The 57,671-nt window shown below is 69.7% G+C and carries 48 protein-coding genes (1 of these 48 running past the window's edge); 21 read left to right on the top strand and 27 right to left on the bottom strand.

The window, feature by feature from the left end:
- Positions 1–311 carry the end of a nitrate reductase molybdenum cofactor assembly chaperone gene (gene narJ / locus AB7F12_RS13030; RefSeq protein WP_428499802.1) on the top strand. Its footprint begins 331 nt before the window's first position, so only the last 311 of its 642 coding nucleotides appear in the window; its start codon lies beyond the left edge, outside the window; it ends in the stop codon at positions 309–311.
- A complete protein-coding gene (gene narI / locus AB7F12_RS13025; protein WP_428499801.1) occupies positions 311–1,045 on the top strand; it encodes a respiratory nitrate reductase subunit gamma in 735 nt (244 codons plus the stop codon). Before narJ ends, narI begins: the two co-directional genes overlap by 1 nt.
- Before the next feature lie 148 nt (positions 1,046–1,193).
- Here narI and AB7F12_RS13020 read toward each other — a convergent pair whose 3' ends face one another.
- On the bottom strand, positions 1,194–1,622 hold the full coding sequence (locus AB7F12_RS13020) for a hypothetical protein (protein WP_428499800.1): 429 nt from the start codon (positions 1,620–1,622) through the stop codon (positions 1,194–1,196).
- A 542-nt stretch (positions 1,623–2,164) separates the two neighbouring features.
- On the opposite strand from AB7F12_RS13020, the gene AB7F12_RS13015 reads away from it, so the two are divergent.
- Positions 2,165–3,007 (top strand): ATP-binding cassette domain-containing protein, encoded by an 843-nt coding sequence (locus tag AB7F12_RS13015; RefSeq protein WP_428499799.1) that lies wholly within the window; start codon positions 2,165–2,167, stop codon positions 3,005–3,007.
- 129 nt (positions 3,008–3,136) lie between these two features.
- Here AB7F12_RS13015 and AB7F12_RS13010 read toward each other — a convergent pair whose 3' ends face one another.
- Positions 3,137–3,598 (bottom strand): pyridoxamine 5'-phosphate oxidase family protein, encoded by a 462-nt coding sequence (locus AB7F12_RS13010; RefSeq protein ID WP_428499798.1) that lies wholly within the window; start codon positions 3,596–3,598, stop codon positions 3,137–3,139.
- Between the two features lie 491 nt (positions 3,599–4,089).
- Here AB7F12_RS13010 and AB7F12_RS13005 point away from each other — a divergent pair, with 491 nt between their 5' ends.
- Both AB7F12_RS13005 and ygiD read left to right on the top strand, forming a co-directional pair.
- Positions 4,090–4,683 (top strand): hypothetical protein, encoded by a 594-nt coding sequence (locus AB7F12_RS13005; RefSeq protein WP_428499797.1) that lies wholly within the window; start codon positions 4,090–4,092, stop codon positions 4,681–4,683.
- Between the two features lie 438 nt (positions 4,684–5,121).
- Positions 5,122–6,024 carry a 4,5-DOPA dioxygenase extradiol gene (gene ygiD / locus AB7F12_RS13000; protein ID WP_428499796.1) on the top strand — a complete coding sequence of 301 codons (903 nt, stop codon included), beginning with the start codon at positions 5,122–5,124 and terminating at the stop codon, positions 6,022–6,024.
- Positions 6,025–6,072: 48 nt separating this feature from the next.
- Here the strand turns inward: ygiD and AB7F12_RS12995 are convergent, their stop codons facing one another.
- Positions 6,073–6,636 (bottom strand): hypothetical protein, encoded by a 564-nt coding sequence (locus AB7F12_RS12995; protein ID WP_428517024.1) that lies wholly within the window; start codon positions 6,634–6,636, stop codon positions 6,073–6,075.
- Positions 6,637–7,024: 388 nt separating this feature from the next.
- On the opposite strand from AB7F12_RS12995, the gene AB7F12_RS12990 reads away from it, so the two are divergent.
- Complete coding sequence (locus AB7F12_RS12990) at positions 7,025–7,465, top strand: Hsp20/alpha crystallin family protein (RefSeq protein WP_428499477.1); 441 nt, start codon at positions 7,025–7,027, stop codon at positions 7,463–7,465.
- A gap of 476 nt (positions 7,466–7,941) precedes the next feature.
- Here AB7F12_RS12990 and AB7F12_RS12985 read toward each other — a convergent pair whose 3' ends face one another.
- Complete coding sequence (locus tag AB7F12_RS12985) at positions 7,942–8,439, bottom strand: nuclear transport factor 2 family protein (protein ID WP_428499476.1); 498 nt, start codon at positions 8,437–8,439, stop codon at positions 7,942–7,944.
- A 199-nt stretch (positions 8,440–8,638) separates the two neighbouring features.
- On the opposite strand from AB7F12_RS12985, the gene AB7F12_RS12980 reads away from it, so the two are divergent.
- On the top strand, positions 8,639–9,910 hold the full coding sequence (locus AB7F12_RS12980; RefSeq protein ID WP_428517026.1) for an MFS transporter: 1,272 nt from the start codon (positions 8,639–8,641) through the stop codon (positions 9,908–9,910).
- Positions 9,911–9,914: 4 nt separating this feature from the next.
- On the opposite strand, the gene AB7F12_RS12975 is transcribed toward AB7F12_RS12980, so the two are convergent.
- Positions 9,915–10,376, bottom strand: coding sequence for a MarR family winged helix-turn-helix transcriptional regulator (locus tag AB7F12_RS12975; RefSeq protein WP_428499474.1), 462 nt, complete (start codon positions 10,374–10,376; stop codon positions 9,915–9,917).
- Between the two features lie 43 nt (positions 10,377–10,419).
- Between AB7F12_RS12975 and AB7F12_RS12970 the strand changes: the two genes are divergently transcribed.
- Genes AB7F12_RS12970 through AB7F12_RS12950 form a run of 5 tightly spaced genes read left to right on the top strand, consistent with a single transcriptional unit; the run spans position 10,420 to position 15,609 of the window.
- Entirely contained in the window at positions 10,420–11,439 is a 1,020-nt protein-coding gene (locus AB7F12_RS12970; RefSeq protein ID WP_428499473.1) for an Ldh family oxidoreductase, read from the top strand.
- 47 nt (positions 11,440–11,486) lie between these two features.
- Positions 11,487–12,512, top strand: coding sequence for an LLM class flavin-dependent oxidoreductase (locus tag AB7F12_RS12965; protein WP_428499472.1), 1,026 nt, complete (start codon positions 11,487–11,489; stop codon positions 12,510–12,512).
- Between the two features lie 3 nt (positions 12,513–12,515).
- Positions 12,516–14,126 (top strand): AMP-binding protein, encoded by a 1,611-nt coding sequence (locus AB7F12_RS12960; RefSeq protein ID WP_428499471.1) that lies wholly within the window; start codon positions 12,516–12,518, stop codon positions 14,124–14,126.
- Positions 14,123–15,079 (top strand): pyruvate carboxyltransferase, encoded by a 957-nt coding sequence (locus AB7F12_RS12955; RefSeq protein ID WP_428499470.1) that lies wholly within the window; start codon positions 14,123–14,125, stop codon positions 15,077–15,079. Before AB7F12_RS12960 ends, AB7F12_RS12955 begins: the two co-directional genes overlap by 4 nt.
- The gene (locus tag AB7F12_RS12950; RefSeq protein ID WP_428499469.1) at positions 15,076–15,609 is read left to right on the top strand and encodes a type II 3-dehydroquinate dehydratase; all 534 of its coding nucleotides are present in this window, start codon (positions 15,076–15,078) and stop codon (positions 15,607–15,609) included. Before AB7F12_RS12955 ends, AB7F12_RS12950 begins: the two co-directional genes overlap by 4 nt.
- Before the next feature lie 318 nt (positions 15,610–15,927).
- Here AB7F12_RS12950 and AB7F12_RS12945 read toward each other — a convergent pair whose 3' ends face one another.
- The 7 genes from AB7F12_RS12945 to AB7F12_RS12915 form a co-directional block, all read right to left on the bottom strand.
- Positions 15,928–17,442 (bottom strand): class I adenylate-forming enzyme family protein, encoded by a 1,515-nt coding sequence (locus tag AB7F12_RS12945; protein ID WP_428499468.1) that lies wholly within the window; start codon positions 17,440–17,442, stop codon positions 15,928–15,930.
- A gap of 1,036 nt (positions 17,443–18,478) precedes the next feature.
- A complete protein-coding gene (locus AB7F12_RS12940) occupies positions 18,479–19,489 on the bottom strand; it encodes an ABC transporter ATP-binding protein (protein WP_428499467.1) in 1,011 nt (336 codons plus the stop codon).
- Positions 19,490–19,530: 41 nt separating this feature from the next.
- Positions 19,531–20,580, bottom strand: a complete 1,050-nt coding sequence (locus tag AB7F12_RS12935; protein ID WP_428499465.1) for an ABC transporter ATP-binding protein — start codon at positions 20,578–20,580, stop codon at positions 19,531–19,533.
- A gap of 38 nt (positions 20,581–20,618) precedes the next feature.
- Positions 20,619–21,551, bottom strand: a complete 933-nt coding sequence (locus AB7F12_RS12930; protein WP_428517032.1) for an ABC transporter permease — start codon at positions 21,549–21,551, stop codon at positions 20,619–20,621.
- Positions 21,552–21,554: 3 nt separating this feature from the next.
- Complete coding sequence (locus AB7F12_RS12925; RefSeq protein WP_216361898.1) at positions 21,555–22,493, bottom strand: ABC transporter permease; 939 nt, start codon at positions 22,491–22,493, stop codon at positions 21,555–21,557.
- 809 nt (positions 22,494–23,302) lie between these two features.
- Entirely contained in the window at positions 23,303–25,675 is a 2,373-nt protein-coding gene (locus tag AB7F12_RS12920) for an acetyl-CoA acetyltransferase (protein WP_428499463.1), read from the bottom strand.
- Positions 25,676–25,984: 309 nt separating this feature from the next.
- Positions 25,985–27,544 carry an ABC transporter substrate-binding protein gene (locus tag AB7F12_RS12915; protein ID WP_428499462.1) on the bottom strand — a complete coding sequence of 520 codons (1,560 nt, stop codon included), beginning with the start codon at positions 27,542–27,544 and terminating at the stop codon, positions 25,985–25,987.
- A gap of 1,078 nt (positions 27,545–28,622) precedes the next feature.
- Here AB7F12_RS12915 and AB7F12_RS12910 point away from each other — a divergent pair.
- Together AB7F12_RS12910 and AB7F12_RS12905 are read left to right on the top strand one after the other, a co-directional pair.
- A complete protein-coding gene (locus tag AB7F12_RS12910; protein ID WP_428499461.1) occupies positions 28,623–29,891 on the top strand; it encodes a cytochrome P450 in 1,269 nt (422 codons plus the stop codon).
- Complete coding sequence (locus AB7F12_RS12905; RefSeq protein ID WP_428499460.1) at positions 29,888–30,082, top strand: ferredoxin; 195 nt, start codon at positions 29,888–29,890, stop codon at positions 30,080–30,082. Before AB7F12_RS12910 ends, AB7F12_RS12905 begins: the two co-directional genes overlap by 4 nt.
- Before the next feature lie 142 nt (positions 30,083–30,224).
- Here AB7F12_RS12905 and AB7F12_RS12900 read toward each other — a convergent pair whose 3' ends face one another.
- The gene (locus AB7F12_RS12900) at positions 30,225–31,040 is read right to left on the bottom strand and encodes a mycofactocin-coupled SDR family oxidoreductase (protein WP_428499459.1); all 816 of its coding nucleotides are present in this window, start codon (positions 31,038–31,040) and stop codon (positions 30,225–30,227) included.
- Between the two features lie 392 nt (positions 31,041–31,432).
- Between AB7F12_RS12900 and AB7F12_RS12895 the strand changes: the two genes are divergently transcribed.
- Positions 31,433–32,209 (top strand): FadR/GntR family transcriptional regulator, encoded by a 777-nt coding sequence (locus AB7F12_RS12895; RefSeq protein WP_428499458.1) that lies wholly within the window; start codon positions 31,433–31,435, stop codon positions 32,207–32,209.
- Positions 32,210–32,296: 87 nt separating this feature from the next.
- Here the strand turns inward: AB7F12_RS12895 and AB7F12_RS12890 are convergent, their stop codons facing one another.
- The 9 genes from AB7F12_RS12890 to AB7F12_RS12850 all read right to left on the bottom strand — a co-directional run bounded on the left by AB7F12_RS12890 (position 32,297) and on the right by AB7F12_RS12850 (position 43,530).
- Positions 32,297–32,734, bottom strand: a complete 438-nt coding sequence (locus AB7F12_RS12890; protein WP_428499457.1) for a Zn-ribbon domain-containing OB-fold protein — start codon at positions 32,732–32,734, stop codon at positions 32,297–32,299.
- Positions 32,735–32,781: 47 nt separating this feature from the next.
- A complete protein-coding gene (locus AB7F12_RS12885; RefSeq protein WP_428499456.1) occupies positions 32,782–33,984 on the bottom strand; it encodes a thiolase family protein in 1,203 nt (400 codons plus the stop codon).
- A 119-nt stretch (positions 33,985–34,103) separates the two neighbouring features.
- A complete protein-coding gene (locus tag AB7F12_RS12880) occupies positions 34,104–35,312 on the bottom strand; it encodes a CaiB/BaiF CoA transferase family protein (protein ID WP_428499455.1) in 1,209 nt (402 codons plus the stop codon).
- A gap of 143 nt (positions 35,313–35,455) precedes the next feature.
- Positions 35,456–36,238, bottom strand: a complete 783-nt coding sequence (locus AB7F12_RS12875) for an SDR family oxidoreductase (RefSeq protein ID WP_428499454.1) — start codon at positions 36,236–36,238, stop codon at positions 35,456–35,458.
- 730 nt (positions 36,239–36,968) lie between these two features.
- A complete protein-coding gene (locus AB7F12_RS12870) occupies positions 36,969–37,961 on the bottom strand; it encodes an acyl-CoA dehydrogenase family protein (protein ID WP_428499453.1) in 993 nt (330 codons plus the stop codon).
- Position 37,962: 1 nt separating this feature from the next.
- Positions 37,963–39,129 (bottom strand): acyl-CoA dehydrogenase family protein, encoded by a 1,167-nt coding sequence (locus tag AB7F12_RS12865; RefSeq protein WP_428499452.1) that lies wholly within the window; start codon positions 39,127–39,129, stop codon positions 37,963–37,965.
- 92 nt (positions 39,130–39,221) lie between these two features.
- Complete coding sequence (locus tag AB7F12_RS12860; RefSeq protein ID WP_428499451.1) at positions 39,222–40,271, bottom strand: LLM class F420-dependent oxidoreductase; 1,050 nt, start codon at positions 40,269–40,271, stop codon at positions 39,222–39,224.
- Between the two features lie 120 nt (positions 40,272–40,391).
- Positions 40,392–41,912 carry a class I adenylate-forming enzyme family protein gene (locus AB7F12_RS12855; RefSeq protein WP_428499450.1) on the bottom strand — a complete coding sequence of 507 codons (1,521 nt, stop codon included), beginning with the start codon at positions 41,910–41,912 and terminating at the stop codon, positions 40,392–40,394.
- Between the two features lie 265 nt (positions 41,913–42,177).
- Positions 42,178–43,530: an FAS1-like dehydratase domain-containing protein gene (locus AB7F12_RS12850; protein WP_428499449.1), complete on the bottom strand. Its 1,353-nt coding sequence runs from the start codon at positions 43,528–43,530 to the stop codon at positions 42,178–42,180.
- Between the two features lie 374 nt (positions 43,531–43,904).
- Between AB7F12_RS12850 and AB7F12_RS12845 the strand changes: the two genes are divergently transcribed.
- The 3 genes from AB7F12_RS12845 (at position 43,905) to AB7F12_RS12835 (ending at position 46,112) form a co-directional block, all read left to right on the top strand.
- Positions 43,905–44,750: an enoyl-CoA hydratase/isomerase family protein gene (locus tag AB7F12_RS12845; protein WP_428499448.1), complete on the top strand. Its 846-nt coding sequence runs from the start codon at positions 43,905–43,907 to the stop codon at positions 44,748–44,750.
- Between the two features lie 68 nt (positions 44,751–44,818).
- The gene (locus tag AB7F12_RS12840; protein WP_428499447.1) at positions 44,819–45,613 is read left to right on the top strand and encodes an SDR family oxidoreductase; all 795 of its coding nucleotides are present in this window, start codon (positions 44,819–44,821) and stop codon (positions 45,611–45,613) included.
- Positions 45,614–45,899: 286 nt separating this feature from the next.
- Positions 45,900–46,112 (top strand): biotin/lipoyl-binding carrier protein, encoded by a 213-nt coding sequence (locus AB7F12_RS12835; protein ID WP_098959359.1) that lies wholly within the window; start codon positions 45,900–45,902, stop codon positions 46,110–46,112.
- Positions 46,113–46,723: 611 nt separating this feature from the next.
- On the opposite strand, the gene AB7F12_RS12830 is transcribed toward AB7F12_RS12835, so the two are convergent.
- The 5 genes from AB7F12_RS12830 to AB7F12_RS12810 all read right to left on the bottom strand — a co-directional run bounded on the left by AB7F12_RS12830 (position 46,724) and on the right by AB7F12_RS12810 (position 53,766).
- On the bottom strand, positions 46,724–47,875 hold the full coding sequence (locus AB7F12_RS12830) for a CaiB/BaiF CoA transferase family protein (protein WP_428499446.1): 1,152 nt from the start codon (positions 47,873–47,875) through the stop codon (positions 46,724–46,726).
- Between the two features lie 20 nt (positions 47,876–47,895).
- A complete protein-coding gene (locus AB7F12_RS12825; RefSeq protein WP_428499445.1) occupies positions 47,896–49,206 on the bottom strand; it encodes a CaiB/BaiF CoA transferase family protein in 1,311 nt (436 codons plus the stop codon).
- Positions 49,207–49,216: 10 nt separating this feature from the next.
- Entirely contained in the window at positions 49,217–50,629 is a 1,413-nt protein-coding gene (locus AB7F12_RS12820; RefSeq protein ID WP_428517036.1) for a carboxyl transferase domain-containing protein, read from the bottom strand.
- A gap of 35 nt (positions 50,630–50,664) precedes the next feature.
- Positions 50,665–52,095 (bottom strand): carboxyl transferase domain-containing protein, encoded by a 1,431-nt coding sequence (locus AB7F12_RS12815; protein WP_428517934.1) that lies wholly within the window; start codon positions 52,093–52,095, stop codon positions 50,665–50,667.
- Between the two features lie 267 nt (positions 52,096–52,362).
- Positions 52,363–53,766, bottom strand: coding sequence for an acetyl-CoA carboxylase biotin carboxylase subunit (locus tag AB7F12_RS12810; protein WP_428502494.1), 1,404 nt, complete (start codon positions 53,764–53,766; stop codon positions 52,363–52,365).
- Positions 53,767–54,139: 373 nt separating this feature from the next.
- Here AB7F12_RS12810 and AB7F12_RS12805 point away from each other — a divergent pair, with 373 nt between their 5' ends.
- The 3 genes from AB7F12_RS12805 to AB7F12_RS12795 all read left to right on the top strand — a co-directional run bounded on the left by AB7F12_RS12805 (position 54,140) and on the right by AB7F12_RS12795 (position 57,334).
- On the top strand, positions 54,140–55,279 hold the full coding sequence (locus AB7F12_RS12805) for a CaiB/BaiF CoA transferase family protein (protein WP_428502495.1): 1,140 nt from the start codon (positions 54,140–54,142) through the stop codon (positions 55,277–55,279).
- Positions 55,276–56,517 carry a CaiB/BaiF CoA transferase family protein gene (locus AB7F12_RS12800; RefSeq protein WP_428502496.1) on the top strand — a complete coding sequence of 414 codons (1,242 nt, stop codon included), beginning with the start codon at positions 55,276–55,278 and terminating at the stop codon, positions 56,515–56,517. The genes AB7F12_RS12805 and AB7F12_RS12800 overlap by 4 nt, the downstream gene beginning before the upstream one ends.
- Before the next feature lie 505 nt (positions 56,518–57,022).
- A complete protein-coding gene (locus tag AB7F12_RS12795) occupies positions 57,023–57,334 on the top strand; it encodes a hypothetical protein (protein ID WP_428502497.1) in 312 nt (103 codons plus the stop codon).
- Positions 57,335–57,671 lie beyond the last annotated feature (337 nt).

Raw genomic sequence — 57,671 nt, 5'->3', positions numbered from 1 at the left:
GGGTCGACGTCCTCGGTGACGAGCTACCCGACCATCTGCCGCTCGTCCTCGAATACGCCGCCACCGTCGACATCGCCGACGGCCTCGCCCTGCTGCAGGAGCAACGCGCAGGCCTGGAGCTGCTCCGCCTCGCGCTGATCGACGCCGGAACCCCCTACCGCGGTCCGGTCGAGGCGGTCTGCTCGCTGCTGCCCGGCCCATCCCCCGCCGACGTCGCGGCCGCGAAGAAGCTCGCCCGTACCGGACCCCCACGCGAACAGGTCGGGATCGAGCTCGCCCCGTTCGCTCCGGTCCCCACCGGAGGCCGGTGATGAACGCCTGGGACATCCTGCTGTGGGGCGTACTGCCCTACGTGACCGTCGCGGTTCTCGTCCTGGGCACGGTGTGGCGCTACCGCTACGACAAGTTCGGCTGGACCACCCGTTCCTCCGAGCTGCACGAGTCCCGACTGCTGCGGATCGGGAGCCCGCTGTTCCACTTCGGGTTGCTGGTCGTGATCATCGGGCACGTCATCGGGTTGGTGATCCCGAAGCGCTGGACCGAGGCCGTCGGGCTGTCCCAGCAGGCGTACCACGTCCAGGCCCTGGTCCTCGGCGCCGTGGCGGGCACCTGCACGCTCGTGGGCGTCGGCATCCTCGTCTACCGCCGACGCACGACGGGCCCCGTCTTCTCCGCCACGACCCGCAACGACAAGCTCATGTACCTGGTGCTCGTCGCTGCGCTGATCGCCGGACTGGCCACGACACTGCTCGGGGCATCGGGCGGGGAGGGACACGACTACCGGATCAGCGTCTCGCCGTGGTTCCGGTCGCTGTTCACCCTGCAACCCGACATCGGCGCCATGGCGGGGGCGGGCCTCGCCTTCCACATCCATGCGCTGATCGGCATGCTCCTGTTCGCGATCTGGCCGTTCACCCGCCTCGTGCACGCCTTCGCGGCCCCCGTCGGCTACCTGTTCCGGCCGTACGTCGTCTACCGTTCCCGGGCCGCCGGTCCCGCGTCCCGGCCGCGACGCCGCGGCTGGGAAGAGGTCGGCCGACGGTAGGACGCGCACGCGACCTCCGCGGCAGGGGCGCGCGACCGTGATCTCCGTGTCCGTCCGCTACCCGGTTACCGGCGGCGCGTCGTGGTCCGCCGCCGCGCGCGGGCCCGGCCCGATGAGCGAACGTCGACAGGAGGTCGGCGGCGGTCCGTCAGCGCGGGGTGGGCCACAGCGGTTCGTGGCGGCGCACCACCAGCGCCAGGAGGACGACCAGCAGCCCGAGAAGCATCATCACCGGCTGCAGGACGTTGTAGCGCTGCATGATCAGCAGCTCGGCGGCTATCCACCCGACCTGCGCCGCGCCCGCAGCCACGGAGCCGACGGCAGCCCACACCGATCGCCGCAGCTCGAGCGTCGCCGCCGCCGCCATCGGCGCCGCGACCACGATCAGCAACATCGCCCCGGGTAGCGCCCACGACCCGAACGGGGTGCCCACCAGCCAGTCGTCGGGCATACCGATCGCGTTCGCCGCGACCAGGCCGACCCCGCCGTAGACCGCCGACAGCGCGACCAGCACCTCGAGACCAGCCAGACCCCAGTGGCGTCGCCGGCTGGACGGAGTTCGTGTGACGGTGACCATGCGACCTCCTCGGGACACGTCCAGCCTGGCCCGTGACCGCCAAGGGGCACAGGGAACCCGGACCGTGTCCGGCCGGGCCCTTCGCGCTCCACCCGGCGGGCCCACCGGCCCGCGGCAGCAGCCTTCCGCCACCGCGAGCGCAGGCATTCGACACGGTCCAGCTCATGGAGCCGGGACGGCCTGACGGAGGTCCTGGAGAACACCGACACACCGTCCGGTCTCCGGACTCCGGACTCCGGTCGAGGTCGAGACCCCGAGGGGCCGGCGTGTCCACCAAGGGCGCAAGGTCACGCGGTCCATCGGGCGGCGTCGGGACCGCGTCGATCTCCACGCCGGACCGCGGACCCGATCGATGCCCTCGGACGTAGCCGGCGCGGACCGGTTGCGTACCGGCCGGGACCGGTTCGCAAGCTGGACCGCCGCCCTGCACACCGCCGGCGTCGCGACCCGTGGGGTGACGGGCGATCCAGGGACATCGGCGGCGAGCGGGGGGACCTTCGGCCCCATGAGGGCGTCGCCGCTGCTGCCTACCGTCCATGGACATGTGCAGCGTGCGTCGCCCGACCATGCCGGTCCTCGACGACGAACTGGATCTCGCCGTCAACCTCCGGGACGTCGTCAAGCGGTTCGGCCCCGTCACGGCGCTCGACCACCTCACCCTCCGGGTCCCGCGCGGCGAGGCGCACGGACTCGTCGGGACCCCGGGTGCAGGCAAGACGACCACGTTGCAGTTGCTCCTGGGGCGGCTCCGCCCGGACCGCGGGTCGGCGCGGGTGCTCGCCACCGACCCCCGACGGCACACCGTGGAGCTGCAACGGCGGGTGGCCTATGTCCCGCAACAGGTCTTCCGGTGGTCCCACCTGACAGGCGCCGAGCTGCTGGACACGATGTCGTTCGTGCGCGGCATCGACACGGCACGACGGGTGGAGCTGACCGAACGGTTCTCGCCGGCCCTGGACCGCGTGGGGCACACGGACTCGGCGGAGAACCGGCAGAAGATCGAGTTGATCGCCGCCCTGAGCTCGCCGGCCGAACTGCTGGTCCTCGACGAACCGGGGCGCCTCCTCGACCCCGCCGGCCGGGCGGCGCTCACCGCTGTCCTCGCCGAGCAGCGACGTCGGGGCCGGACCCTGTTGCTCACCGAGGACCCATCGGCCCCTGCCATCGACACCGCTTCGGTGTGCCGGCGCCTGACCTACCTGGAAGCGGGCCGAACGGTACGCGCGGATCACCGCGACCCGACGTCATGGGCCGCACCCGACCGGCATCGTCTGCGCCACCGCCGTGACGACGAACGCCCGTGCGGCGCAGGCGCTGCCCCGGGCCGGCCACGACCCGGCCCCCGTCGCGCGCAGTCGATGACGGGCGAGCTCGGGCCGACCTGACGGGCACCGCGGCAGGCCCGTTCCCGGGGGCAGGACCATCCGCCCGTGCTCGCGCCCGACGGGGCCTCGACGCCGGCCGTAGGAATGATCCGGCCGGGCCCGCCCTGTGGCCCGGAGCGGCTGATGTCGCTACCTCCGGCCCGCCGGATGCCGTTCTCCCGCGCAGCCCCGGCTGAGGAGACGTCCGGTGAGCCGCTGGGCGGGGATACAGAGGGTGTACCCGGTACGGCCGGGCGCCCACGGCGTCGGCAGTCGTCCTTCCAGCCCGTCGAGGCGACGCGGGGCGGTGATCTCGTAGGCCTGACCCACGGCCAGCACGCTCCACCCGGTGGCGGCCCCCGGGTCGACGTCGTCGGCCTGGAAACCGACGACGACGCCGTTGAGCGCCGCGAGGAGGACACCGCCGGCGCCGGTCCGGAAGACGATCTCCTCGCCGTCGAGCAGGAAGTTCACCGGGTGCGCGGCGGGCATCGCCGCCTGGGTGAACACGACCCGGCCGATCGCCGCGCCTGCCAGCAGGCGCAGGCACTCGGCGCGGCCGAGCTCGAGCAGCTCCGGAGAGCTGCCCGAGGCGGGTTGCGGGATCGGCACGGCGTCGAGTCTTGCAGTGGTCGCAGATGTGCCCTCGGGCCGAAAGGCCTCGCTTGCAGGGACCGTGCGCCCCACCTCGACGGGCCCCCCGGTGCGGCTTGGTTCCACCGTTCCGCCGCCGCGATCCGGCCACGGCCGGCGAGCACGTCGAGCCGCCGCGGCGCGCGTGCCGTGTCCGCGACGTCGAGCGCGAGCACCGCCTGCTCGGCGAACGAGATCACGGGCGGCACCTCGGCTGAGACGAACCCGTCGGCGCGGACGGTGATCAGCTGCCCAGCCGGTTTCCCGGGACCGTGCCGAGCGGAGGCACTTGAGGACGGCGACCGCGGCAGCGGGACGATCGCCTCGATGGTGAGCAGACCTTGGTCCCGGCACCGGATGCCTTCGGTCGTCACCGACCGGGTCCTTCACCCGCAGCGGTCACGCGCGTGCCCCGGACATGCTCCTCCCGTCCGAGTGAGCAGACGAGTACCGATGCAAGGGGTTCAGCAATGGTTGTCACCCAGGGCGATCACAGCGCCGCCGCACCCGCCCCCCACCCGGCAGCACCCACCGCGACCGAGTGGCCCCGGGCCGCCGGTGCGGCTCTCGCCGCCCTCCGGATCGGTATCGGATTCGTCTTCCTCTGGGCGTTCCTCGACAAGACCTTCGGGCTGGGGTACGCCACACCCGCCGCGAAGGCCTGGATTCACGGCGGATCGCCGACCAAGGGGTTCCTCGGTGCCGTCGACGTCGGCCCCCTGCAGACGATGTTCCACGCCTGGGCCGGGACGTGGTGGGCCGACTGGCTGTTCATGCTGACCATGCTCGGGGTCGGGGCAGCGGTCATGCTCGGCGTCGCACTGCGGCCGGCCGCGGCCGCAGGCACGCTCGTGCTCGCGCTGATGTGGTTCGCCGAGTTCCCCCTCGCACAGACCACGGCCGCCGGCACGCCGAGCGGATCGACCAACCCCCTCGTCGACTACCACGTCATCTACGCGCTGGCGCTGATCGTGATCGCAGCGGCGGGCGCCGGACACCACTGGGGCCTCGCCGCCTGGTGGGCACGCCTGCCGTGGATCCGCACCCAGCACTGGGCCCGCTGACCGAGCCCGTGGCGCCGGCCCGGCCCTGCTCCAGGCCGGTCCGGGCCGGACCGGGCCAGAGGGTCTGCCGGCACGCCGCTCGTCGCAGCACCGACCCGCACGCCCTCGAACGCGGTCCACGGCAGTGGGTCGCACTCGTCACCCCCCGACGCGGCGACGACATCGCGTTCGGAGCAGATGCCGACGAGTCCGCGCGGACCGTCCACCAGCACCGCACGGACCTCGGCGGCAAACGAGCTCCTCGATGACCTGGGGAGCGCTGCACTCGGCGCCACCGAGGCCGCCGGTGCATGCATGTAGGGCCGCGGCGGCTCGTCACCGCCGGCGGGCGGGCCGGGCGGTGTCTGCGCCCCGGGCGATCGTGTGCATCCGAGCGGGGGCGGCGCGTAGCAGCGTTGGACTGTTCCTGGGATTTCCTGGAGCATCGCCTCCTGCCGGATGACGCAGAAGGGCAGGACAGTGACGGAGTCACGAGCGATCGGAACACCCGAACTCATGCCCGCCGCGTTCATCGGTCACGGGAACCCCATGAACGCACTGGAGGTCAACCGCTACACCAGCGCGTGGCGGGCCTTCGGCGCCGCAGTGCCCCGCCCTCGCGCGATCCTGGTCGTCAGCGCCCACTGGTACATCAATGCGACCGCGGTGACCGCCATGCTCCGCCCTCGCACCATCCACGATTTCTACGGCTTCCCGACGGAGTTGTTCGCCGTCGACTACCCGGTCCCGGGCCTGCCCGAGCTCGCCGACGAGATCAGCGACGCCGTACACCCGACCTGGGTCGGCGCCGACACCGACAGCTGGGGAATCGACCACGGAACGTGGTCGGTGCTGCTGCACGCCTTCCCGGACGCCTCGATCCCAGTCGTGCAGCTCAGCATCAACGCGGACAAGCCGCTCGACTATCACCTCGAACTCGGCGCGAAGATCGCAGCGCTGCGGCGGCGAGGGGTGTTGATCGTGGGCAGCGGCAACGTGGTGCACAACCTGCAGGCGATGGACTGGGGCCTCGCCGACGACGGGTACGAATGGGCCCGCCGCTTCAGCGAGGACTCCCGGGCCGTCATGCTCGCCGAACCGACCGAGTTCGCCACGCTCGACGCGCATCCCGATTTCGGATCTGCGGTGCCGACGCCTGACCACTTCATCCCGGCTCTCTACTTCGCCGGGCTCGCCGGCGTCCAGGACGCACCGAACCTGGATGTTCTCGTCGACGGCTACGCCTACGGTTCCCTGTCGATGACCGCCTACACATTGGACCTCGACTGCGCCCACGTCGACGGTGTTGGCGGGTCGCCGCGGCCGCCGGCCGACGTCCCGCCGGACGGCTCGAACATCTGAACGTCGAGGTGTCCGGTGGCGGTCCGGGCTCGGCGGCGCGCAACAGGGTCAGCTGCGCGGAACGCCGGTCCGACGCCCCGGGGCAGATCGCGTGCGTGGACGGGCACCGGGTCGTGGTCGTGCCGTGGACGGATGGCGTGAGCTCTGCGGAAGCGGCGCATCCTCGGCAGGCGGGACCACCGACGAGGCGTGACCCTCGCGCAGGGAAGGGCTCCTCGATGCGCGAGCCGATGCGGTGGCCGGCAGGGCGCCCGTGAGGCGGGCGTGGTCGCTGTGTGGTGTCGCGGCAGCCATGTGGCGCACGGTGATCCCGACGGATTCGAGCACCCTGTCGGTCATGCTCTGCGGCCGGCACACGATCTCGACGCGAGCCGGGCTCTGGTGCGGACCCTTCGCCGCGAGTGCGGCAAGCAGCTCAGCGCCGTCCCTCGGCAGCCGTTCCAGTGCCGTCAGGTCGATCACGAGCTCGGAGCACGCGAGCCCGGTCGCCACACCTACGCACTCATCGAGCTCGATCCACGTTCTGGGCTCGATCCTTCCGGTGGCGGTGACCCACACCGTCGTGTGCGTCAGGTCGGGCGAGGTGACCACACGGATCGCGAAGCTGTTCAACGTTCGGGGCAGACCTTTCCTGCGTCTCTCGGAAGACTGGGCCGATCAGGGTAGCGAGCGGACAACGGTGCAGGGCACCAGGATCAGCCGATCGAGCGGTATCACCATGAGCGGATCGGTCCTGCGGGAATCGCTGGCGGAGCGCCCGATCACCCGCCCGGGGCGGACCGACGCGTCGGGGCATCGAGGCGGCGACCGGGTGTGCCGGCCATGAACCGCTCCCCGACGAGCGGCGCTCCATCGACAGACTCCTCATAAGTTCGGTCTTGAGGTACAGGAAATCTCTAGTTATGATGGCAGATATCTGGAGCACTCAGGTCGACACGAGGAGTGACTCCGGAGCATCGCTTGCCTCTGTCGTCGATCAACGAGAGGAGTGTGGCCTGCGATGCTGATGCGCACCGACCCGTTCCGTGACCTCGACCGACTGACACAGCAGGTGTTCGGCAACGCCCCCGGGACCTGGTCCCGGCCCTCCGCGATGCCCATGGACGCCTACCGCGCCGGTGATCATTTCGTGGTGTCGTTCGATCTGCCCGGGGTCGACCCGGAGGCGATCGAGCTCGACGTGGAGCGCAACGTGCTGACGGTGAAGGCCGAGCGGCGCCCAGCCGCGGCCGGCGAGCACGTGGAGATGCAGGTGGCCGAGCGGCCGTCGGGGGTGTTCTCCCGCCAGCTGTTCCTCGGCGACACCCTCGACACCGAACGGATCGACGCCGGCTACGACGCCGGCGTGCTCACCCTGCGGATCCCGATCTCGGAGAAGGCGAAGCCACGCAAGATCGGCATCACCGGAACCGAGGGCGGGCCCGGACAGATCAACGTCTGAATCCGGACCAGCCTCGACGTGCGGTGACCGAACCGACGCCGACAGCGGTGTCGTCACCCTGAGCACCCGGTACGCCGTCGTCGTCGAGACCGGCAGCAGTGCACAGCTACCCGACCTCGTCGCCTGCGCTAGGCCGGGACATTGTCCGGCCGCGAGACCGTTTCGCCACGTCGGTCCCCCGCCGGTTCGGCATCATCGGCGGCGTGGTGGCCGCCGATGATGGCCCCGGCGCTCGCCGTACCGGGGAGCACCGTGACCGCGCCGGCCCGCGACGATGCTCCCGCTGCCCGAGCCGTTCCGCTCGCGAACTGGTGGTCGACACCCTGCGGGAGGCAGCCATGGGGATGAGCCGGCCGTACGTCATCGACCCCGTGGTCAACCTCCGTCACGGGTACGAGGCATCGGCACGCACAGGCCGGGCAAGCCGGGCGGGTCCGGCGTCGCTGCGCGCCCGGCGGCCCGGCCCGACCTCGGCGTCATGACGCGGCCGACTCCTTCCCGCCGACGCCCGGGAAGTCGATCGCCGCCGTCGGGGACTCGTACTGCAACTGCGGCACATGGCGCCGCTTGGCGATCCTCCATCCGGACGAGCCACGGACGAGCTCGTCGGTCACCCGCACCCACCGGACGAGGACCTTCGACTCGTCCTTGAGCGCCATCGTGGCGCAGAGATGCATGTCCGCCGTGGCGATGTCACCGTCCACCGTGATCCGAACGCTGCTGATGCTGTGGTCGATGAAACCGAAGGGCTCGAGGGAGGACACCAACACGTCGGCGAACCCGTGGCCGGTGAACCGGCGCAGGCCCCCGAAGTAGGAGAGGTCGGCGTCGGGAGTGAAACAGGTGCGCATCAGCGGCTCGTCGCGACGGTCCATCGCGTGGGTGTAGCGCTCGAGGACCTCGCGGACGGCGAGCCGTTCAGCGAGTTCGCCGTCCGGCGCCGGGCTCGTCGACGTCGACGGGGTTGCTGTCATCGGGTCGTTCCCCTTCCACACGGCACGAGGCAAGGCTAATTCAGCTACCGAACACATCACAAGCATGCTTGCATTTCGGAACGTTGCTCGGCTAGCGTCCCGACGACCTCGCAGCCGCACCCGCCGCCTGCGTCATCGCCTCGAAGGAGAGGTCGCCATGTCGGCACCGTCCGAAGCGGAATCCGTACGTGCAGGTACGGTGCGCCGCACAACCTTGGCCGCCGCGATCGGCAACACCGTCGAGAACTACGACTACGCGGTGTACGGCCTGGTGGCCACCGTGCTGGCGAAGAACTTCTTCCCCGACTCCACGCCGGGGACCGCCCTGCTCTCGACGTTCGCGGTGTTCGCCGCCGCGTTCCTCATCCGCCCCGTCGGCGCCCTGCTCCTCGGCTCGCTGGCCGACCGTATCGGCCGCAAACCCACGCTGGTGATCACTCTGGTCGGCATGGCCGTGGTCAGCACGCTGATCGGCCTGCTGCCCACCGCCGCGTCGATCGGGGTGGCCGCGCCGATCCTCCTCGTCCTGCTACGCGTGGGGCAGGGTCTCGCCGCAGGCGGGGAGTACGGCACCGCGATCATCTACGCCGCCGAGTTCGCACCCGCGCACCGCAAGGGCGAGATGGCAAGCCGGGTCCAGATGGGCAGCCTTGCCGGTCTGCTCCTCGGCGCGATCATCGTGGTGGCCCTGAGCCTGACCCTCGGAGCGGAGGCCATGCAGGCATGGGGCTGGCGGGTGCCGTTCCTGCTGGCGCTCCCGCTGGGGGCGATCGGGCTCTACCTGCGGAACCGCCTGGGCGAGACCCCGGAGTTCGAGCGGGTCCAGGAGGTCGCGCAGGACCTGCCCGCGGTCGACCGCAAGCTGTGGCGCGGCCTGCTGCTGATCGGAGTGGCAGCCACCCACGCCGTGGGTTTCTACCTGGCGTTCACCTATGTGCAGAACCTGATCATCCAGCTGAAGTTCTCCCTCGTCACGGCAACCGTCGTGATCGGTGTCGCGCTGGCGGTCGGGATCGGCCTCGTACTCGCAGGCGGCCGCGTGTCGGACCGGATCGGACGCCGTCCCTCGCTGCTCATCGCGACCGCAGTGATCATCGTCGCCACGTACCCACTGATGGCCGGGCTGGTGTCGTCGACGAACCCGTGGGTGCTCGGCGTCTTCGCGGTGCTGCTGGCCGCCGCCCCGTCCTTCTACAGCGGCATCGCCCCGATCACCTACATCGAGCTGTTCCCGGTCCAGGCCCGCGGCATCGGTGTGTCATTGGCCTTCAACATCTCCGTGGCGATCTTCGGCGGAACCGTCCTGTACGTGACCCAGTGGCTGGTCCAGACGACCGGGGACAATCGGGCCGGCGCGTTCGTCCTCATCGGATCCGCGGTGCTCAGTGGCCTGACCGCTCTCGCCCTGCCCTCCGTCCTGGCGCCCCGGGCCCCGCGGACCGCCGAGCGGCTGGCCCCCGAGCCGGCCTGAGGGCTCAGTCCGGACTGGCGCGGCGCGCATCCTTGATCTCGGTCTCGACCGCGACGGCACAGCGCCGCAGGGTGGCGACGAGCTCGGGGAACTGTCCGGGCTCGAGCATGCCGCCGAGCGTCGACTCGATCTTGTCGACCTCGGCGGCCATCTCGGTGAGGCTGGTGCGCCCCGCCGGGGTGAGGGCCAGAGACATCGCCCGTTCGCTCTCCGGGTGCGGGCTGCGCTCCACCCATTCCCGTCGCTCGAGTTCGGAGACGATCCTGGTCATCGTCTGAGGCTTGACGAAGCAGCGGCGCGACAACTGCGCCAGTGACAGGTTCGGCTGCCGCTCGAGAATCTTGAGGGCCGCGTACCCGGACAGCGTCATCCGCCAGGGCTTGAGGCGCATCGCCCCGATGTTCGCCACTGCACGCTCCAGTCGCGTGACTGCATCGGTGAGGTAGTCCGCTTGGCCCGTGTCCACGCCCCGAGTTTAGACAGCATCCTTACACCTGGAGGTTCCCGACATGCCCGGCTCGACCATCACCTCAGCACCGACGGTCACGCTCGCCCTGGACGACGCCCGCCGCGTCCTGACCGACGCGCTGGGCGGCAGCGGGTACACCTCCGCGGAAGCCACGGTCATCGCCGACCACCTGCTGGACTGCGAGCTGCGCGGGCTGTCCTACGCCGGTCTCGCCCGCGCGGTGTCGATCATCGAGCGGCTCCGGGCCACCGAACCGCCGAAGCCGATCAGGGTCGATCGGGAGACCCCAGTGTCGGCAGCGCTCGACGGCGGGGACCAGGTCGGCTACCTCGTTGCGGCCCGGGCGATCGAGATCGGCCTGGAAAAGGCGCGGGCCCAGGGCATGGCCGTCGTCGGCGCCCGCCGGACCTGGTACACGGGGATGTTCTCCTACTACCTCGAACGCGTCGTCGACGCCGGGTTCGTCGGCATGATCGCGGGCAGCGGGCCCGCCATCGTCGCGCCGCACGGCGGCACCGAGGCACGGTTCAGCACCAACCCGATCGCGTTCGGCTTCCCGACGGCCGGCGGTCCGGTGATCTGGGACATCGGCACCTCGTCCATCACCCATGCCGAGGTCACCCTTGCGGGCAGGCTCGGCGAGCCGCTGCCCGAGGGAAGGGCCTACGACCCCGAGGGCCGTCCGACCACGGACCCCTCCGCCGCCCTGCGGGGGGCGTTCGCCGTGTGGGGCGGCCACAAGGGGTCCGGGCTCGCGCTCGTCGTGCACCTGCTCGGCATGCTCGCGGGTGCCTCGGCGGCCCCCGAGGGCATCTCCGACTGCGGCTTCTTGGCCATGATCGTCGACCCGGCCGCCCTCGGCGACGCCGCGGACTTCGGCGCCCGCGCGGCGGACTTCACCGAGTCCGTCCGCGCCACCCGTCCGCTCGCGGGCGGAGCGGCGGTCCGGGTCCCCTTCGACCGCTCGGCGGCCCTGCGCACGGAGACCCTCCGGCGGGGAAGGATCGAGGTCACGGCCCCCGTTGTCGACACCCTCCGCCGGATCGCCCTCGCAAATTAGACAGCATGCTTATATAATCAAAGCATACGACTACGGGAAAGTGAGTCATGGCCGACTTTTTCACGGGGATCCAGCCGCTCGAACCGGGCGAGAGCGACCCCGCCCGGCTGGCCGAGCGGGTCCGCGAGCTCGACGCGTCGGAGGCGATCGACCGGGTGCTCGTGGGGTACTCGTCGATCTGGCCGCACAACCACGCGACGGCGCCCTACATGCTGGCAATGACCGACAAGTTCTCGCCGATCGTCGCGCACCGCCCCGGGGTGATGGCGCCGACGGCGGCGGCCCGCTACTTCGCCACCCTGGACGTGCTGGCCCGTGGCCGGCTGGCGATCAACGTGGTGGTCGGGGGCTCGGACAAGGACCTGCACCGCGAGAGCGACGACACCCCCAAGTCCGAGCGCTACGAGCGGGCGATCGAGTACCTCGATCTGGTCCGCCGGACCTGGACCGAACCGTCGTCGTTCGACCACGAGGGCCGGTTCTACTCCGCCGCGAGCGTCAAGATCCTCACCCGGCCGGTCCAGGGCCAGGTCCCGATCTTCATGGGCGGCGAGAGCGACGCCGCGGTCGACTTCGGCGCCCGTCACGCCGACCTGTACATGCTCTGGGGCGAACCGTTCGCAGGCACGGAGGAGCGCATCGCGCGCGTCCGGGCCGCCGCGGACGGCTACGGGCGGCCGATGGACTTCTCGCTCAGCCTGCGGCTGTTCCTCGGCGACACCGAGGACGACGCCTGGGCCAGGGCACGCGCAGTCGAGCGGCAGATCGCCGAGGCCCAGGGCAGCCGCGCCTTCCTCCGCTCGTCGGCCACCGACAACTCCGTCGGGCGACAGCGCGCCCTGGCGCTGACCGACGAGGAGCTCCACGACACCTGCTTCTGGACCGGACTGACGAAGCTGCTGGGCGGGTTCGCCAACTCCCAGGCACTCGTCGGCACCGAGGAGCAGGTCCTGGACACCCTCGGCACCTACCACGACCTCGGGATCGGCACCTTCCTGGTCACGACCGGAGCGGAGGCGGGCTGGGACCCTGCTCTGGAGGACTTCCTGCTGCGCGCGAAGAAGGAGCTGTAGACGGTGCTCGACCTGCCATCGCTGGGCGGCGGAACGGTGGGCGGGCTGCTCACCGACCGGGCGGCCCGCACCCCCGACAAGCCGGCCCTGATCTTCGACGACGAGCAGCTGAGCTATGCCGAGCTCGACGCGGCGGCGTCCACGGTCGCCCGCGGCCTGCTCGGCCTCGGCCTGGCACCCGGCACGTCCGTCGGTGTGTTCCTGCCGAACCGCGTCGAGACCCTCGTCGCGTTCTTCGGGATCGCCCGGGCCGGACTCGTCGAGGTGCCGGTGAACACCGCCTACAAGGGCGCCTTTCTCGACCACGCGCTGGGTCACACCGACGTGCAGGTCCTGATCACCGAGCCCGGGCTGCTCGACCTGGCCGCCGCCCTCCCGGAGCGGCCGTCCGCCCTGCGGATCGTCGTTACCCTGTCCGACTCCGTCCCGGCAGGGGTGTTGCTGCCCGGCGTCGAGATCCTCACCTGGCACGCCATGCTCGCCCGCGGTGACCTGAGCCAGGCATTCCCCACCGTCGGCATCGACGATCCGGTGGGCATCATGCTGACCTCGGGCACCACCGGCCGGAGCAAGGGCGCGGTCTACCCGGCGCTGATGCCCGTGGTCGCCGCGCACGAGTTCGCCCTGGCCATGGAGACCACCGCCGACGAGCGGCTCTACACCTGCCTGCCGCTGTTCCACGGGGCAGCGAAGATCAACATCTCGTTGCACGCAATCGTCGCGGGCGCCACCGTCGTGCTCGGCCGCCGGTTCAGCGCCAGCCGCTTCTGGGATGACGTCCGCCGCCACGAGGTCACCCAGTTCAACGCCCTCGGCTCGGTGCTGCCCATGCTGCTCGCCCAGCCCCCGTCCGACCGCGACCGGGACCACCCGGCCCGCAAGGTCTTCGCCGCCCCCGCCCCTCCCCCGGTGCTCACTGCAACCGAGGAACGCTTCGGCGTGCACGTCGTGGAGGGCTACGGTCTCACCGAGATCAAGACGATCGTCTGGAACCCGATCAGCGCTCGCAAGATCGGCTCCATGGGCGTCCCGTCCGCGACGACCCTGCTCGAGGTCCACGACGATCTGGGCTTCCCGGTGCCGCCCGGACAGGTCGGCGAGATCGTGTTCCGGCCCCGCGTCCCGCACGTCATGTTCTCCGGCTACCACCACCAGCCCGAAGCCACCGTGGAGACCTCACGCGACCTCTGGTGGCACACCGGGGACCTCGGGTTCACCGACGACGACGGCTACTTCTACTTCGTCGACCGGAAGAAGGACGCCCTGCGCCGCCGCGGCGAGAACGTGTCCTCCCAGGAGGTCGAGTCCGTCCTGCTGGAGCATCCCGCCGTGGCGGAGGCCGCCGCGGTGGGCGTCGCCTCCGACCTCGGCGAACAGGAGGTCATGGCCGTCGTGCAGGCCACCGAGGGAACCGACCTGGACCTGGAGGACCTCTTCGCGCACGCCGACCGGGCGCTTCCGCACTTCATGGTGCCCCGCTACTACCGCGTCGTCGAACAGTTCCCCGCGACGCCCACCGGCAAGATCCGCAAGGCCGCGCTGCGCGAAACCGGGCTGACCGACGACACCTGGGACGCCGAGGCCGCCGGCCTCACCCCGACGAGGCACCGATGAGGACCGTGCGTCTGCGCGAGATCGCGCCGCGACTGGCCTTTCAAGCCCATCCGGTGCCGACCGAGGTCAAGATCGAGCTCGTGATGCGCCTGGTCCGCGCCGGCATCCTGGACCTCGAGCTCTCGTCGTTCGTGCGCCCCGACCTGATCCCGGGCCTGGCCGACGCCGGCGAGGTGTTCGCCGCGGTACGCACGACGCCCGGGCTGACGCTGGGCTGCTGCATCGGCAACGAACGAGGCCTGCGAGCCGCCGCCGACGCCGGCGCGGACTCCGCCACCTTCCTACTCTCGGCCGACGAGGACTTCGCGCGAGCCAACATCGGGCGTGGGACCGAGGAGTCCCTCGCCGAGCTGGGGCGCCTCGCCGCCGTCGCCGCCGACCTGGGGATCACCCTCGGCACCTACGTGATCTTCGCGTGGGGCGGCCCCGGCGGTCCCGCACGCGGCTCGGCCGAGCTCGACCCGATCGCGCGACGGCTCGTCGACATCGGCGTGACCGACTGGGTGCTCGCTGACTCCTCCGGCTACGCCGCCCCGCCCCAGATCCGCGCTCTGCTCGACCTCGCCGCGCACCACGTGCCGCTGGACTCGCTGACCGTCCAGGTCCACGACAACCGGGGTCTCGGCGTGGCGAACGTCCTCACTCTCGCCGAGCTCGGCGTCGGCACCATCGACGTCTCGGTCGCCGGAAGCGGCGGGCACCCCGCAATGCCGGGCCAGCGAGGCGGCGGGGTCTGCACCGAGGACGCCGCGCAGGCCCTGGAGCTCGCCGGCCACGACACGGGCCTCGACCTCGCTGCCCTCGTCGACACAGCCACCTGGCTGGTGGACGCCGGCGTGCCCGGCCTGGGCTTCGTCCGCCACGTCGGTCCCGTACCGCGCGCGGCGCAGGACCCGGCCGCACTGACCTTCGGCTGGAAGAACCCGACACACGAAAGCGAGCCAGCACGATGACGACCCCTTCGGCGATCGACGGACTGCGGACCTCCGACCGGCGCTACCTGATCTCCGTGATCAACGGGCCGAACGTCTCAAACCTCGCGCGGCGCAACAAGCGGATGTACGGTCCGGCCGTCTCCGCCGAGGGCCTCGAGCGGTTCACCGAGGAGTGGGGCGCCCGCCTCGGCGTCGTGATCGAGCGGTTCATGTCGAACCACGAGGGCGACATACTCGAGTACATCCACGAGTCGGGTGACCGCGTGGACGGGTACCTGGTCAACCCGGCGGGTCTGACCACCACCAGCCAGTCGGTCCCCTTCGCGCTCTACGACACCGGGAAGCCGGTGGTCGAGGTGCACTTCGCCAATATCAGGGCCGCGGCGGGGACCCCTCGCGGCCCGGTGTACGGCCCGGGCGAGTCCACCTTCACGCCGTTCGTGTCCGGCCAGTTCATGGGCATGCGCGAGTACAGCTACCCGGGTGCGCTGCTCTCCCTGGTGCTGGCGCTGGACGACGAGACCTTCTTCGGCGCGAAGGCCGAGTGACCGATGATCGACCCCGTCATCAGCGACAGCGTCCGGGCCCGGATCCGCGCGGACCGCTCACCCCGACGCCCGTACCCGCGGCGGCGTACCACGAAGTCGAGCAGGCGGCACCGTTCCGGGTCGGACTCCGTCGCGATGGGTATCAAAGCTCGAGCAGGTTCTTTCCCGCCCCGGTCCTGCTGAGGACGTCGAGGACCTCGGCCGGGCTGCTCCACCGGCGGCGGTGGGAAAGATCGTCGTGGACCAGGAGAGCCCGGTCACGCGACCCCGCCGAACCCGGCGCACCCCGCGGTCCCCGTGGTAACGGGGCACTTTGGTCTATCCGGGCCCGGACACGCCGGACCCGTCACGAAGAGTCAGGGCCAGGGCGACTAGTTCGCGGCGCAGCACCTTGCCGGTGTGCGTGGTGGGGAACTCGTCGACGACGAGCACCCGGTCAGGGGTCTTGGAGCTGCGCAGCCGCTCCAAGACCCACTGGCGCAGCTCCTCCTCCTCGACCTGCGCGGCCGGACGCAGCCGCACGAAGGCCCCGATGACCTGGCCCCACTCCGCGTCGGGAACGCCGGCGACGACGGCCTCGAGGACCGCCGGGTGCCGGCTGAGGACGTCCTCGATCTCGGCCGGGGCGATGTTCTCCCCACCGCGGATGATCGTGTCGTCGGAGCGTCCGCGGACGAAGATGAAGCCGCCGTCGTCGATGTAGCCACGGTCGCGGGTCGGGAACCAGCCGTCAGCCTGGATCTTGCTGCCCTCCTCGAGGTACTCCCCCGCCACCTGCGGCCCGCGGACGACGATGTCACCCACCACACCGGGGGGGCACACGGTCGCCTCGTCGTCGTGCACCTCGATCTCCACGGAGGGCAGCGCGCGACCGACCGAGCCCAGTCGGGCACGGACGGCAGGGTCGTCGGACGCGACGGCCTCACGGTGGTCGTCGGGGCCCAGGACGGCGATCGAGGAGGCGGTCTCGGTCAGCCCGTAGGCGTTGACGAAGCCGGTCTCCGGGAAGATCCCGAGTGCCTTCTCGATGACTTCGGCGGCGATCTTTGCCCCGCCGTAGGACACCGACCGCAGCGACGTGGGCCCGGGCACGCCGCGGGTCTCCAGCTCGCCGACGATCCGGGACAGCATCGTCGGGACGACCATGGCGTGGGTGATCCTCTGCTGCTCGACCACGTCGAGCCAGTCACCGGGGGTGAATGCGTCGAGGTAGACGACCCGTCGGCCGGCGTACAGGTTCGACAGGCAGTTTGCCACCGCAGCGATGTGGTAGGGCGGGACGCTCACCAGCGTCGCGTCGGACTCATCGACCGAGGCGAACTCCACCGAGCCGAACAGGTAGGCGGTGAGGTTGCTGTGCCGCAGGACTGCGCTCTTGGGCGCCGCCGTGGTGCCGCTGGTCATCAGCATGACCGCGACGGACTCCGAGTCGATCTCGTGGGCCCGCAGCGGCGGAGCGTCGGCGGCCGGGAGCGAGACGAGCTCCTCGATGCCGATCGTCTGCACGCCGGGGACCCGATCCGGAGCGTCGGTCACCACGAGCGGCCGCCCCTGCCGGCTCATGATCTCCATGAGCTGTTCCTCGCCGAGCCGGTAGTTCAGCGGGAGGAACGGCACGCCGGCGAGCGAGGCGGCGAAGAGCGCGACCGGGAACGCCGCGCCGTTGGGCCCGAGGTAGAGCAGCCGATCGGCACCGGTCGAGGCGAGGTACACCGCGCCCGCGGTCGCCTTGGCCCGCAGCGTCGTCCCGGTGAGGCCGTTCCGCCGGTTGCCGATCAAGGTACGGTCGGCCATCCCGTCGGCGACCATGTCGAGGATCATCGCGAGGGTCACCGAGAGCCCCCGTATCTCTTCGTCGGGCGGATCTCGATCATGTCAGTGCTCCTCAGGTGCAGTCGCAGGTCGTGTGGCGCTGGATCGCACATCACCGCGTGAGCGCGTAGGTCTTGAGCAGACCGCGGCTGATGATCGCCTTCCGGATCCCGCTGGTGCCCTCGCCGATGAGCAGGAACGGCGCCTCGCGCGTGAGCCGCTCGATCTCGTACGCCCCAGGTCCTTCAGCCCATCGGCGATCTCCTGCGGGTAGATGTCGCCGTGTGCCTGCGCGCGCGGGACGACCTCCTCGTCGGCGAAGCACGTGAGCGTCGACAGGGTCTCCCGCTGGATGGCGATCAGGTCGGCGGTCTGCGCCAAGCCGGTCACGGGTTCTCCTCGGAGGATCTCGTCGCGAAAGCGGGAAGGCCGTCGCTGCGGCGATGACATCGTGAGCTCGACGGATGACCGGCGCGTCGATCGTCCGGCCGTCCACCGGCGAACACCCGCCCCGTTTGCCGCCGCGGCATCCACGATGCGCTGCGCCGAGCAGTCGAGGCAGAGAGCCCGCACTGCCTCCCCGGACGAAGGGCGGCCGGGTCAGTCGACCGGCTCGGTGTGGGCGGGTCCCCGATCCGCACCTTCCGGGGTCGCAGGCACATCGCCGGCGCCGGACCCGTGCGAACGCATCGGACGACTCGGACCAGGCCGCTGACCGGGAGCGGTCCCTCGGACCACGAGGGACAAGCCGTCCTCACCATGGGGGTACTTCACACCACGCATCTCGCCGGATTCGTCCACCACCATCACCTCGCGGGCGTTCACCCGGATGCTGACGACATCGCCGCGCCCGTGACCGAACTGCTCGCACGATGTGCCGAAGATGTCGGGCGTCGTGAATCCTCCGGGGGACGCCGGACCAGATGACCGCTGCGGGGTCGGCGAACGAGGGGTCTTGCGCCGGCCCAGATGCAGGACGCACGACGCATCACGTCGGAGGCCTCCATCGGCCCCTGCGCCGTCCGGTCGCGCCACGATGTCGGTCGGCGCACGATGGTCATTCCGCCGCTGCGTGACCGGCACGTCCCTCTCCTCCTACTACTGTCCCGTGAACCCCCACCGGGTGGTGACAGGAGAAGCTGCGGGAGCACTCGGGAACGGAGACCAGGGCGGGAACCTCGACTGCGCAGTCGGGCTGCTGGTTGGCGCACCGGGGCTGGAACGGGCATCCGACGAGCGGGAGCGCAAGGTTCGGTGGCCGCCCGGCGAGGCTGGGCCGCCGTACGTGCGGCGGATCGTCCAGCCGGGGAACGGAGTCCAGCAGCGCCCGGGTGTAGGGATGCTGCATCTGGGCGAACAGATCCGCCGTCTGCGCCATCTCGACGATCTCGCCGGCGTACATCACCGCCACCCGGTCCGCCCGTCCGGCCACGACGCCCAGATCGTGGGTGATGAGCAGGATCGCCATGCGGAAGCGCTCCTGCAGGCTCTCCATCAGGTCGAGGACCTGCTTCTGCACCGTGACGTCCAACGCCGTGGTCGGCTCGTCGGCAATGAGGACCTTCGGATCACACGACAGCGCGATCGCGATCGCCACCCGCTGCCGCATTCCCCCGGACAGCTCGTGCGGGTACTGGCCCAAGCGCTGCCGCGCGGCGGAGACGCCGACCTGGTTGAGCAGATCCATCGCACGGTCGGCGGCCTCCCGCTGGGCCAGGCCCAGATGATGCCGGATCGGGTCGATGATCTGCTTTCCGATGGTGCGCACCGGGTTCAGCGACGTCATCGGGTTCTGGAAGATCATCGCGATCTCCACGCCGCGCCACCCGTTCGCGGCTCGGGGGTCGGCGCGCACGTCTTTCCCCTGGTAACGAATCGAACCCGACACGCGCGCGCCGTCCGGCAGGATGTTCAAGATCGTGCGGCCCAGCATCGACTTGCCCGAGCCGGACTCCCCCACCAGGCCCACCGTCTCGTTCGAGTACAGGTCCAGCGAGACACCCCGGACCGCGGACAGTGGCCCGGCCGCGGTGGGCAGCCTGGTCCAGACGTCGTCGAGGGCCAGCACGGGCGCCCCGCCGGTGGGCTCGGATCCCGCAGGAGATGTGCTCACGCCCGTCCCCCGATCGCCGCCACGGCCTCGCTCGGGAAGTGGCATGCAGCGAAGTTCCCCTTCTGCCCGTACGGTCGGAGCACCGGTTCCTCGTCGGCGCACAACTGCTCCGCCCGCGGGCATCTCGTCCTGAACCGGCACCCCGAGGGGGGATCGATCGGTGAGGGGACGTCTCCGATCGCGGGCGTGTGGGGGATCGGGACGCCCGGGTCGGGCTCCGGCACGGCGGCAAGCAGGACCGACGTGTACGGGTGGGCCGGCGAGCTGTAGACCGCGCTGGCCGGGCCTATCTCCACGATCTTGCCCAGGTACATGACCGCCACCCGATCACTGATGCTGCGCACCACTGCCAGGTCGTGGGCGATGAACAGCAGGGACAGGCCGAACTTCTCCTTCATGTCCTCCAGCAGGTTGGTGATCTGAGCCTGGATCGACACGTCCAGCGCGGCGACGGGCTCGTCGCAGACGATGATCCGGGGGTTCATCACCAGCGCCCGGGCGATGCACACCCGCTGACACTGCCCACCGGAGAGCTCGCGCGGACGCCGGTCGCCGAAGGTGTCCGGATCAAGACCCACTGCCTCCATCGCCTCGCGCACGCGTTCCAGCCGCTGTGCGCGCGTGCCCGACCTCCAGATCGAGAGTCCCTCCCCGACCAGGTGCTTGACCTTGCGCCGAGGGTTGAGCGCGCTCACCGGGTCCTGGAAGATGATCTGGATATCGGTCCGGGCCCGCCGCAGCTCCGCGACCGACAACGCCCGTAGATCCTGGCCACCGTACCGGATCGTCCCAGCCGTCGGTTCGACCAGCCGCAGCACCGCACGAGCCGCCGACGACTTCCCGCAGCCGGATTCCCCGACGATCCCGAGGGTCTCCCCCGGGGCAAGGTCGAAGCTGACATCGGACACCGCCTGTACAGCGCCACCATCGGTGTGGTATGTGAGCTCGAGGTGCTCGACGCCGAGCAGCACCGTCGAGGCCTCCCGCAGGTGCTCGATGCCGGTCACGAGCTCCGCGCCGGTCACCGCTGCAGACGTACCAGTCATGATCTGCCGACTTCTCTCGGGTGTCGATGAAGATGGGGTCAGCCGGCCGCGGGCCCGCTGCCCTCGATGCGACGGCGCACGTGCTCCCCGACAACGTTGAGCGCCATGACGGTCAGGACGAATACGGTCGCCGGGATCGCGACCTGCTCCGGATGCAAGCTCAGCGAGCTCCGCGCATCAGAGATCATCCCACCCCAACTGGGTGCCGGTGGAGGGATGCCCAGGCCGAGGAAGCTCAACGACCCCTCGGCCACGATCGCCGTGGCGACCACGACGAAGAAGTAGGAGGAGACTGTCAGCAGCACGTTGGGCAACAGCTCACGCCCCAGCAACCGCGGTGTACCGGCGCCCAGCGCCCGGGCGGCGAGGATGAACTCCCGACTCCGGTACGCCAACGTCGACCCGCGGGTGAGCCGCGCGAACGTCGGCGTCAACAGGACGGCCAACGCCACCACGATCGTGGAGATCGTCGGCTGCAGCGCAGCGGCCAGCGCAAGGAGCAGCACCAGCGGCGGGAACGCCAGCATGCTGTCGATCAGCAGCGACAGGACGCGGTCGACCTTGCCGCGCCAGAACCCTGCCGCCATCCCGATGGCCGTTCCGACCGCCATCGCCAGCAGGACGGACAGCAGCCCCACGGCCAGGGACTGGCGGGCCCCGAAGACCAGCCGCGACAGCTGGCTGCGGCCACTGTTGTCGGTTCCCAGTGGTTCCGGAAAGCTCCAGCCCGGAGGCGTGAACGGTCGCCCGACGAATTCTGCGGGATCCGCGATCGGCAGAAGATTCGCGAACAACGCGACCGCAGCCAAGACGGAAAGCCAAGCGATCGCAGCCCAGTACAGGACCCGAGCACGGCGGAGGCGCCGCCACAGCGAAGGACGCCGCCCGTCCGCACGCGCCACCGGATCGGGAACAGCCGCGGCCTCGATCCCCGCCGCGAGCGGGGGGTCCTGCAATTGATTCCCTGTCATGACTCAGGCTTTCCTCGTCCGCAGCCGGGGATCCAGAACGTGATAGAGCCCGTCGATCAGCGCGTTGATCAGCACGTAGGCCACGGCAATCAGCAGCACCACCGCCTGTACGACCATGAAGTCCTTGCTGCTGATCGACTCGAAGAGATACGAGCCCATTCCCGGCAACCCGAAGATGCGCTCGATGATCACCGCGCCACCCAACAGGCGCCCGACGCTCAACCCTGCCAGCGTCAGCAGAGTGAACGACGAGGGCTTCAGTGCGTACTTCCACAGCACGGTGCGACTCGGCAGCCCGGCGGCACGAGCGGCCAGGATGTGGTCCTCCTGCAGCGTGGACACCATGTCCGCGCGCAATAGTCGGGTGAACACCGCTATCTCGGGTAACGCCATGGTCAGCGCCGGCAAGAAGATGTACTGCAGGTTCTCGCCGAGCCCGTTGGACAGCTTCCTGTAGCCGGTCACCGGGAACAACCCCAACTTCACGCTGAGGTAGTACGACAGGAACAGGCCCAGCACGAAGACCGGAGTTGCGATGACCAGCGACGTCACGAACGTGGTCGTCTGATCCAACGGCCCACGACGCCGCCACGCCGTGTACACACCCAGCGGCACCGCCACGACCAACGCCATCCCCAGCGCCAGCACCATCAGTTCCAGCGTGACCGGCAGCCGAGTTGCCAGCGCGTCGGTCACGGTCTCGCGAGTGCGGAACGACGACCCCAGATCCCCGGTGACCACATTGCCGATCCACGCGCCGTACCGTTCCAGCAGGGGTCTGTCGAGCCCCGTCTGTCGATTGAACTCGGCGACCTGGTCCGGCGTCGCGGACTCACCGATCACAGCAAAGGCCGGCTCGCCAGGGATGAAGTCGACCAACAATGCGGTCGAGAAACTCACCAGGACCAGCACCAACACGATATGCAGCAGGCGGCTGCCCACCGCTCGCCCCTGGGCCGACAGTCGCCGCGAGCGCTGAGCCGTGGCCGAGGACGTCACCACTGGCCGACCTCCACCGGGCTACCGGCGACCATCTGAAATCCCCTCACACGACGGCGCACGGTGCGACCGGCCGGCGGTGGCCTCCACAACGGACAGCGCAGAGACCTCACGCGGTCGATCCCGGCCGCTGGGGCGACGGGTCCTCCCGGGGGTCTACGAACTCCGCGCTCGCTCACGTCAGCTCTCATCCCCTCGCCAGGCCCGCTCGCCCAGCTGACATCTGACGACGTCGAACTGCGTGAGCCAGGTCCTATCGTGCAACATAAGGAAGGTAACGGGTTCAACCTAGGAAGACAACTGACGTGCGCTGGCGCGGCGCCCTCCGGCCGAACATCACGCAGGCCTACAGGTCGACCCGAGCCGGTGGTCCCCGGAGCGGCTCAGGACGAGCCGACATCGCACAGGGTCGACGATCAGCGACGGCCCTCGGAGGCATGGAGCCGCCGGCCACTCGCTCCCTGACCTGGGCTCCCTCCGTCCGCGTCCGTCCACAGCCGTTCCCCGGCACGCCACCGGCAGAGCCATGCGGAGGGTGCTCGAACAAGCCACCGATCCGCTCGCCGGAACGGGCGGGCGCGCCCGTGGCCCCGTGGTCGGGCCGTGCACACCGGCTGCCTCATCGCCATACCCGTGTCGGCTCCACAGGCTCCGGCTCCGGGGCAACGCCAGACCGGACGTTCCCAGTGCCGGGCCGTCGGCGTCCGGCGCCCTGAACGGCGCCCACTGCTAGCGGCGTGCCGGCCCGACCGTCATCGGTTCCGCCATCGCGGCTCTCGCTTCTCGGCGAAGGCCTGCACGCCTTCGATCATGTCTTCGCTGACCAAGAGCTCGTCGACGGCTGCGGAGCGGTGCTGCACAGCCGCACGGATGTCCGCGATGGCCTGCGTCTCCTGCATCACCTGCAACGACACCCGTACGGACGTCGGCGAGACGGCCAGGATCTCCGCGGCGAGCTCGCGTGCGGCAGCGAGAGCGCCTCCGGCGGGCGCGATCCGATTGACCAGCCCATGCGAAAGCGCCTCCTGGGCACCCAGCCGCCGGCCGGTGAGGATCATCTCGTTCGCCAGCTTCGTGGGCGCCATGCGCGGGAGGCGGATCAGGCCACCCATACCGGCGATCAGGCCCACCTTGACCTCGGTCAGCGCGAATGTCGCGGTCACGTCGGCGACGACGAGGTGGCACGTCAGCGCGATCTCGGTCCCGCCACCCATTGCGAACCCGTTGACCGCTGCGATCACCGGCTTCGGGAGCGACGGACGGTCCGTCAGACCACCGAAGCCGCCCTCCGGGACCCAGACCCGATTGCCCCGAGCCTGCCATCTCAGGTCGTTCCCCGCGCAGAACGCCTTGTCCCCGGCACCGGTCAGGATGGCCACCCACAGCCCCGGGTCGGCGAAGAACGCGTCGAACACCTCGTCGAGCTCGTCGTTCGCGGGTGGATGCAACGCGTTCCGTTGGTCCGGGCGGTTGATGACGATCTCCAGCACGCGACCGTCACGGCGGACGGTCAGGTGCTCGTAGTGCTCCCTGAAGGCCGGAACACGCGCGGGGTACAAGTGCGACATCCGGACGTCACTGACCGCAATTCGGTTCCCGCGCGGTGTCCACTTCGCGAACACGCGCTGCCCGATGGGTTCACCGGACGACAGCATCTCGAGGACTTCCTCGTCGTCCGAGCACGTCTGCGCGAGGAACCGGCCGCCGTCGTGTTCCAACCGACCGACGACGACCCCTGCACGGCTCCCGTCGCGGTCGTACGTGACGGTGTAGGTCTCGATCGTCGCCCAGCCGTTCGCCCGAAGGACCTGTGCCGGTGCCGGCAACCGGTCGATCTGCTGTTGCAGGGAGGTGCTGTCGTCGGCGCGCCACGGCACAGGCCGGGTGGAGTAGACGCCGGCCGAGTACTTGCTCAGTGCGCCGCCGTTCGCGCCGACGAACCCGAAGCTGCCGGGCGCTGTGCGAGCTCGTTGGACCGTCTCGGCGATCGCGTGCATCGCGTAGTTGTTCCCCGCCCCTCCGAAGAACGGCAGGCCGCCGGTGACCGTGAGCCCGCGCGGATCCTCGGCGGCAAGGCCCAGGCCGTCGATGGCTGTGTTGAACACGGCGATCGGGAAGCAACTGTAGAAGTCGAACGTCGCCAGGTCGTCGACGCCGACGCCGGCCATCTCCAGAGCGTGCCGGGCAGCCGACACCGACGCAGGGCTCTCGCTGAGATCAGCGCGGTCGAGGAGGTTCCGTTCCCGCAGATCCGCATGCCCGTGCAAGAAGACCCACTTCTCCTGCGGGACGCCCAGCGCCAGCGCGGTGGTGATCGATGTGATGAGAACCGCCGCTGCCTGGTTGACCTTCTCCCGTGCCACCACATAGCGGGTGTACGGGTAGGCGATCAGCCGGTTCGCCTCGGTGGGGACGACCAACTCGGCCGCAGTACGTTCGATGGGGGCCGAGGCGTGCGGATTCCTGGCTGCGACCCGGGTGAACGGGGCGAACAGCTCACCCATCGACCGGGCGTATTCCGCCCGCGAGCTGCCGAGCCGGGCGCGCCGCGCGTTCTCGAACAATGCGTAGAGCACCGGTGCACCGGTCAACCCGTGGTCCACCGCGTACGACGACCGCGCGCCGGAGAGCCCGTAGCCCCGGTCCTCGAGATCGCCATCGACGTGCTCGGAGAAATCCGGCTTGTCCGCAGCGGCGGACAGGTGCCGCGTCGTCGAGGTGGCCTCCGCGCCGACCAGCAGGACCGCCTCGGCCCTGCCGCCGGCGATCTCCCCGGCGAACTCGTTGACGAGGTGCTGGGGGGACTGACCGCCGCCGACCTCCAGGACGGCACGCCGCGGCGCCGCCCCGACACGGTCGGCAACCGACCTGGGGAAGTTGTCCGATCGACCCAAAGTCGTCGGCAGGCCTGGAAGGGATATCTCGGTCTGGCGGACTCCCGCGACCGTGTCCAGCGCTTCGGCGACGACGGCGGGATCAGCCCCGGAGTCGACGAGCGCCGCCTCCGCCGCCGCCGCCGCCAACTCCACCGGGGAGAGACCACGGTAGTCCGGTCGGTCGATGCGCTCCGAGAACTGGCCCACGCCGATGACGACGGGAGTGCGCGGGTCGAGGTCGTCGTTCACGAGTGCTCCGGAAGGGGGTGTGTACGGGACGGACGGCGGTGAGTGCGTGGTGCGACCTCGGCGAGGCGCGCGAGACGTCGGCGCGCAGCGCGGTGCTGGGTGCGGCGGAGAAGGACGGCAGCCTCGACGAGGTCGAGGACGAGCTGTTCCGCATCACCACGAGCACGCCGGACGCCTCGTTCCCCGGTGGCCTGCCCGGGCGGCTCGTGGTGGGTTCTCCGTGGGATCAGGCTGCTGCGAGCCGTGGGATGCAGCCTGATCCCGCTTCTACGCTCGGGCGGTCCCCAGGCGGCCATCGACCGACGCCGGTCAGCCGGCCAGCGCGAGATCCGACAGGAAGACGCCTCCCGGGTAGGCGTCCGTGAGGCCGGTGGCACCGTCGGCAATGATCCAGTTGCTGCTGTCGGGCAGGGTCACCCCGGACCAGAGTGCGGGCAGATCCTTGGCGATGACGGCCTGCGCGGCACGCATGGCGGCGGCGCGTTCCTCCTGGTTGACGGCCGCCTTGGCGGTGTCGAGGGCAGCGTCCAGCTCGGGGCTGCTGTACTTCGCGGCATTCAGCGACGATGTGCTGCTGAAGCAGTCGACGTACGCCTGCACGTACTGCCCGGCGAAGTCACGGGGGCACTGCCACAGCGCGACGTCGTACTCACCGGCGAACACCTTGCCCGGATAGTCGCCCGACTGCACCTGGTCGATCCGGTAGTTCAGGTTGTCGAACCGGCTGTATGCGGTCTGCAGCGCCTCGGCCTCACGAAGGCTGGCGGGAGTGACCAGGTGCCGGATGACGACAGGGCCCCCGTTCTCCGCCGCGACCTCGTCGATCAGCTTCTGCGCCGCGCCCGGGTCGAAGGCCGGCACGGTGGCCGACACGTCGTAGTACGGCGAGTCCTCGGGGAGGAGGGTGCGGGTTCCGATGACCGTGCCGGCGCCCCGGTAGAGGACCTCGTTCAGCGTCTTCGAGTCCAGGCCCAGCTGCAGGGCCTCCCGGACCCGGCGGTCAGCCAGCGGTCCGCTGGCGTTGTTCTCCAACCAGATCCAGGAGATGTCGGCCGACTCCCGGGGCACCGCTGTGAGCCCGGTCTCGACCGCGGCCACGATGTCCGACGGCTGGAACATCAGCGCCGCCTGCACCTGCCCGGCGCTGACCGCATTCGTGATCGCCGCGGGATCGGAGTTGATCTGGACCTCCAGCGTGTCCAGGTAGGGCCGGGGCGCATCCCAGTAGTCGGGGTTGCGGGTGAAGGAGTAGCTGGCGTTGGGCACGATCTCGGTCAGCAGGAACGGGCCCGCTCCCACCGAGGTCTCCGGCGACGTGCCGAAGTTCGCGCCGTGCTGCTGGAGTGCGGTCGGCGAGGCGATCACGCTCAAGCTCGTCGCGACGGTACGGGGGAAGATGCTGTTGGGCGCGGCCAGCGTGAGCCGCAGCGTGACCTCGTCCACGACCTCGGTCGAGGCGATCTGCGCAGCGGCGCCCGCGGCCGGGGAGGTGAGCGCCGGATCGGCGAACCGCGCCCAGTTGAAGCGCACCGCCTCGGCGTTCAGCGGCGTTCCGTCGGAGAACTTCAGGTTCGGCTTCAGCGTCACCGTCCAGGTGATCGAGTCCTCGGACTTGATCGACTCACCCAGCCGGCCCTCCACCTGCCCGCTCTCGAAGGACTCGTAGAAGAGCAGGTCGTAGATCGCCGACTCCACCGGACCCACGGCGACGTTCATCTGGACGAAGGTCGCCGGGTCCAGGGAGCGGAAGTTGAAGTTCGTGATGACCGTGGCCGAACCCCCCTGCACCGGCTTGGCTGCAACACCCGGCTCGGCGGGATCGCCACCATCAGCGCCGCCGCACCCGGCGATCACAAGCAGCGGCAGCACCAAGGCAGCCAACCGCCGCCGGTACCCGTGTCTCATCGGTTCTCCTGTCGAGTGATCTCCGTGCGGCACACTCAGCGAGCGCGACGGCACCGGGCGGCCCGAGACACTCGGCCACGCCGCTGCGTCGCCGACCGGGCGTGCCTTCTCGTGGTCTTCGGCCGGTGGATGTCAGCGGTCTGGTCGCGTTCGAATACGTGTCGTCTCGTGTGCCGGCGGCGGCGTCACCCCCCGGTTGTGCCGGGCGACGATGTCGGTGCGTTGGACCTGCCGGGCGAAGGTGGATCGCCGACGGCGGAGTCGGGGTCCTCGGTCGCCACATCCGGCGAGAGCGAGCCCCGCCCGAATGAGAGCGTGAGGTGGCGGCGCCCGGCTCTCGGAGACCACGCCCTCACATCACGAAGCTAACCGGATGCACTTAGGTATGCAACTTGTCCGGCAGAACTGCTCCGGTCGCACGCCCTCGATGCCCTCCGGACGGACCGGTCGAATGCCGACCCTCCCGGACGCGATGATCGCGGTCCGGTCCCGATGTGGTCCTGACGGACCGCTCGGCCGGCAGCGGCGGCGCGCCACTCACGGTCCGACGAGCGCCGTCGATCCACAGCTGCCCCCTCGCGAACTCCGGGTCAGGCACCGACGAGGACGCTCGCCTGCGCTTCCGCGCTCAGGTGGGCCCCTCACAGGTCCTGGGTCGCCCTGCGCGCTCGACTGTCGAGGTCCGGGACGAGCTCCGCGGATCCCGGTGGTCCCCGGCACGCCGACCGGCGACAGGACTGCGCGCCGACGAGCGCCGATCGGTGAGCGACCGGTTGCCGTGTCCGGGAACCATCGGGTGCCTTCCCCTCGATACCGCGGCCGTCGCCGCAGTTCACGTTCACGACGTTCTTTAGTTTACGCACCTGGTAATCCTTGCTGCAGCGACGGCCGGAACCTAGTGTGAGCCGTCCAGTCGTCGACGGCGGGCCGAACTGCTGCCGCGGACGCGACGGAGGACCCGACGCTTGGAGAATCCATGACACACGAGGTCACCGGCCGACCCGAGGTGACCCCGGAAGCGTTCGACCACCATTCCAGAGCGGTGGCTGCGGACCCTTTCGGTTGCTTCGACGCACTACGCCGGCACGGGAACGTCGTCCGGTCCGAGCTCTACGGCGGGTTCTACACCATCGTCGGCTACGCGGCGGTGAGCGAAGCAACCCGCGACGGACGGACGTTCTCGTCCGAGGTCGCTGTCGACGGGACGGGGTGCCCGGTTGCCGGACGCGAGGGCTACGGCGGCACCCGGCTCCCGTCGGCCGCGGCCCGATCGGGGTTCATCGACACCGACGGACCGCGACATCTGCACTACCGTCGACTGCTGCTTCCCTGGCTGACCCCGCGCGCCATGCAGAAGTGGGAGCCGGAGATCACGAAGCTGGCCGCCGAGGCCGTGGAGAGCGTGCGCCCGTCCGGCAGCGCGGAGATCGTGAACGACCTGGCCAGCCCGGTGTCGGCGGCCATCGTCATGGACATCATCGGGATGCCCAGATCGCTGGGTCAACAGTTCTCGGAGGCGCTGCACCACTTGATCGGGGCCCCGCCCGACTCCCCGGAGCGCACCGCCGCCGAACGGCTGTTCGGAGCCGTGCTGGTCGACGTCTCCGCCGCCATCATCGAGCGCTACGAGGCCCCGTCCGGAGAGGACCTGATCTCCTTCTTCTGTCGGGCCTCGGGGCCGGACGGCACGCGCCTGACGCCGGACGACGTGATCGAGCAGATGCGCCTCTTCCTGGCCGGCGGCCTGGACACCACCGCATCGTTGATCACGAACACCCTCATCTGGCTCGCCGGTCATCCAGAGCAGGCCGACCGGCTGCGCAACGAGCCCGAGTTGTGGCCGCTGGCGACCGAGGAGTTCCTCCGCTTCACCACCCCCGTACTCGGTCTGGCTCGCACGGTGGACGCCGACACCGTCCTGGACGGGGTCGAGCTCACCGCGGGCGACCGGCTCCTGCTCTCCTTCGGCGCGGCGAACCACGACCCGGCGGAGTTCGACACGCCCGAGGAGGTGATCCTCGACCGATTCCCCAACCGGCATCTCACCTTCGGTGTGGGAGCCCACCGGTGCATCGGCTCCAACATGGCCCGGTCCGTCTTCCAGGGGGTCATGCCCGTCATCCTGGCCAACTGCCTGGACATCAGGGTCGACCTCGACCGGGCCGTCCGCTACCCATCGGTCTCGGTGAGCAATGGCTGGCTGAGCGTTCCCATGACGTTCACCCCCGCACCGGAACCCGTCGTCCCGCCGCCGTACTCGTGGCGTTCCGAGACGAATCCTTCCGACGCATCTCAGGAGGCTCCCCGATGAAAGCCGAGGTCGACCGGGCGATGTGCCAGGGCCACACACTGTGCCACCTGGCGGCGCCGGAAGTGTTCGCGCTCAGCGACGAGGACGGCCACGCCTACGTCAAGATCAGCGCGGATCTGCCGGCCGGACAAGAGGCCGCGGCCCGCGACGCAGCCGCTACCTGCCCCGAACTGGCTGTCAGGCTGACCTGATCCAGACCAGCGGACGGTCACACTCCACAACTGCATCTCCGGTCCGCGGCGACGGCGAGCGTCACCGCGGACCGGGATGCTGTCGTCCGCGGCGGACAATGGTTGCCTCGCCGTCTCTCGCAGCGGCCGCCATCGGACCGGCTCAGGTCCGGGCAGTCTGCCCGCGGTCGACCGGAAACTGGATGCCGGTGACGTTGCGTGCCGCATCCGAGGCGAGGAAGGCCACGATCTCCGACACCTCTTCGGGCTGAAGGCTGCCCTTCTTCGGCAACAGGCTCTCCCCCAGTGGGCCGAAGAGCTGCGGGTACTTGGCGAACAGCTCGGCCACCTGCGGATCCCGGCTCATGGAGCTGTCGACGCCCATGGGGTGCACGGTGTTGACCCGGATACCGTGCTCCCCCAACTCGATCGCCAGCGCACGGGCCAGGCCGACCAGCCCGTGCTTGGCGGCGACGTAGTGCGCCATGAGGGGTGCACCCCGCAGGCCTGCGCTGGAGGAGGTGATCACGATGCTGCCCCCGGCCCCGCGCTCGATCATGGCCGGGATCGCGGCCTTGGTCAGGGACCACACCCCCTTGAGGTTGGTGTTCACGGTGTCGTCCCAGGCCTGCTCGGACAACTCCCAGGCGAACCCGTAACTCAGGACGCCGGCGTTGGCTACGACGATGTCCACGTGTCCCAGCTCCGCCAGCCCTCGATCGACCGCCGCAGCGACCTCGTCGGGCTTGCGGACATCGGCCACACCGATCACCGCGCGCCGATCCAGCCTCTGCACCATCTGCGCGGTCTCCCGCAGCTCGTCCGCTGTCGCCATGGGGTAGCCGATGGTCGAGATGTCGGCGCAGATGTCGATCAGAATGACGTCGGCGCCTTCCTGAGCGAGGCGCAGGGCATGCGATCGCCCCTGACCGCGCCCCGCCCCGGACACCAGTGCGACTTTGCCCAGCAGGCCAGTCATTGCGCGCAACGTCATCTCGATTCGTTCCGTGAGATCGGCTCAGCTATCACGGTCAGAGATAGTTAACTAGTTGACCAGGTTAGCGTACAGAGCCGGAAAGGCGAGAAGCTCTGCGCCCGGAGAGTCGGCGGCCGGCCACCGTTGCACCATCAGGCTCGGACGGCATGTCGCCGGCCACGATGTCGGTGGCATCCGTCATGATGAGGCCGTCACCGCCGCATTATGACCACCGGGCTGTCATCGAAGTTCCGCGAGCTTCGGAACCACCGGGCGAGCCCCTCATCAGGCTGATGGCGTCGGGATGCCGCCGACGATCGCGGCATCCGCCCGGAGTACCTGGTGACCGACTCCTAGCATTGGCCGCAGCCACCCGTGAACGTCGAGGAGCCCACGTGACGAGCAAGACGCGCCCGACCGTGTTCGAGCCACAGGCCCGACCGCACCTGCCGAAGATGGCAGAACTGGTCGCCGCCGACATCCGAGCCCGGATCGCCCGGGGCGAACTTCCCGACGGCGCCACCCTCCCCCCCGAGTCCGAGCTCACCGAGCACTACCAGGTCTCCCGACCCACCCTGCGCGAAGCCATGCGCGTCCTGGAATCCGAAGCCCTCATCGTCCCCCGCCGCGGCTCCCGCGAAGGAGCCCGCGTCCGCGCCCCCAGCATCGACGTCGCCGCCCGATACACCTCCCACCTGCTGCAATACCGCGGCGCCACCTACGGCGACCTCTACCAACTACGACTCATCCTCGAACCCCCCGCCGCCGCCATGCTCGCCACCGCGAACAACCACGACGCCCTCACCCGCCTCCGCGAGGCCTACGACGCCGAAGGCGCCGCCCTCGACGACACCGACGAATACTTCCGCCGCTCCGCCCACTTCCACGAACTCGTCATCGAACTCGCCGGACTCACCCCCCTCACCGTCTTCGCCGAGATGGCCACCGAACTCATGCGACGCCAGCACAGCCAGATCTCCGAGACGCCCTCCAGCAGCGCGCTGAAGAACCGCATGCGTCGCTCCCACCATGCCCACGAACGCTTCCTGGAAATCCTCGACACCGACACCGACACCGCCGAGGACGCCCAGACGTACTGGCGCGACCACCTGCAAGCCATCGGCAAGTACTACGAGAAGCGCTCGAACACCCCCATCGAACTCATCTCCTGAACCGAGCCGAGCAGCCAACTGGACGACTCACGCGCCCCGACCCGGCTCCGACCCGGAAGCGGCACCGTGCGCCGCCGGCCTCCGGCGCTACGTGGCCGGAGCCGGCCGGAAGTAGGGCAACGTCGTCATCGGTGCGACGTCACGAAAGACGACGTCGAGCACGGCGCCGATCTGCAGGTCCGACTCCACGTAGTCGATCAGGGCCGCCGGGTAGAACAGGCCGGGGTGCGCGGTCATCTCGCCCAGGACCCAGCAGATCGGCGGCTCGTCCTCGAACCCCGCGACCATCTGATCCTGGATCAGGGTCCAGTTCACGACACGGGCGGTGGGCTCCACTCGCTCGAAGGTGAATGACGGAGTCGTCACCTCGTTGCAACGCAGGCAGAACGCCACGGGTGGGTGCGCGAACGCCCCACAGTGGTCGCATCGCTGGAATGCGAGGTGATGTTGCCTCGCGGCGTTCCAGAACGGTGCGGTGTCCTCGTCCGGGACGGGTACGGGCTTGTCGTAGTCCGGTGTGGACATCGGTGTCTCCAGGGACTGGCGGACGCGGCGCCCGCGACGATCGCCGCCTACGCTGCGGGGTCGTTGGTGTACAAGATCGCTTGGCCGAGGTTGCGCGCGGGTGTGGCGTAGGTCGACAGGGCGGTCGTCGCGCCGGCGATCTGGCGTGCTCCGGCGCGTCCCGCCAGCTGTAGGTAGCACTCCAGCACGTGCGGCAGCCCGTGCAGCCGCCCCCACCCCGTGTTCCCTCCGCCCGACAGGAGGGGGAACGTCCCCTGCGGGTCGAGATCCGTTTCCTCGAGAACGCGCCACGCCTCCCCGACGGGGCAGAAGCCCAACGCCTCGAGCCAGAAGTACACCAGCGGGGTGAAGCCGTCGTACGGCTGGACCACGGCGACGTCCCGCGGCTTCCATCCACTGCTCGACCACAGCCGCTCGGCCAGATCGAATCCACGGTCGTAGAAGTCGTCCAGCGGACCGAACGTCCCGTCAGGGGGAACTCGGTCGTTTCGCACCTGTGCCCAGTCGGTGATGTACACCGGCTTGTGCGGCAGGTCCCGCGCACGCTCCGCGGTCGTCAGAACGAAGGAGCCGCTGCCGTCGACCGGGATGTCGTTGTCGAGCAGGCACATCGGCTCGCTGATCATCCGACAGTTCATGTAGTCGTCGAGCGTCAGCTCCGTGCCGTGCCAGTATGCGTCGGGTATCCGCTGGACGTTCTTGCGCTGCTGCACGACCAGCTTCCCCATGTTCTCGCGCCGTGCTCCGTACCGCTGCTGGTATTCCTTGTACGGCATGGCGATGCCGGACGTGGGCGCGACGAAGCCGTACGGCACGGTCCACTGGGTCGGCCCGCTCGCCTGGCTGCGGCCGAAGGAGTTGTAGCGACCTTTCGGATTGTGGAGTGTGCGGTTGACCAGGACGTGGGTAGCCATACCTGACGCAATGGCCTGGACGGCGAACATGAACGCCGGCGGGAACGAGTCGTCGTCCATCCGCCACGAGGCCTGCAGTCTCATGTGGTTGATGAGGAAGTCGGCATCGACGAAGTCGCGACCGGCCTGCGTCGGTCCCGAGAAGGTGTACGAGGGAAGCTGCGTTCCGCAGGCAACACCATCGATGTCGGACGGATCGAGGCCGGCGTCCTCGATCGCGAGCTGCGAGGCTCGTACGGCCATGCCGGCCACGGGGACGGCTGCGCGGCGCACCGGTGGGACGACGGCAGCACCGATGATCGCCACCTGGTTCCGGTACTCGGCGACATTGCCCATCTGCGCTCCTCGTGAGAATTCTGCTGGCTGCTGCGGATCGGCGAGTCCCTGCAACCACAGCGCACACCGCGCTTGCGCCACGCTTCCCGTCGACGGTGGTCGACAGCGTCGACCGCCACTCAGGTGATCGCGTTCGCGTCCTTGAGCTCACCGATGCGGGCCCAGTCCAGGCCGAGCTCGAGGAGGATCTGTTCCGTGTGCTCACCGACCTCCGGGGCGCGGGTCAGGTCGTTCGGAGTCGTGTCGAACTGCGCCGGACCGTCGACCAGGTGGTGCACCCCGTCGCTGTATTCCACCGGCCGCATGAAGCCGTTCGCCAGGACCTGCGGATCGCCCAGGACCTCACTCGGGCTCTGGACCAGGTCCCACTGACCGTCGAAGGTCTCCAACACCGCGCGCCACTCGGCGAACGTCCTGGCGCCGAACACCGTATCCAGCTCGCGGATGCAGGCCGCACGGTTCTGCTGACGAGCCTCGTGCGTGCTGAATCGCGTATCGGCGATCAGGTCCGTCCGCCCGACGCGCTCGCAGAAGTCCGGCCAGTACCGATCGGCCTGCAACGTCGCCAGTTGCAGCCAGCGGCCGTCCTTCGTTCGGTACATGTTCACGAGTGGGTTGGGGACCGTGTCATGAGCGGGCAGGTCCAGGCCGCCGGGGAACTCGGCGGCGGCAACGATGTCAGCGGCCACCTGCCACATCCCGACGCCGAGCAGGGAGACGTCCACGACCGGTGCGTGACCGTTGCGTTCCCGTCCCAGCAACGCAGCCGCGATGGCGCCGGCGAGTGCCATGCCGGAGATCCCGTCACCGAAAGCAGGCCGAGCGGTCGGCGCGGGTGTCGGTGAGTTGACCGGCGTGACCCTGTTCGCGATACCGCTGCGCGCGTAGAAGGCGGTCCCGTCGTTCGAACCGCGTCCGGCGTCCGCACCCTTGACCCCATAGCCGTGCCCGCGCGCATAGACGATGGACGGCTTGACCCGTTTCACGTCGTCGACGTCGATCTTCAGCCGCTGCCGAGCATCAGGCATGAAGTTCGTGACGAAGACATCGGCCTGCGCGACGAGCTCGTACAGCAGTGCCAGGCCTTCCGGAGCGGCGAGATCGATGCCGATGCTCCGCTTGTTCCGGTTGGGCTGCTCCATCATGAAGTTGAACTGCCCGGTCGCCTGCACGGCACCGCTCGCGATCAGCCCGCGCATCGCGTCGCCCCGCATCGGCGCCTCGACCTTGATCACGTCGGCACCCCAGTCGGCGAGCAGCGCACACGCCGATGGAACGAACCAGAACTGTGCCACCTCGAGAACCTTGATTCCGGACAATGGAGCCACGACCGACCTCCTGGGCAGACTGTGGATTCCTGTTGTTCACCGGTGCGTCGACGACGCACAGCGGCCGCGGCCCTCGGGAGACGACGACGCGCACCGGCGGAGTGGCGTGATCGACCATGGCCCGTCCTGGGACGTGAGCCGTCTCAGAACAGGGCGTGAGACATCCCGCCGTCGATGCGGATGCTCTCCCCGGTGATGAAGTCGGACCACTCGGATGCGAGGAAGGCGGCGAGCGCACCCAGCTCTTCCGGCCGACCGAAGCGCTGCACCGGGATGCGCTTCGTGGTCGTGGCGAACTCGGCCTCGTCGGTGATCCCCATCTCCGCCAGGAACCATTTCGAGCGCTCGGTCGAGAAGGCACCGACGGCGAGGGAGTTCGCGGTGATCCCGAACGGCGCGAGCTCGTAGGAGATGGTCTTGATGAGCGAGGCGACGGAAGTGCGGGTCACGTTCGACAGGGGTAGCGACGGGTCGAGGTGCGGCTCTCGCGAACAGTGCGAGTTGATGTTGATCAGTCGCCCCCAGCCCCGTTCCTTCATGGCCGGGATGACCGCGCGGGCCAGGTAGATCACGCTCATCATCATCGTCTGGTGGGCCGCGATGAAGTCCTCGTTCGAACAGGCATCGAATCCGATCTTGTGCGGAGGCAGCACGTTCGACACAGCGATGTCGACCGGCCCGTAGGTGTCGCGCGCGGCCTGCACGAATGTCTGCACGTCGGCGTCCACGCTCATGTCGCCGGCCACGCCGCGTGCCTCGACACCGTCAGCCTCGAGCTTGTCCACCGCGGACGCCAGCTGGACGGGGTCGCGGCTCGAAATGACGACCCGCGCCCCCTCACGCCCGAGCGCATGGGCGATGGCATAGCCCAGCCCACGGCTGGCTCCGGACACCACGGCGACCTTGCCCCCGAGCTTGAGGTCCATCGGTTCCCTGCCCTTCCACATTGCATCCGATCCACGGTCGTCCCGCGTCGACTTCGGACGCCCACCGATCGACCTCCGTGCCCCTCCGCGCTGTGCTGGTGCCTGTCCCTCCGAGTCCCGTCGCACCTCTCGGACCTGTGCCCGGCACACCTCCGGCCCGGCACCGCTGACGGGAAGCCTGTCCGACAGCCCGCCGGTGTCGGTCGGAGTGGTCTGCACGATCGGGGGAGGTGGCCCGCGGGGGTGTGGCCGCCGAACGGCTCTGCGGGCGTGGCGAGCACATGCTGGTCGGCCCATACGCCAGCCTCGAACTGGAGCGTCTCGTCAGCGGTGCGGATCGCATCGGTTTCGGACGTGTACTCGGTGACCGGCACGACGATGGGCACACCGTTACGGCAGCGATGCGCTTCCTGCAAGGGCGGGGGCGGTCTTCCAGGCCGCCGTGGCGAGCGCGCTCCCGCCGGTCACGTGCTGCTCCAGATCGTTGTGCACGGGGCCGGCGATCCCGGAGCGGCCATCTGGTTCCTCCTACGACAGCTCGGACCGGACTCGTCCGCGGACGCGCACGGCCAGACCCTGTGGCGCCGCCCGACTCTGTCGGCCTCGGACGTGGTCGAACCAACACACGTTGCAAAGTATGCCTTAGATTACCAGGTAATGTTGGTGACATCAAGGGTCCACTACCGACCGCAGCCCCTGGCCCTGCACGTCGGCCCCCGGGGCCCGAGGCTCAGACCGTGACGTCGAGCTCGCGTGCCCAGCGCGGGACGGTGACCCCACGCTCCTCGTGCCAGAGCCCCTCGACGGCATCGCGCCGTTGCGGGGTCAGGAGGACGCGAGCGATCTCGCGGTGGGCGTCGCCAGGGCGGCCCAGGCGCAGCGCCCAGCTGCGGAGCCGCCGTGAGTACAACTGGGCGGGGCTCTCCAACGTCGCGCCGAAGCCGGCCATGCACTGGTGCACGTTGCGCGCGACCAGCCGCCCGACCTCGACCGCATGCGACCACGTCATGAGACCGAAGATCGGCTGCGGCACGCCGTTGGCGCCATCGCGCGCCGCGAGCCACGCCGTCTTCTTCACGATGAGCTCCAGCCCTTCCGCCGCGGTCGCCGCATCGGCCAGCTTGTGGGCGACCGCCTGGTAGGAGCCGATCGAGCGACCGAAGGCCTGTCGTTCCTTCGCGTACGTCACGCCGATCTCGACCAGCTTCGAGGCCGCACCCGAGACGCGGGCAGCGGCGAGCATGTGCGTCAGGGCCCGGAGCTTCTGCGCGTCCTCCTCACCCCACCGCTGCTCGGCAAGGCCGCGGTCGACGCGCACGAGGAAGTCACCGGCTGCGGTCCGTTCCCGCTCCCCCTGGTTGGCGACCAGCCCGATGCCGGACGCTGTCGCGACGACAGCCGAACCGGGCCCCGCGGGGGGGTCGCTCTCCAGCGCGTAGACCGCGTCCTCGACGTCGAGAAGGATGCGGACGGCGGTGAGCTCCACCCACGGAACCGGTGCCAGGCTGCGGCCGAGCTCCACGGAGACGGCGGCCAGGAGCTCGGGCTCGGCGGGCAGGTCGTGGAGACCGAACTCGCGCAGGTGCTGCTCGACCTCACGTGACCGCCCGTCCGCTGACGATTCGGCAGCCCGGACCGCCGACTCGTCGCAGGTCCCCTCCAGCAGCGACCGCAGCGCGCTCGAAACCTCGCGCGTCTCGTCGCTCCAGCGCTCATCGAACATGTCAGGCACCCCTCGGCAGGCCCAGCCCACGCTGGGCGATGGTGTTGCGCTGGATCTCGGACGTGCCGCCGGCGATGGTCATGGTGACCGTGCCACGCACGAACCACTCGGCGTCCGCGGCCAACTGGTCGTCGACGGACACGCCCCACTCCGTGCGAAAGATCGACTCGGGGAGCAGTTCGTTGAGCCACTGAGCGAACTCCTGAGCGAGCTCGGAGCCGTAGAGCTTGCCCATGGAGCCCGCCGCCGCCGCGTTCTCCGCACCGCGGGCACCCTTCGCGTTCGCCGAGATGTTGAGCATCCGCTCGACCTCCAGCCGAGTCGCGAACCGGCCGATCGCTTCCAGGTCGCTGTCGTCCAGGTCGTCGGCGGCGCCGGCGAAACGGTGCAGCAGGCGGGCGAGCAGCAGCCGCGAGTCCGTGCCGCCGAAGCTCAGACTCCGCTCGTCGGCCAGCCCGGCCGACAGGATCGCCGCGCCCTCGTTCTCCGGCCCCAGCCGGTTCGACACCGGGACCCGAACCGCGTCGAAGAAGCACTGATTCACCCTCCACCCGCCGATCACCCACACCGGCTGGATGTCGACGCCGGCAGCGTCGAGCGGGATCAGTAGCATGCTCAGACCCCGATGCCGCGTCGACTCCGGATCGGTGCGGACCAGGGCGCTGACGTACTCCGCCTCGTGGGCGTAGGACGTCCACAGCTTCGACCCGGTGACGACGTACTCGTCCCCGTCGCGCACCGCCGTGGTGCGCAACGCGAACAGATCGCTGCCCGCTTCCGGCTCGCTGAGCCCGTCGGCATACCGCCGGTCCCCGGACAGGGCCTTCGGCACGTGCTCCTCGACCACCTCGGGCGTGCCGTTGCGGATGATGGCCCGCACGTTGGCGTGCGAGGAGGTGACCGGGGAGGACGGGAAACCCGAGCCCACCAGCTCCTCGGAGAGGATGTAGTTCTCGGAAGAGGTCGCTCCCCTCCCCCACGGCGCCGGCCAGTCGATGCCCACGAGACCCCGCTCCGCGAGGAGCTTGTGCGCCGAGGGCGCCCACGGGAAGATCCGGTCCCCGCCGACCGCCTGCTGTTCGGCCCAGTACTCCCGCATCTGCTCGCCGCTGACCTCCTGGACGAGGTCGCGGACCTTCCTGCGGTAAGCGCGCTCACCGTCGGTCAACGAAAAGTCCACATCAATCTCCCGTCATCTGTGCACCGAACCAAAGCCGCCTCCAGGCACGACGTACCCACCGCCGCGGCCCGCGGGGCCGTTCACGCGAGTTCCTTGAGCGAGGCGATCGTCTGCAGCCGCGTCCGGTGATCCTCGCCCAGAGGCGTCACGTTCAGCGTCGACACTCCGGATTCGGCGAAGGCCGCGACCCGCTCGGCCACGCGGGCCCGAGGGCCGATGAGACTGACGCCGCGCACGAACTCGTCGGGCAGAGCTGCGGCGGCCTCGGCCTTGCGGCCCGACAGGTAGAGGCCCTGAACGACCTCGGCCTGCCTCGCGAAGCCGTAACGGCCGGCCAGGTCGAAGTAGAAGTTCCTGCCCTTCGCGCCCATGCCACCGACGTAGAGAGCGAGAAAGTCACGGATCCGTCGCAGCGCGCGCTCCTCGGCCTGCGGATCGTCGGTGATCAAGGCGTGCGTGTCGGCGATGACCTGGAGCGGCCCCAGCCCCGGATCGCGCCTGCTCGTCCCCGCGGCGAGCGCTTCCCCGAAGGCCGCCTTGCTCCCCTCGGGATAGTAGAAGACCGGCTCCCACGCCTCGAACAGCTCCGCGGCCAAGGCGACGTTCTTGGGGCCCAGTGCCGCCAACATCATGGGCACCCGCGGTCGTACCGGCTTATTGATCATCTTCAACGGCTTGCCCATCCCACTGCCGCCGCGGTCGGGCTCGAGCGGCAGCTGGAAGTGCCGGCCGTGGAACTCCAGCGGCACCTGCCGCCACGCCATGCGGCAGATCTCGACCACTTCCCGCGTTCGGGCCACCGGCTCCTTGTAGGGCACCCCGTGGAAGCCCTCGACGACCTGCGGACCCGACGCCCCGATGCCGAGCATGAATCGGCCCTGCGACACGTGATCCAGGCCGGCCGCAGTCATGGCCAGCAGCGCCGGCGTACGCGAGAAGACGTTCAGGATGCCGGAAGCGATCTCGAGGGTCGTGGTCCGCGCGGCCAGGAAGCCGAGCTGGCTGACCGCATCGAAGGTGTAGACCTCGGCCACCACGACCAGGTCGAGTCCGACGGATTCGTACTCCACCAGCACCGAGGCGGCTTCCATGAAGCTACTGCTGTACGACAACGGCATCCCGATGCGCATCCGACCTCCGATCCACGTGACGGCCTCCGCCGCCTGCCTCGCCGTCCACACGCTGCCTGCGCCGCGAGCCGCGGAACGCGAGGCCACCCGCCTGCGTGCCGCACCCCGTATCGGCAGTGCTCAGCCCGTCTCGCCTCCGACGGCGCTGGGCTGCTCCGGCGGCGCGGCCGACGCGCGCGGCCCGGCGACCAACAGCGGCTCGAGCAACTCCCGGAGCGCCGGGCGGTTCACCTTGTAGGAGTGCGTCTGCGGCAACGCGTCGACCACCTGGACCAACACGGGCACCTTGTACGGCGCCGCCTGGCCACGGACCCAGTCCTTGAGCTCCTGTTCGGACGGCGCATCGGCACTCGCCACCAGTGTCACTGCCGCGGCAGGTACCTGCCCGAGCCTGGTCTCGGGGAGGCCGACGGCCGCGGCGGCACTCACCGCCGGGTGGGCCGCGAGGATTTCCTCGACCTCGCTGAGCTGCACCTTGAATCCTCCTCGGACGATGACGTCGTCGATGCGGCCCTGGATGTAGAGGAATCCGTCCACGTCCATCCGCGCCAGGTCGTTGGTCCGGATCCACTCGTTCGTCCGCTGCGGTGCGGACGGCGACCGGACCTCGAGCAGGCCGACCTCGTCCACCGCCATCACTGCGCCGCTCTCCTGGTCGACGATGCGCAGCGCGATACCGGGTCGGGCACGACCGACGCTTCCCCGTTTCCGGTGCGCCCACTCGCGGTGCTCTTCCGGCGTCCAGCCGGAAACGGTCCCGCCGAACTCCGTTGCGCCGTAGTTGTGCAGGACCGCGATGCCGAAGCGGGCCTCGAACTCCTCCTGGAGCGACGCCGGGACCGGCGCCGAGCCGGTGGGCCACGCCTGGATGCTGGACAGATCCGACGGGTCGATGTCCGAGGCGAGCAGCATCCGCATCGCGGCCGGCGGTAGCCCGATGTAGGTCGGTCGGTGCTCCCGCACCAGTGCGACCCAGCCGGGAATGTCCAGTCGCTCGAGCAGTGCCAGGGGCCGCCCCCCGCACAGGGACCGCAGTACGACCGACAAGCCGGTTATCGTCACGCTGGAAAGGGCGTTGATCACGACGGCGCCCGCCGGTCGTACGCGCGGTACCGGCAGATCGCCCCACGCCAGCGGGATCCGCTTGGGGGGGCCCGTCGTCCCGCTGGTCGGGATGACGATTGCGGCGCCCCTGGGCCCCGTGACGCCCGGGAGCGCCGCCTTCGCCCGGTCGCCCGGTCGACGGGTCGCGGTGAGCGCGCCATCCGCCGAGCCCAGCTCGACCCCCCACGACACTGCCGCCAGCTCCGGCGACCAGTCGTCGGCGTCGGCGAGGACCGCCACGACGCCACACCGCGCGACGTCGGCCGACATTGCAGCCGGAGGCTGGACGGGCGAGATCAGGAACGTGGTTCTCCCCAGGTCGAGCAGCCCGAGCAGGGCACCGATGCCGGACGGACGGTTGCGCAGCACGAGCGCTACCGGTCCGGCCGGCGCGTCGGCCAGCTGCTCCCCCAGTCGGACGCCCAGGATCGCCAGATCGCGCCACGACCACCAGACACCGTCGAACTGGACGGCCCGTTCCTCACCACGCGCGGCGAACAGCGCGCGCATCCCCTCACGGAACGCTTGGGCAGCCACGGACCCGGATTCGTCCTCGTCGGCCGACTGCGCAGGGATCCTCGAACCGGGCGATGTCATACGGCCACTCCCACAAGCAACTCGGATCCTGTGTCGGTCGGAGCCCGGCGCACACCGATGGCTCCTCCCGTCGGCACCTGGCATCCACCAGGCGCCGGTACTGCAGCGACGGACGCGACGGCGTCGCTGTCATCACGGTGCGATCGAGCCCGGTCCCCGGTACGCGCGGACCTCGCCGCGAACACCGGCGACGCGGACGGCACCGTCAGCTCACCTCGTCCGTCGACCGGGCGAGACGTTCCACCTCGCCGCGCAGCACGTCGAGCGGTGAGGTCGCGGGGGGCGCGGGCAGCTGGAAGGCGCCCTCCTCACGCGAGGGCAGGAGGACGACGGCCGTGCCCGAGGACGTCACGAGTCCACGCTGGTTCTTGCACCGGATCTCGAGGGTGACCTCGCGGTGGGAGCCCCGCCGGTCCTTGCGCACCACGGTGCCGCGCAGCCAGGTCGTGTCCCCGATGTAGTTGAACTTCCGGTGCTGCACGTGCAGCTTCCACAGCCAGCTGTCGTCACCGGACCAGTTGTTCAGCAGCTGAGCCAGCCACGTCTCCCGGAGCGCGCCGTAGTCGTAGCAGGCCGCTCCACCGACCTTGCGGGCCCAGTCGGGATCCCAGTGCATCCGCTGCACGATGTCCCACACGTTCAGGGTGTTCTTCGTGTAGAGGCCGGGCGACTCGCGACGTTTGCGCCGAGCCAGTCCGAACGCGTGCGTGGGGAACGACTGTCCGAACCCGGCGTGCCAGAGGATGACATCGGTCAGACGGAGCGGACCCTTGACGATGGCCGGGAGGTCCTCGCCCTCCTGGACGTCCTCCCAGTAGAGCGGTTCGGCCCCGCGCCGCCGCTCTGCGTCGTACGCGGCGTCGATCCTCGCGAGGTACTCGTCGGTGTACGGCTCGGGCGCGGGCTGGATCGCGCGCTGGCCGTTCCCGTCCGGTGTGGCTTCCTGGTCGACGTGCTTGCGCTCGGCCCGAATCCACGTGCCGCGCTGCAGGTGCACGATCTCGTTGGCCTGGTTCCAGCTCACCACGCCGAAGGTCGAGTGGACCGCCCGACCGCCCCAGGAACTCCGCTTGTCCGCGACGCCGACGAGCGACCGCTTGGCGAAGAGTCGGTCGCCGATCCGCTGTGGTCGGTAGAACTCGTACTGCAGCTCGGATTGGAGTGCACCGGTTCCCCGGATCGGGTCGCCCTCCATCTCGGCGGCGAACTCCGGCTTGAGCCGGCGGGGCGGCTCGTCCCCGCCCCCCAGCCGAATGTCGTCCTGCATGGTGAACATCGGCCAGACGAACGTCGGAGGCGCGATCAGACCCTCCCACCGCGTCGCGGACGCGTACTCCTCGTCGCAGTACAGCGGGTTGTCGTCGCCGTAGCCGTTGACGAAGTGCCGAATGCCGTCCGGCGTGACCTCGTGGTTGAAGCCCCAGTACTCCGGACGCCAGTCGGCTGCCTCCGCGGGATCGACCGGCAGGAAGTTGTCCGGATCCAGATCGATGCCGGGCCGTCGCCGAAGCGCGGCGACCTTCTCATCGGTGATCTTGCCGAAGTCGGGATCGGGCACCGTCGCTCCTCGTTGCTGCTGATGGACGCATGGCACTGCACAGCCGGCCCGTCGCCAGGCAGGGACGGATCAGGTTAGGCTGATACACTTTCGTCAGAGTGTTAGCCTGGTTATATAGCTTGTCAAACAATAGCCATGATTCGGGGGGAGGTTGCTCGAGATCCGTGCAGAGCGGCGGCCGGCCGCCGCTGCGCGCGCGCACTCCGCGGGGTCACGGCTGCGGACCAGGCAGCCGAAGGATCGTCCGACGCACACCTGGCGGCCGGTACCTCTCTCCCCTGCCGCGGAGTGGCGGGAAGGTGACCGCCCCGCCCCGAGGGACGTCGCGACGACATCCGACCGTTGACCGCGCATCGTCTCCACCGGAGGACCGCATGACCAGCTTCGACACGATCACCTTCGAGGTCGCCGAGCACGTGGCGACGATCACCCTCAACCGGCCCGAAGCCCTCAACGCCATCAACACGCAGATGCAACTCGAGCTCAAGACGGCGTGGGACGAGGTCCACTTCAACGACGACATCCACGCCGTACTGCTGACCGCGGCGGGCGACCGCGCCTTCTGCGTCGGAGCCGATCGATCGGACATGGGCGAGGTCAGCGCACGACGCAGCACCAGGGTCGACGACCCGTCCAAGGCTCATCTGCGCGGAGGCGTCGTCCCCGGGGCACCGGGGGCCGAGTCGACCCTGGAGCTGAACGTCTGCCCCAAGTCGATGGGCGCCTGGAAGCCCGTGATCACCGCGGTCAACGGGATCGCCTGCGGCGGGGCCTTCTACATGCTCGGCGAGTCCGACATCATCATCGCCGCGGAGCACGCCACCTTCTTCGACCCGCATGTCACCTTCGGCATGGTCGCCGGATACGAGTCCGTGCACATGCTGCAGCGCATGCCTCTCGGCGAGGTCCTGCGCATGCAGCTGATGGGCAGCCGAGAGCGCCTCTCCGCCGGGCGCGCCCACCAGATCGGCCTGGTCTCGGAGGTCGTGCCCGCCGATCGCCTGCACGAGGCGGCCTGGCACGTCGCCAGCACGATCGCCGGCTACGCGCCCGGCGCGGTGCAAGGGACGCTGCGGGCCATCTGGGCGGCGCGCGAGCTCCCGAAGTCTGTCGCACTGCAGCTGTCCCCCCAGTTCATCGGCATGGCCAGCCTCGACGACTGGGCAGCCGGCCAGCGCACGTTCGAGAGCGGCAAGCGGGCGGAGTGGCGGCTGCGGTGACCCCCCACCGGGTGGTGTCTCACGCATGAGCCCGCCCCCGGGTCCACGCACTAGGAATCGGAGTTGCCATGGAACTGGGGATGCACGGACGAACGGCCGTCGTCTGCGGCTCGTCGAAGGGCATCGGACGCGCGATCGCCGAGGCCTTGGCGGCGGAGGGCGTGAACGTCGGCGTCGTCGCGCGTAACAAGGACGGCGTCGATGCCGTGGTCGCCGGTATCGTCGCCGCCGGCGGCCGCGCTGTCGGGATCGATGCCGACCTTTCGACCCCACAGGGCGTCGAGCGAGCGGTGTCGGTCACCCGCGCCACGTTCGGGCGGATCGAGATCGCGGTGTCGAACGTGACGCCGCCGCCTCATCGCTACCTCTTGGACGAGTGCACCGACGCAGACTTCGACGACAACTACAACGTGCTGCTGATGCACCCGGTGAACCTGACCAGGGCAGTCGTCGACGACATGCGCGCAGCGCGGTGGGGCCGACTGCTCAACGTCGGAACGATCCTCGCCAAGGAGTGGAACCCCGCGACACCGCTTCTCCTCTCCCACACGTTCCGCCCGGCACTCCTGGGGTTCCAGAAGTCGATTGCCCTCGAACTCGGCCCATCAGGAATCACCGTGAACACGCTCGGCGTAGGAGCCATCCGCACCGAGCGGATGCGAGAGTCGATGCGGAAGATCAACCCATCGCTGGCCGAGGACTGGGATGCGCTCGACGCAACGGTCTCCCAGGACATCCCGGTGAGACGACTCGGGCGGCCGGAGGACGTCGCCGCCCTGGCCACCTTCCTGTGCTCGGCTCGCGCCGGGTTCATCACCGGCCAGCACTACCTCATCGACGGTGGGGCCGTCCGGTCGTTGTGACACCGGCCGCGGCCGGTACCGCATCGTGCGGCCCCGATCCACCGCAGGCCACGGCGCTTCACGACGGACCGGACCACGATTCGGTCGACTGATCAGAGTTCCCCGGTCCCGCTCCGAGGAGCCGAACGCACGTCGGACACTCGCTGATGAGCGCCCGGTCAGGCCGACCGAGGTGGGCTCGATCGGCCGATCTTGAAACAACCCCGCCAATCAGGATACTGTTTTAGGACGAGTGGGTGCAGCGCGATCCTGCCGCATCCGAGCAGACCGACAAGGGGACGACAGCATGATCGAGGTGCGCTCAGAGATCGCGGCGATAGTGTTCGAGGTCGCGGTGGAAGCCGGGCAGCAGGTCTCAGCCGGGGACATGGTGGTCGTGCTGGAGTCGATGAAGATGGAGATTCCCGTCGAGGCGCCGGCATCAGGATCGATCGCCCGACTGTGCACCGAGGTGGGAGCATCGGTCGCCGAAGGCGATCTCATCGCCGTCATCGCCTGACTGCCACCTCCGCGCCCTTCCGGAGGCGCTGCCGCGTCGGACAGAGAAATTTCCGTGCCGTCGCTGCGCGTGCAGGCCGGGCGGGACGGCTGATCGGCGCCACGGCGAAACGGCGCGAGGCCGGCGGGCAACCGGCGATCTCGCCGATATCCATGGGCGGTGCGATGTCGTGGGCGACCCGCGCCCTCGGCGGCGGCCTGTGCTGCGCCGGGGACACCATCGGCCGCAGTTGGTCGTCGTCGCGGCCGAGCCGGTAGCCCCAGCCGACCGGCCCGGAGCGGATCCGAGCGATCCCGCCGTCCACGCGGGCGCGCCCGAACACGCGCCGGGCCAGGGTGAGGCGGCTGAAGCTGCCGAGCCGGTCGAGGCGGTGAGCCCACCCGGGCAGTGACGGCGTGCGCGGCCAGATCAGGTTCCGTCCGGATCTGCTGCCGCACGGCGGCCTGATCGGGCCGGCCGAGCCACTTCTCCGCCAACGCCGTCGTGCCGATCAAGCCAGCTCCCACGTCCGGGGTCGTGCCACCCAGACCTGATCACCCGGCCGGTTCCGGCAGATTCTGGAATGGGAGAAGCGCCGAACATCCGGCCGCACAACGTGCGCCAGAACCGAACTACGTGAGCGCCCACAGCTCGTTGGCGGAACCGAGCAGCGGGGCCGGCCGGGTGATCCGCCACGGGGTCTTGCTCATGATGAAGGGCGCGCCGGGCTGGACGTAGGAGCCCGCCTCCGGGTGCTCGACGTGGGCCAGGAAACCTCGGGCGATGTGCTGGGGTGACTCGAACAGGTCCGGAATCTCGGGGATGTCCGCGATGGCCAGCCGACGACGCTGGCCCTCCTCGACGAGCCATCGACGGTCGTGCTGCAGGGTCCACCGAACGATGCGTTCGTTCAGCTCACCGGTCCGACGCGACACCCGGAGCTTGCCGATGCTGTCGAACTCCGGGTCCTGCAGCACGTCCTCCATCCCCGTCCACGCGCAGAACGTCTTCCAGTCGCGGTCGAAGAGCAGGTTGATTCCCACAGAACCGTCTCGGCACGGCACGATCATCGACGGGAGTTGCAGGTGTCCGGTCCGTTTCCACACAGCCGTCGGACCGCCCTGGCTGGCTCGGTATACCTCCTGGCCCGAGCACGTGATCATGACCTCCATGGCGGACACGTCGACGTGCTGACCCACTCCCGTGGCGGCGGCGTGATGGTGGGCGATCAGCGTGGCCCCCGCCGCACAGGCACCGGTGATGTAGAGGGACAGGTTGGCGCCCGACTTCAGCGGCTCGCGATCGGGCCGCCCCCCTTGCACCATCCAGCCGCCGATGGCCTGGCGGACGATGTCCGGCCCCTTCCAGTGGGCATACGGTCCGAACTGCCCGAAGGGCGTGACCGACGTGACCACCAGGCCGGGATTGATCGCGGCCAGTTCCGCGTAGCCCAGCCCCCAGGAGGCCATTCGCCCGGGCGCGAAGTTCTCGATCACGATGTGCACGGAGGCGCACAACGCGCGGAGCACCCGCTGGCCGGCGGGGCGCGTGATGTCGAGTGTGATGCTCTCCTTGTTGGCATTGAGATACAAGAAGTGCGCACTTCGTTCCGGGTCCGGCTCATCATCGGGGAACGGGCCCCATGCGCGGCTCGGGTCCCCCGCGAGCGGCTCGACCTTGATGATGCGAGCACCGAGGTCACCGAGCATCTTCGTGGCGAACGGGCCGTCGATGCCGGTGGTGAGATCGAGGACCGCGACGCCGGACAGGGCTTGGTTCGTCATGGGTGGGTTCTCCGGGGGGATCAGCCGAGCACGGTCGGGACGCTGCCGATGATCTGCTCCGCACGCAGGGCTTCCAGCTCTGCGGCATCGACTCCCGCGAGCTCGCGCAGGATGCGCTCGTTGTGTTCGCCGAGCGTCGGCGCCGGCATGCGGATCGATGCAGGCGTGCGCGAGAACTTGGCCCACATCTCGGTGTGCGCCTGGCGGCCGACGTGGACGCGGTCGACGTAGGTGATGAAGCTCCGGGCGGCGAGGTGCGGATCGGTCAGGAAGTCGACACCGCTCAGCACCGGGGCAGCCGCGACGCCGGCCGCCTGCAACTGCTGGGCCGCTTCGTGGTCGGTCCGCCCACTCGTCCAGGCCCCGATGCCGGCATCCAACTCCAGCTGCGCCTCGAACCTGCCGTGGTAGTCCGCGAGATCGGTGCGTTCCGCCCAGTCGTTCCGGTCGAGGAGTCGGCACAGCGCCTGCCATTCCTCGTCGGTGCCCACCGACACCACGACCCACCTGTCCGACCCGACCGCCGGATAGCACCCCTGCGGCGCCATGAGGGTATCTGCGTTCCCGATCCGCGCCCAGGTACGACCGTTCCACCCGTAGTCGATCATGGGTGCTCCGAGGAACGTGGAGATCGCTTCCATCTGGGACAGGTCGATGTGCTGGCCACTGCCGCTGCGCTGGGTCCAACACAACGCGGCCATCAATCCGACGAGGCCGATCATGCCGGCGATGCAGTCGGCGCCGGCGCAGCCCCACAGGGACGGGCCGTCGTCGGGGTAGCCCGTGAGAGGGGGGAAGCCCGCACTCTGTTCGGTCGGGTAGGCGAAGCCGACGAAGTCGCGCCACGGCCCCGTCATCCCGTACGCCGGGAGACTGATCATCGTCATCCGTGGGTTGATCGCGGCCAGGTTCGCGTAGTCGAGCCCGAACCTCTCCATGACCCGGGGCGTGTAGTTCTCCACCACCACATCGGCCTCGGCCACCATGCGACGGAAGACGTCCCTGCCGGCGTCGCGGGTGAGGTCCAGGGTCACGCCGAACTTGTTCCGGTTCACGGCGTTGTACAGGGGCGAGATCTCATAGCCCGGTGTTCGATCGTCGCCCGTGACGGTCAGGCGGGCGCCGCCTGCCCGCCACCAGTCCGGCGCCTGGATTGCTTCGATCTTGATGACGTCGGCCCCCATGTTCCCCAGGACCTCGGTCAGTGCGGGGCCGGCCCAGAACCTGGTGAGATCAAGCACCTTCAGGCCCTCGAGCGCTCCGGGCCCCGCGCCTTCCTGCCGGTCGTCGTCCGACGCCGCGCTGTCCGTCCGTCGATCTGCGATGCGCATGGAGGGCCGCCTACCAGGGGTCGATGGGGCTGAGTTCTTGCGTGGGGGGGAGGACCGATCCGCGGGTCAGGAACGCCGTTGCGAGATTCCGGGTGCGCGCGGGATCGATCACGTCGTCGGTGCCGAAGGTGCGCGCGACCGCCAAAGGTGAGCTGCGGTCACCCGTCGCTCCCAGGCCCACGACGCGAGCAGACGGCCACATGACCTGGATGGGCCCGCCGAGAAAGCGACCGAACCCGCCGAAGAGGACCTGCGCCACGCCACCGACCTGTCCGACGATCACCGTCATCGACGGCACGCGGATGCGCGACGTGGCGGAGGCGATGCGCGCAGCGTGGCGGAACAGCGCCGTACCGGCGGCTCGGCCTACCGGCACGGGCCCCGTGCTGTCGACCAACGTCAACAGCGGCAGTCCGAACGCGTTGCACAGCGCCATGAAGCGCGCGGTCTTGTCGCATCCGTCGGCTGTCAGACCACCCCCGTCGACGCGTGGATCCGTGGCGATGATCCCGATCGCACGCCCGTCGAGACGCGCCAGACTCGTGATCACGTTCGGCGCCCATGTCGGTCGGAGCTCGAACAGGCTTCCCTCGTCCGCGAGGTTCTCCATGATCAGGCGCATCGGCCGGGGGCCGGCTTGCTCCGCCACCCGACGCAGGTCGGCACCCACCGACGCCCGACCTTCCACGTAGGGCACCACCGGCCGGATGACGTACGAGCCGTACGCCCGGGCCTCGCCGATGGCATCGGCGTCGGTGCGGACGATCCGTTCCGCGGCGCCGGCCGCCTCGTGGATGTGCACGCCCCCTATCTCTTCCGGCGTGTACTCCAGACCCGTGGCCGCCTTGACGAGCGGTGGTCCCGCCACGCCGATCGCGGACCCCTCGGTGGCGATGATGACGTCGCATTCGCCGAGCAGGATCGCGTGACCGGCGAACGCCCGGCCGAGGGCGAGGCCGACCAGCGGGACCCTCCCCGAGAGGCGAGCCAGGCCCTCGAAGTCACCCGAGGACTTGCTCAGTCGGGCCCAGCTCATCTCCTGTGCTCGCGCACCCCCACCCTCCGACAGGAGGAACACAGGTGCGTCGTGGCGATCGGCCAGCAGGACGGCACGACTGGTCTTGGCGTGGCTGTTGATGCCCTGCGTTCCGCCGAGGACCGTGTAGTCGTAGGAGATGACGACCGAGGTGCGGCCGTGCACGTGTCCGAGGCCGACGACGACGGCGTCGGCCGGTCCGTGGAGCGCGGGATTGGCGGGCTCGACGAGGGCGCCGGACTCGATGAACTCGGCGTTCTCGTCGAGGAGGAGCGTCACCCGCTCCCGCGCCGTCAGCCGTCCCTTCGCATGCTGCTTCGCCACCGCATCCGGCCGCTGGGGGTCGAGTACGTCAGCAGTGCAGGCGGCGAGCTCGTCGATCGACATCGACGAACCTTCACCCGGCCGCCCCGAACCGCGCGTCACCAGGGATCCAGCGGGATGTGTGACCGGCGCGACGCGTCGGCCACGGGGAGCAGTTCGACCGCCGCCAGGAGCCGCGCGCGGGTGTCGCCCGGCTCGATCACGTCGTCGGCGCGGAACCGCTGGGCCACCGGGAGTGCCGAACCGTGGGACACCAGGTCCTGGTACAGCACCTGTTCGCTGCGACCACCCGTGGCCTGGGCGGAGGTGGTGGAGTTCGCGGTGATGGCTGCCGCTCCGGCCAGTCCCATGCCGCCGAACTCCGCCGAGGGCCACACCAACGTCAACGTCTGCCCCGGGCTGTGCTGACCCAGTCCCATGATCACCATCCCTTGCCCGTAGGCGCGGCGGACCGCGACGGTCAGCTGGGAGATACGCGCATGCACCTGCGCGAAGTACGGACGCGCCGAATGCCGGTTGATCGCGGAGTGCTCCGCCGCCGGACCGGCCAGGATCCCGGGTACGTCGGTCAGGTACACCATCGGCAGCTGGAAGCTGTCGCAGAGTCTGATGAACCGCGCCAGCTTGTCCGAGGCGTCGCTGTCCAGCGCGCCAGCTTTCACCATGGAGTGACTCGCGACCAGCCCGAGCGCGCGTCCTCCCACCCGCGCCAGTGACGTCTGCACGGACCCGCCGAACCGCTCGCTCAGGCGCAGCACCGAATCGGGGTCCGCGACCAGGTCGGTCAGGCGCCGGCCGTCCACGGCACGCCGCGGGTTGTCCGGTATCAGGCGAGCCAGCTCCTCGGCCACCTGCGGGTCCTCCGCCTGCTGCAGCGGTCTCCTCGGTGTCGCGAAGTAGTCGAGGTACTTCCGGACCACGGCGATCGCCTCGGCCACCGAGCCGACCCCGACGTTGACGGCGCCCTCGCGTTCGAGGGCTCCGACATCGGCGACGTGCGGCGCGTCGGAACCGGGGCCGGGTTCGTCCAGTGCCACCGACGCGCCGTGGACTCCGACGATCATGTCCGTGACGCCGAGCTCCAGGGCGCGGATGTCCCACACCGACGCGACGGCGACACCGACGAGAGGCACCCGTCCGGAGAGCAGGGCCAGTTCGTGGACGAGATCCCGACGTTCTGCGTAGTACGGCGGCTCGGACGGTCGGAAACCACCGCCTTCGGAGAAGAGTACGACGGCTGCCCCGGCGTGCTGGGCGAGTCGCAGGCCCCGCTCGATCTTGGCATGGGCCGTCGCGCCGTGGGTACCGCCGGCAGCCGAGCCGTCGTAGCTGATGGCCATTGTCGGCCGGCCGTGGACGACGCCCAAGGCCACGACCACGCCATCCCCCGGGGCGAGGACGTCGGCGGTCGCGGCGTTCGCATGCCGTCCGTACTCGACCGGACGGGTATGCGCGTCGAACAGCGCAACGACCCGCTCGTGTGCAGTCGGAGGCGGGACGGCGGGAGCGGCCTCACCGGTCGAGAGCACGGCGGTCCCGACCCGGCACACCGGCGAACCGGCGAAGCGGCTTGTGTGATCGCCGACCGACGCTCATCGTGCCCACCTCCAACACATCGGGTCCCGGACGAGTCTCCGCGCAACCCTCAGATATATAACCACAATAAGCAGGTGATCTCGGTTTTCCAAGTCTCACGATGGCGGCCCGAGAGCAGGCCGCAGGTTCGGTCGACTGTCGGATCGCAGGCGGCCGGCCGCGCGGGCCGCTCCCTCCGAGGGACACCGGGACCGGGTGGGTCACCCGTCCCGGCCACCGCCGTCGACGACCGGTGATCCGCCGCCGGGCGTGACCTGCGTGGCCCTGAGCCATGCCTTGTCACCGATCAGGCCGCGACACGTCTCTCCCGATTCCCACTGCTTCGTATGCAGGAGTGCCCGGTGGAACGGAATGAGCGTCCGAACACCGGTGATCGAGAACTCGTCCAGTGCACGGATCATCCGCAGGGTCGCGTCGTGCCGGGTGCGGTCCCAGACGATCAGTTTCGCGATCATCGAGTCGTAGCTCGGCAACACCTCGCTGCCCGCCTCGACGCCGGAGTCGACGCGGACGCCCGGCCCGGACGGCGCACGGTAGGTCTCGATGCGGCCGGGAGCCGGCAGGAAGTTCCGCGCGGCGTCCTCGGCGTTGATGCGGCACTCGATGGCGTGCCCGCGGAACTCCACATCGTCCTGGCGGAAGCTCAACGGCTCCCCCGCCGCGATCCGGATCCCCTCCTTCACGATGTCGATTCCGGTGACCGCCTCCGTGACACCGTGCTCGACCTGGATCCGGGTGTTCATCTCCATGAAGTAGTACCTGCCGTCGTGGAGCAACCCCTCGACCGTTCCCGCTCCCCGGTAGCCCACGGCTCGGGCCGCCTCGACCGCGACCTCCCCCATCATCGCGCGCAGGGACGGGTCGACGACCGGTCCCGGCGCCTCTTCGATCAGCTTCTGGTGGCGTCGCTGGACGCTGCAGTCGCGTTCACCGAGATGTACGACATCCCCGAACTCGTCGGCGAGGATCTGGACCTCGACATGGCGTGGGTCCTCGAAGTACCGCTCGAGATAGACGGACTCGTCGCCGAAGAACCTCCTCCCCTCATCAGCCGCGCCGGCCAGAGCGGAGGGCAGCTCCGTCACGTCCCGCGCGACGCGGAAGCCCTTTCCGCCACCGCCGGCCGCGGCCTTCACCGCGACCGGGAACCCGATGCTCCGGGCGGCGGCGGCCGCCTCGGCCGCACCGGTGATCGGATGGAGGGTGCCGGGGATGACAGGTACTCCTGCCTCGTTCATGATCTTGCGCGCCTGGGTCTTGCGCGCCATCCGCGCGATCGCATCGGCCGGCGGCCCGATGAAGGTGATGCCCAGGTCGGCGCACCGGCCGGCGAAGGTGGCGTTCTCGGCCAGAAATCCGTACCCCGGGTGGATCGCGTCGGCGCCGACCTGCTGTGCGAGATCCAGGACGGCGTCGATGTCCAGGTAGGCGGCCGAACCGATCGACTGCGACATCTCGTGCGACTCGTCGGCCATGCGGGTGTGCAGCGACCCGGTGTCGTCGCGGGCATGGACCGCGACGGAGCTGATCGACATCTCCTTGAGGGCACGAAAGATCCGCACAGCGATCTCACCGCGATTGGCGACGAGCACCTTGTTGAACATCTGGACCACTCTTTCCCGAAGGGCGCTCGCGACCGCGACAGCGAACAGGCGGTCATCTGCGCGTGAGTTGCCGTCCCCACCGACAGTGAGCCCGGAGCCCGTGCCGAGCGACACGCCTCGGCCCGCTCCTTCTCGCGGGCCCGGCGGAAGCTGCCTGCCGGGCAGAGGCCTGCATCGTGCGGGCGCGTCGGTCCGCTCGTGATCAGGGGCCGCCTGGCGACGGATTAGCCACGTTGACCAAGTGTACTTTACTTACCTAGAGTCGGGCTCAGTTCGATCCGCCGACGACTCTCGCACGAGAGAAGGAGGGCCTCATGGCACGCAGCCCCGTCCTGCAGGAAGAGTCCGATCGCCGCCCGCTGGTCCCGTCTGCATGAGCGTCATGGCGGGCCTGCGGGTCCTCGAGACCGCCTCGTGGGTCGCTGGTCAGTACTGCGGGAAGCTGCTCGCCGATCATGGCGGCGACGTCCTCAAGGTGGAGCCTCCGGAGGGCGACCCCACGCGGCGTGCCGGGCCCTTCCCCGGGGAGACGCCCGATCCGGAACGCAGCGGGTTGTTCCTCCACCTGAACGCGGGAAAGCGCAGCTGCGTGATCGATTCGACGTGCGACACCGACCTGGAGGCGCTGCGGCGGATGGCCGCCTCGGCAGACGTCGTCATAGACGACGGACTCCTGGCGGCGGCCGGCATCGACTACGAGTCGTTGCGCAGCCAGAATCCGGCGCTGGTCCTGGTCAGTCTCAGCGGGTTCGGCGACGACGGGCCGTATCGCGATTTCCGGGCGAACGACTTCGCGATCTACGCCGCCTCCGGCTGGATCGCGGCCATGGGTAGACCGGACGAGCCTCCCGTGTATCCGGGGCGCGACTACCCGTTCTACATCGCAGCCCTCTATGCCGCCTTCGGGACGACGATCGCGCTCTACCACGCTCGACGATCCGGACGCGGGCAGCGTGTCGGCGTATCGGCGCTCGACGCTGCGATCTCGGTCGACTTCTACGAGACGACGTCCCACTCGTTCGGCGTGCCACTGCGGCAACGACACGGGTCGCGCATCTCGGGGGTCGCATCCTCGTTGCAGCCGTGCCGCGACGGATGGATCGCCCTCACCGTCAATGTCAACAGCGCCTGGGACGCCTTCTGCGATGTGATCGGTGCGCCCGAACTCGCCACGGGTCCCTTCGCCACTCCACAGTTGCGCCTCGCGAATGCCGACGCTCTCGAAGCGCGGGTGCGGGAGAAGCTGTCGACCCTGGCTGTCGCCGATGTGGTGGAGGCCTGCCAGGCAAGGCATGTCGCGGTGGCCCCCGTGGCGACCGTTGCGGACCTGCTGGATTCGCGCCAGCTTCGTGCCCGCGACTGGTGGCAGCGGGTCGCGCATCCGATGGCGGGCCCCCTGCAACACCCAGGGCCGCCCTTCCGCCTGCAGAAGGCTCGGTGGCGGATCCCCGGCCCGGCTCCGCTGCTGGGGCAGGACCAGGACTCTCTCGTGACGAACGGGTGGTCTCGATGATCTTCGAAGGCCTGCGGATAGTCGATCTCACCATGGGATGGGCAGGCCCCCTGTCCACGATGCTGTTCGCCGACTTCGGCGCTCAGGTGATCAAGATCGAAGGTCCGGGCCGACTCGACTGGTGGCGGCGGGGCAGCGCTTCGAAACCTCCGCCGGACATGCGCGATGCCGATGCGAAGGTCTGGGAGCGGAGTGCCCTCTTCTGCGGCGTCAACCGGAACAAGCTCGGCGTCACCCTCGACATGTCCTCGCCGCAGGGACGCGAGATCTTCGAGCGCCTCGTCGCGGTGAGCGACGTGGTCGTCGAGTCGTTCTCGCCGCGGGTGATGAAGAAGTGGGGACTCGACCACGAGCGGCTGGCCGAGATCAATCCGGGCATCATCATGATGTCACTCCCGGCGGTCGGCAGTTCGGGCCCCTGGGCTCACTACATCGGCTATGCATCCACCACCGAGGCGATGTCCGGGCTTCCCGCGCTGTGTGGCTACGACGACGCGCCGATCCTCCAGACCCCGTTCGTGGCCGATCCTCTCGGTGGACTCAACGGGGCGACGGCGCTCGCGTTCGCTCTCTACCACCGCGAGCTGACCGGCGAAGGCCAACGGATCGAGGTGGGGCAGCACGAAGGGCTGATTCCGCTGATCGGTCACGGCTTGATGGAGTACCAGCTCACCGGTGAGATACCGGCCCGCTCCAGTACGGGTGACAGCCGATTCGCACCCAACGGCTGCTACCCGTGCCAGGGCGATGATCGGTGGGTGGTCATCTCGGTGGCCACCGACGACGAGTGGATCAAGTTCTGCGGCGCGACAGGCCGGCCGGAACTGCTCGCCGACCCCGCGCTCCGGACCGCCCAGGGCAGGCAGGAGAACCGCGGCAGGATCGACGACCTGACATCGGAGTGGACGAGGCAGCACGATCGTCGCGATGCGATGGAGATCCTGCAGCGTGCAGGCGTCGTCGCGGCCGCGGTGAACAATGCGGCGGATCTCCTCGAGGACCCCCAGGTGACGGCAACCGAGGGCTTCGTCGAGCTGGACCGCGCAGTCGTCGGCCGCCATCCCTATCCGAGGGTCTCGGTACGGCTGTCGGAGACACCGGGCAACGCGGCGGAGCCGGCACCTCTGTTCGGAGAGGACAACGACTTCGTACTGCGCGAGCTCCTCGGGCTCGGCGACGACGAAGTGCGCGAACTCCGCGAACTCGGCGTCGTCGCCGAAACGCCGATGCTGAACTAGTGCGTCGCGCCAGAGACTGCGGCTCGAGTGGGTCGTCCGGCCCGCGGGCATGGGCGAACCGCGCGTACCTATCTACCTGGGTAACAAGATAAGTGACCTTGTTCGGAATGTCTTGCACTCACGGCGTCTCTCAGCGACAGTCTGAGTCGTGCCCATCGATCTGCAGACTCTCCGCGAGCGCGGCGGGGCCTACGCGCGAGCGGTTGTCGCCGGTGACGGCGACGTGCACCGGGCGGGCCGGGCCGCGGGAGCGAGTCCACTCGTGCAGCCGTCGTGGCGCGGACTGCCACGCCCGGCCGCCACCACCCTGGTCGTCGTTGCCACTGCGACAACCTGATCCGTCGCGCCCGCGTCGCTCCCCACCCACGGGCCTGCCGGTGTGCGCTCCGGTCGCGGACGGGGTGGCAACAGGTCCATGGGGAGTGGTCGGGCACGAAAGCCTGCCGGTGATTGGCCGTCGTCTCGCGCGTGCGGCCCGAGACACGAGCACAACGGAGACCCTGAGATGACTGTGATCAAGCCCGGTACCCGTCTGCGTAGCCAGGTCTGCCAGACCGAGGTCGTCATCGTGCGGGCTCCGGCGGAGCCCCTTTCCCTCACGTGCGGCGGCAAGGAACTCGTCTCCGTCGATACCCCGGTGCAGGCCACGGGGCCGGTCCCCGGTCACGACGGCGGCAACCAGCTCGGGAAGCGCTACACGACTGGAAGCGGTGGGTCGCTGGAGATGCTCGTGACGCGGGCGGGTGCGGGAACGCTGGCCGCCGATGACGTCCCGCTCGTCCTCAAGGAGGCCAGGCCGCTTCCTGCCAGCGACTGACCTGTACGACCTGCACGCGGGCCCGCGGGCGGATGCCGACACACGCGCGCGCCGCCGCAAGGGTCGCCCGCTCCGGCCGCCACCTCCCCTTGCGCGCACGACGTGCACGGCGCCGCTGGGGCCGGGGCCGGCCGTCTTCGCCCGCCGCGTCCAGACCATCCGCGGGCGGCGGTAGCCCTGACCCGGAGCTACTCGGCTACCGGCGCGACACTAGTGTCGTGAGTCGTTATTTCTTTGCTAGCTGGGTAGTCTTAGGTTCATGCCGGACCCCGTGGCTCCTGCAGTGACCCTGACCGACGCCGACCGTGACCAGCTCACTCAGTGGGCACGGCGAGCG

The organism is Pseudonocardia sp., assembly GCF_050250275.1.
Lineage (GTDB): Bacteria > Actinomycetota > Actinomycetes > Mycobacteriales > Pseudonocardiaceae > Pseudonocardia.
Note: the sequence above shows the minus strand (reverse complement) of the source record. Positions and strands in the feature narration are given on the sequence as shown.

What these genes read in the sequence shown, in the direction of transcription:
- narI (WP_428499801.1), top strand. Translation starts at nt 311, where the DNA reads ATGAACGCCTGGGACATCCTGCTGTGGGGCGTACTGCCCTACGTGACC.
- AB7F12_RS12905 (WP_428499460.1), top strand. Translation starts at nt 29,888, where the DNA reads ATGAAAGCCGAGGTCGACCGGGCGATGTGCCAGGGCCACACACTGTGC.
- AB7F12_RS12860 (WP_428499451.1), bottom strand. Translation starts at nt 40,271, where the DNA reads ATGCGCATCGGGATGCCGTTGTCGTACAGCAGTAGCTTCATGGAAGCC.
- AB7F12_RS12820 (WP_428517036.1), bottom strand. Translation starts at nt 50,629, where the DNA reads ATGTCGATCGACGAGCTCGCCGCCTGCACTGCTGACGTACTCGACCCC.
- AB7F12_RS12935 (WP_428499465.1), bottom strand. Translation starts at nt 20,580, where the DNA reads ATGACTGGTACGTCTGCAGCGGTGACCGGCGCGGAGCTCGTGACCGGC.
- AB7F12_RS12805 (WP_428502495.1), top strand. Translation starts at nt 54,140, where the DNA reads ATGAGCGTCATGGCGGGCCTGCGGGTCCTCGAGACCGCCTCGTGGGTC.
- AB7F12_RS13015 (WP_428499799.1), top strand. Translation starts at nt 2,165, where the DNA reads ATGTGCAGCGTGCGTCGCCCGACCATGCCGGTCCTCGACGACGAACTG.
- AB7F12_RS12825 (WP_428499445.1), bottom strand. Translation starts at nt 49,206, where the DNA reads ATGCGCATCGCAGATCGACGGACGGACAGCGCGGCGTCGGACGACGAC.
- AB7F12_RS12955 (WP_428499470.1), top strand. Translation starts at nt 14,123, where the DNA reads ATGAGGACCGTGCGTCTGCGCGAGATCGCGCCGCGACTGGCCTTTCAA.
- AB7F12_RS12970 (WP_428499473.1), top strand. Translation starts at nt 10,420, where the DNA reads ATGCCCGGCTCGACCATCACCTCAGCACCGACGGTCACGCTCGCCCTG.
- AB7F12_RS12835 (WP_098959359.1), top strand. Translation starts at nt 45,900, where the DNA reads ATGATCGAGGTGCGCTCAGAGATCGCGGCGATAGTGTTCGAGGTCGCG.
- AB7F12_RS12840 (WP_428499447.1), top strand. Translation starts at nt 44,819, where the DNA reads ATGGAACTGGGGATGCACGGACGAACGGCCGTCGTCTGCGGCTCGTCG.
- AB7F12_RS12950 (WP_428499469.1), top strand. Translation starts at nt 15,076, where the DNA reads ATGACGACCCCTTCGGCGATCGACGGACTGCGGACCTCCGACCGGCGC.
- ygiD (WP_428499796.1), top strand. Translation starts at nt 5,122, where the DNA reads ATGACGCAGAAGGGCAGGACAGTGACGGAGTCACGAGCGATCGGAACA.
- AB7F12_RS12810 (WP_428502494.1), bottom strand. Translation starts at nt 53,766, where the DNA reads ATGTTCAACAAGGTGCTCGTCGCCAATCGCGGTGAGATCGCTGTGCGG.
- AB7F12_RS12885 (WP_428499456.1), bottom strand. Translation starts at nt 33,984, where the DNA reads ATGGGCAATGTCGCCGAGTACCGGAACCAGGTGGCGATCATCGGTGCT.
- AB7F12_RS12830 (WP_428499446.1), bottom strand. Translation starts at nt 47,875, where the DNA reads ATGACGAACCAAGCCCTGTCCGGCGTCGCGGTCCTCGATCTCACCACC.
- AB7F12_RS12930 (WP_428517032.1), bottom strand. Translation starts at nt 21,551, where the DNA reads ATGACAGGGAATCAATTGCAGGACCCCCCGCTCGCGGCGGGGATCGAG.
- AB7F12_RS12985 (WP_428499476.1), bottom strand. Translation starts at nt 8,439, where the DNA reads ATGACAGCAACCCCGTCGACGTCGACGAGCCCGGCGCCGGACGGCGAA.
- AB7F12_RS12890 (WP_428499457.1), bottom strand. Translation starts at nt 32,734, where the DNA reads ATGTCCACACCGGACTACGACAAGCCCGTACCCGTCCCGGACGAGGAC.
- AB7F12_RS12990 (WP_428499477.1), top strand. Translation starts at nt 7,025, where the DNA reads ATGCTGATGCGCACCGACCCGTTCCGTGACCTCGACCGACTGACACAG.
- AB7F12_RS13005 (WP_428499797.1), top strand. Translation starts at nt 4,090, where the DNA reads ATGGTTGTCACCCAGGGCGATCACAGCGCCGCCGCACCCGCCCCCCAC.
- AB7F12_RS12845 (WP_428499448.1), top strand. Translation starts at nt 43,905, where the DNA reads ATGACCAGCTTCGACACGATCACCTTCGAGGTCGCCGAGCACGTGGCG.
- AB7F12_RS12965 (WP_428499472.1), top strand. Translation starts at nt 11,487, where the DNA reads ATGGCCGACTTTTTCACGGGGATCCAGCCGCTCGAACCGGGCGAGAGC.
- AB7F12_RS12795 (WP_428502497.1), top strand. Translation starts at nt 57,023, where the DNA reads ATGACTGTGATCAAGCCCGGTACCCGTCTGCGTAGCCAGGTCTGCCAG.
- AB7F12_RS12870 (WP_428499453.1), bottom strand. Translation starts at nt 37,961, where the DNA reads ATGTTCGATGAGCGCTGGAGCGACGAGACGCGCGAGGTTTCGAGCGCG.
- AB7F12_RS12900 (WP_428499459.1), bottom strand. Translation starts at nt 31,040, where the DNA reads ATGACTGGCCTGCTGGGCAAAGTCGCACTGGTGTCCGGGGCGGGGCGC.
- AB7F12_RS12800 (WP_428502496.1), top strand. Translation starts at nt 55,276, where the DNA reads ATGATCTTCGAAGGCCTGCGGATAGTCGATCTCACCATGGGATGGGCA.
- AB7F12_RS13020 (WP_428499800.1), bottom strand. Translation starts at nt 1,622, where the DNA reads ATGGTCACCGTCACACGAACTCCGTCCAGCCGGCGACGCCACTGGGGT.
- AB7F12_RS12875 (WP_428499454.1), bottom strand. Translation starts at nt 36,238, where the DNA reads ATGGACCTCAAGCTCGGGGGCAAGGTCGCCGTGGTGTCCGGAGCCAGC.